General features: G+C 60.2%; 53 protein-coding genes (1 of these 53 cut by a window edge). 23 read left to right on the forward strand and 30 right to left on the reverse strand.

Annotation, left to right across the window (positions count from 1 at the left end; genetic code table 11):
• The 8 genes from HW554_RS01875 to HW554_RS20805 all read right to left on the reverse strand — a co-directional run.
• Positions 1-1,737, reverse strand: the 5' portion of a protein-coding gene (locus HW554_RS01875; protein ID WP_176906648.1) for a TonB-dependent receptor domain-containing protein. 786 nt of this gene lie to the left of the window's left edge; only the first 1,737 of its 2,523 coding nucleotides appear in the window; the start codon lies at positions 1,735-1,737; the stop codon falls past the left edge of the window.
• A gap of 116 nt (positions 1,738-1,853) precedes the next feature.
• Positions 1,854-2,588 carry a DUF4097 family beta strand repeat-containing protein gene (locus tag HW554_RS01880; protein WP_176906649.1) on the reverse strand — a complete coding sequence of 245 codons (735 nt, stop codon included), beginning with the start codon at positions 2,586-2,588 and terminating at the stop codon, positions 1,854-1,856.
• A 49-nt stretch (positions 2,589-2,637) separates the two neighbouring features.
• A complete protein-coding gene (locus HW554_RS01885; protein ID WP_176906650.1) occupies positions 2,638-3,405 on the reverse strand; it encodes a DUF4097 family beta strand repeat-containing protein in 768 nt (255 codons plus the stop codon).
• A 115-nt stretch (positions 3,406-3,520) separates the two neighbouring features.
• A complete protein-coding gene (locus HW554_RS01890) occupies positions 3,521-4,402 on the reverse strand; it encodes a HEAT repeat domain-containing protein (protein ID WP_176906651.1) in 882 nt (293 codons plus the stop codon).
• Positions 4,403-4,462: 60 nt separating this feature from the next.
• Positions 4,463-4,975, reverse strand: coding sequence for an RNA polymerase sigma factor (locus tag HW554_RS01895; RefSeq protein WP_176906652.1), 513 nt, complete (start codon positions 4,973-4,975; stop codon positions 4,463-4,465).
• A gap of 264 nt (positions 4,976-5,239) precedes the next feature.
• Positions 5,240-5,599 (reverse strand): dihydroneopterin aldolase, encoded by a 360-nt coding sequence (gene folB / locus HW554_RS01900; RefSeq protein ID WP_092768374.1) that lies wholly within the window; start codon positions 5,597-5,599, stop codon positions 5,240-5,242.
• A gap of 166 nt (positions 5,600-5,765) precedes the next feature.
• On the reverse strand, positions 5,766-6,839 hold the full coding sequence (locus tag HW554_RS01905; protein WP_176906653.1) for a DivIVA domain-containing protein: 1,074 nt from the start codon (positions 6,837-6,839) through the stop codon (positions 5,766-5,768).
• Between the two features lie 119 nt (positions 6,840-6,958).
• On the reverse strand, positions 6,959-7,891 hold the full coding sequence (locus tag HW554_RS20805; protein ID WP_176906654.1) for a WD40 repeat domain-containing protein: 933 nt from the start codon (positions 7,889-7,891) through the stop codon (positions 6,959-6,961).
• Positions 7,892-8,217: 326 nt separating this feature from the next.
• Here HW554_RS20805 and HW554_RS01915 point away from each other — a divergent pair, with 326 nt between their 5' ends.
• Together HW554_RS01915 and HW554_RS01920 are read left to right on the forward strand one after the other, a co-directional pair.
• Entirely contained in the window at positions 8,218-8,871 is a 654-nt protein-coding gene (locus tag HW554_RS01915; protein ID WP_176906655.1) for a 4'-phosphopantetheinyl transferase superfamily protein, read from the forward strand.
• A gap of 31 nt (positions 8,872-8,902) precedes the next feature.
• Positions 8,903-9,505 (forward strand): redoxin domain-containing protein, encoded by a 603-nt coding sequence (locus HW554_RS01920; protein WP_176906656.1) that lies wholly within the window; start codon positions 8,903-8,905, stop codon positions 9,503-9,505.
• Between the two features lie 77 nt (positions 9,506-9,582).
• On the opposite strand, the gene HW554_RS01925 is transcribed toward HW554_RS01920, so the two are convergent.
• The 6 genes from HW554_RS01925 to HW554_RS01950 form a co-directional block, all read right to left on the reverse strand.
• Positions 9,583-10,449 carry a transglutaminase-like domain-containing protein gene (locus HW554_RS01925; protein WP_176906657.1) on the reverse strand — a complete coding sequence of 289 codons (867 nt, stop codon included), beginning with the start codon at positions 10,447-10,449 and terminating at the stop codon, positions 9,583-9,585.
• Positions 10,450-10,599: 150 nt separating this feature from the next.
• The gene (locus HW554_RS01930) at positions 10,600-11,775 is read right to left on the reverse strand and encodes a hypothetical protein (protein ID WP_176906658.1); all 1,176 of its coding nucleotides are present in this window, start codon (positions 11,773-11,775) and stop codon (positions 10,600-10,602) included.
• A gap of 585 nt (positions 11,776-12,360) precedes the next feature.
• On the reverse strand, positions 12,361-12,897 hold the full coding sequence (locus HW554_RS01935; protein ID WP_176906659.1) for a hypothetical protein: 537 nt from the start codon (positions 12,895-12,897) through the stop codon (positions 12,361-12,363).
• Between the two features lie 35 nt (positions 12,898-12,932).
• Positions 12,933-14,561, reverse strand: coding sequence for an acyl-CoA carboxylase subunit beta (locus HW554_RS01940; RefSeq protein ID WP_176906660.1), 1,629 nt, complete (start codon positions 14,559-14,561; stop codon positions 12,933-12,935).
• A 292-nt stretch (positions 14,562-14,853) separates the two neighbouring features.
• On the reverse strand, positions 14,854-15,858 hold the full coding sequence (locus HW554_RS01945) for an MlaD family protein (protein ID WP_176906661.1): 1,005 nt from the start codon (positions 15,856-15,858) through the stop codon (positions 14,854-14,856).
• Positions 15,859-15,922: 64 nt separating this feature from the next.
• Complete coding sequence (locus HW554_RS01950; RefSeq protein ID WP_394354304.1) at positions 15,923-16,735, reverse strand: N-acetylmuramoyl-L-alanine amidase family protein; 813 nt, start codon at positions 16,733-16,735, stop codon at positions 15,923-15,925.
• 88 nt (positions 16,736-16,823) lie between these two features.
• On the opposite strand from HW554_RS01950, the gene HW554_RS01955 reads away from it, so the two are divergent.
• From HW554_RS01955 to rplS, 8 genes are all read left to right on the forward strand, one after another.
• Positions 16,824-19,778 carry a putative LPS assembly protein LptD gene (locus HW554_RS01955; RefSeq protein ID WP_176906662.1) on the forward strand — a complete coding sequence of 985 codons (2,955 nt, stop codon included), beginning with the start codon at positions 16,824-16,826 and terminating at the stop codon, positions 19,776-19,778.
• Between the two features lie 249 nt (positions 19,779-20,027).
• Entirely contained in the window at positions 20,028-20,843 is an 816-nt protein-coding gene (panB, locus tag HW554_RS01960) for a 3-methyl-2-oxobutanoate hydroxymethyltransferase (RefSeq protein ID WP_176899982.1), read from the forward strand.
• A 130-nt stretch (positions 20,844-20,973) separates the two neighbouring features.
• Positions 20,974-21,681, forward strand: coding sequence for an RluA family pseudouridine synthase (locus HW554_RS01965; RefSeq protein WP_176906663.1), 708 nt, complete (start codon positions 20,974-20,976; stop codon positions 21,679-21,681).
• A 333-nt stretch (positions 21,682-22,014) separates the two neighbouring features.
• Positions 22,015-22,770 carry an acyl-CoA desaturase gene (locus tag HW554_RS01970; protein ID WP_176906664.1) on the forward strand — a complete coding sequence of 252 codons (756 nt, stop codon included), beginning with the start codon at positions 22,015-22,017 and terminating at the stop codon, positions 22,768-22,770.
• A 206-nt stretch (positions 22,771-22,976) separates the two neighbouring features.
• On the forward strand, positions 22,977-23,546 hold the full coding sequence (locus HW554_RS01975; RefSeq protein ID WP_176906665.1) for a 30S ribosomal protein S16: 570 nt from the start codon (positions 22,977-22,979) through the stop codon (positions 23,544-23,546).
• A gap of 93 nt (positions 23,547-23,639) precedes the next feature.
• Positions 23,640-24,227: a ribosome maturation factor RimM gene (gene rimM, locus HW554_RS01980; RefSeq protein WP_246285054.1), complete on the forward strand. Its 588-nt coding sequence runs from the start codon at positions 23,640-23,642 to the stop codon at positions 24,225-24,227.
• 11 nt (positions 24,228-24,238) lie between these two features.
• Positions 24,239-24,913, forward strand: a complete 675-nt coding sequence (gene trmD, locus HW554_RS01985) for a tRNA (guanosine(37)-N1)-methyltransferase TrmD (RefSeq protein ID WP_092738801.1) — start codon at positions 24,239-24,241, stop codon at positions 24,911-24,913.
• Positions 24,914-25,051: 138 nt separating this feature from the next.
• On the forward strand, positions 25,052-25,435 hold the full coding sequence (gene rplS, locus HW554_RS01990) for a 50S ribosomal protein L19 (protein ID WP_176906666.1): 384 nt from the start codon (positions 25,052-25,054) through the stop codon (positions 25,433-25,435).
• Positions 25,436-25,604: 169 nt separating this feature from the next.
• On the opposite strand, the gene HW554_RS01995 is transcribed toward rplS, so the two are convergent.
• On the reverse strand, positions 25,605-26,027 hold the full coding sequence (locus HW554_RS01995) for a hypothetical protein (RefSeq protein ID WP_176906667.1): 423 nt from the start codon (positions 26,025-26,027) through the stop codon (positions 25,605-25,607).
• A 156-nt stretch (positions 26,028-26,183) separates the two neighbouring features.
• On the opposite strand from HW554_RS01995, the gene HW554_RS02000 reads away from it, so the two are divergent.
• Both HW554_RS02000 and HW554_RS02005 read left to right on the forward strand, forming a co-directional pair.
• Positions 26,184-29,162 (forward strand): M1 family metallopeptidase, encoded by a 2,979-nt coding sequence (locus HW554_RS02000; RefSeq protein ID WP_176906668.1) that lies wholly within the window; start codon positions 26,184-26,186, stop codon positions 29,160-29,162.
• Between the two features lie 189 nt (positions 29,163-29,351).
• Entirely contained in the window at positions 29,352-29,927 is a 576-nt protein-coding gene (locus HW554_RS02005; RefSeq protein ID WP_176906669.1) for an inorganic diphosphatase, read from the forward strand.
• Between the two features lie 118 nt (positions 29,928-30,045).
• On the opposite strand, the gene HW554_RS02010 is transcribed toward HW554_RS02005, so the two are convergent.
• The gene (locus HW554_RS02010) at positions 30,046-30,756 is read right to left on the reverse strand and encodes a coiled-coil domain-containing protein (RefSeq protein WP_176906670.1); all 711 of its coding nucleotides are present in this window, start codon (positions 30,754-30,756) and stop codon (positions 30,046-30,048) included.
• Between the two features lie 238 nt (positions 30,757-30,994).
• On the opposite strand from HW554_RS02010, the gene HW554_RS02015 reads away from it, so the two are divergent.
• The 3 genes from HW554_RS02015 (at position 30,995) to HW554_RS02025 (ending at position 33,110) form a co-directional block, all read left to right on the forward strand.
• Positions 30,995-31,402: a 6-pyruvoyl trahydropterin synthase family protein gene (locus HW554_RS02015; protein WP_176906671.1), complete on the forward strand. Its 408-nt coding sequence runs from the start codon at positions 30,995-30,997 to the stop codon at positions 31,400-31,402.
• Positions 31,395-32,084, forward strand: coding sequence for a GTP cyclohydrolase I FolE (gene folE, locus HW554_RS02020; RefSeq protein WP_176906672.1), 690 nt, complete (start codon positions 31,395-31,397; stop codon positions 32,082-32,084). Before HW554_RS02015 ends, folE begins: the two co-directional genes overlap by 8 nt.
• Before the next feature lie 111 nt (positions 32,085-32,195).
• The gene (locus tag HW554_RS02025; protein ID WP_176906673.1) at positions 32,196-33,110 is read left to right on the forward strand and encodes a TIGR01777 family oxidoreductase; all 915 of its coding nucleotides are present in this window, start codon (positions 32,196-32,198) and stop codon (positions 33,108-33,110) included.
• Positions 33,111-33,305: 195 nt separating this feature from the next.
• Here the strand turns inward: HW554_RS02025 and HW554_RS02030 are convergent, their stop codons facing one another.
• The 8 genes from HW554_RS02030 to HW554_RS02065 all read right to left on the reverse strand — a co-directional run bounded on the left by HW554_RS02030 (position 33,306) and on the right by HW554_RS02065 (position 40,568).
• A complete protein-coding gene (locus HW554_RS02030) occupies positions 33,306-35,693 on the reverse strand; it encodes a transglycosylase domain-containing protein (protein ID WP_246285055.1) in 2,388 nt (795 codons plus the stop codon).
• Between the two features lie 90 nt (positions 35,694-35,783).
• Positions 35,784-36,179: a hypothetical protein gene (locus HW554_RS02035; protein ID WP_176906674.1), complete on the reverse strand. Its 396-nt coding sequence runs from the start codon at positions 36,177-36,179 to the stop codon at positions 35,784-35,786.
• Between the two features lie 103 nt (positions 36,180-36,282).
• Positions 36,283-36,648: a hypothetical protein gene (locus HW554_RS02040; RefSeq protein WP_176906675.1), complete on the reverse strand. Its 366-nt coding sequence runs from the start codon at positions 36,646-36,648 to the stop codon at positions 36,283-36,285.
• The gene (locus tag HW554_RS02045) at positions 36,645-37,031 is read right to left on the reverse strand and encodes a hypothetical protein (protein WP_176906676.1); all 387 of its coding nucleotides are present in this window, start codon (positions 37,029-37,031) and stop codon (positions 36,645-36,647) included. Before HW554_RS02045 ends, HW554_RS02040 begins: the two co-directional genes overlap by 4 nt.
• A 403-nt stretch (positions 37,032-37,434) precedes the next feature.
• Complete coding sequence (locus HW554_RS02050) at positions 37,435-37,665, reverse strand: hypothetical protein (protein WP_176906677.1); 231 nt, start codon at positions 37,663-37,665, stop codon at positions 37,435-37,437.
• A gap of 89 nt (positions 37,666-37,754) precedes the next feature.
• Positions 37,755-39,389 carry a DUF4153 domain-containing protein gene (locus tag HW554_RS02055; protein WP_176906678.1) on the reverse strand — a complete coding sequence of 545 codons (1,635 nt, stop codon included), beginning with the start codon at positions 39,387-39,389 and terminating at the stop codon, positions 37,755-37,757.
• 58 nt (positions 39,390-39,447) lie between these two features.
• The gene (locus HW554_RS02060; RefSeq protein WP_176906679.1) at positions 39,448-39,741 is read right to left on the reverse strand and encodes a winged helix-turn-helix domain-containing protein; all 294 of its coding nucleotides are present in this window, start codon (positions 39,739-39,741) and stop codon (positions 39,448-39,450) included.
• Positions 39,742-39,929: 188 nt separating this feature from the next.
• Positions 39,930-40,568, reverse strand: a complete 639-nt coding sequence (locus HW554_RS02065) for a hypothetical protein (protein ID WP_176906680.1) — start codon at positions 40,566-40,568, stop codon at positions 39,930-39,932.
• Between the two features lie 379 nt (positions 40,569-40,947).
• Here HW554_RS02065 and HW554_RS02070 point away from each other — a divergent pair, with 379 nt between their 5' ends.
• From HW554_RS02070 to HW554_RS02085, 4 genes are all read left to right on the forward strand, one after another.
• Positions 40,948-41,382: a hypothetical protein gene (locus HW554_RS02070; protein ID WP_176906681.1), complete on the forward strand. Its 435-nt coding sequence runs from the start codon at positions 40,948-40,950 to the stop codon at positions 41,380-41,382.
• 62 nt (positions 41,383-41,444) lie between these two features.
• The gene (locus tag HW554_RS02075; protein WP_176906682.1) at positions 41,445-42,257 is read left to right on the forward strand and encodes a class I SAM-dependent methyltransferase; all 813 of its coding nucleotides are present in this window, start codon (positions 41,445-41,447) and stop codon (positions 42,255-42,257) included.
• A 64-nt stretch (positions 42,258-42,321) separates the two neighbouring features.
• On the forward strand, positions 42,322-43,194 hold the full coding sequence (locus HW554_RS02080) for a UbiA family prenyltransferase (protein WP_176906683.1): 873 nt from the start codon (positions 42,322-42,324) through the stop codon (positions 43,192-43,194).
• A 163-nt stretch (positions 43,195-43,357) separates the two neighbouring features.
• A complete protein-coding gene (locus HW554_RS02085) occupies positions 43,358-44,014 on the forward strand; it encodes a hypothetical protein (RefSeq protein ID WP_176906684.1) in 657 nt (218 codons plus the stop codon).
• Positions 44,015-44,040: 26 nt separating this feature from the next.
• On the opposite strand, the gene HW554_RS02090 is transcribed toward HW554_RS02085, so the two are convergent.
• Positions 44,041-44,703: a DsbA family protein gene (locus tag HW554_RS02090; RefSeq protein WP_176906685.1), complete on the reverse strand. Its 663-nt coding sequence runs from the start codon at positions 44,701-44,703 to the stop codon at positions 44,041-44,043.
• Positions 44,704-44,929: 226 nt separating this feature from the next.
• Between HW554_RS02090 and HW554_RS02095 the strand changes: the two genes are divergently transcribed.
• Positions 44,930-46,231, forward strand: a complete 1,302-nt coding sequence (locus HW554_RS02095) for a T9SS type A sorting domain-containing protein (protein WP_176906686.1) — start codon at positions 44,930-44,932, stop codon at positions 46,229-46,231.
• A 187-nt stretch (positions 46,232-46,418) separates the two neighbouring features.
• Here HW554_RS02095 and rho read toward each other — a convergent pair whose 3' ends face one another.
• A complete protein-coding gene (gene rho / locus HW554_RS02100) occupies positions 46,419-48,575 on the reverse strand; it encodes a transcription termination factor Rho (RefSeq protein WP_176906687.1) in 2,157 nt (718 codons plus the stop codon).
• A gap of 495 nt (positions 48,576-49,070) precedes the next feature.
• Here rho and serS point away from each other — a divergent pair, with 495 nt between their 5' ends.
• Positions 49,071-50,351 carry a serine--tRNA ligase gene (gene serS, locus HW554_RS02105; RefSeq protein ID WP_176906688.1) on the forward strand — a complete coding sequence of 427 codons (1,281 nt, stop codon included), beginning with the start codon at positions 49,071-49,073 and terminating at the stop codon, positions 50,349-50,351.
• A 94-nt stretch (positions 50,352-50,445) separates the two neighbouring features.
• Here the strand turns inward: serS and HW554_RS02110 are convergent, their stop codons facing one another.
• The 4 genes from HW554_RS02110 to HW554_RS02125 form a co-directional block, all read right to left on the reverse strand.
• Positions 50,446-50,895: an OsmC family protein gene (locus tag HW554_RS02110; RefSeq protein WP_176906689.1), complete on the reverse strand. Its 450-nt coding sequence runs from the start codon at positions 50,893-50,895 to the stop codon at positions 50,446-50,448.
• A gap of 3 nt (positions 50,896-50,898) precedes the next feature.
• Positions 50,899-51,204 carry a phosphoribosylpyrophosphate synthetase gene (locus tag HW554_RS02115; protein ID WP_176906690.1) on the reverse strand — a complete coding sequence of 102 codons (306 nt, stop codon included), beginning with the start codon at positions 51,202-51,204 and terminating at the stop codon, positions 50,899-50,901.
• 96 nt (positions 51,205-51,300) lie between these two features.
• Positions 51,301-52,365 (reverse strand): glycosyltransferase family 9 protein, encoded by a 1,065-nt coding sequence (locus tag HW554_RS02120; RefSeq protein WP_176906691.1) that lies wholly within the window; start codon positions 52,363-52,365, stop codon positions 51,301-51,303.
• 146 nt (positions 52,366-52,511) lie between these two features.
• A complete protein-coding gene (locus HW554_RS02125) occupies positions 52,512-54,266 on the reverse strand; it encodes a helix-hairpin-helix domain-containing protein (protein ID WP_176906692.1) in 1,755 nt (584 codons plus the stop codon).
• 236 nt (positions 54,267-54,502) lie between these two features.
• On the opposite strand from HW554_RS02125, the gene HW554_RS02130 reads away from it, so the two are divergent.
• Together HW554_RS02130 and HW554_RS02135 are read left to right on the forward strand one after the other, a co-directional pair.
• Positions 54,503-54,904, forward strand: a complete 402-nt coding sequence (locus HW554_RS02130; RefSeq protein ID WP_176906693.1) for a hypothetical protein — start codon at positions 54,503-54,505, stop codon at positions 54,902-54,904.
• Positions 54,905-55,141: 237 nt separating this feature from the next.
• The coding region (locus tag HW554_RS02135) for a hypothetical protein (RefSeq protein WP_176906694.1) at positions 55,142-55,517 on the forward strand (376 nt) is incomplete at its 3' end.

The raw sequence follows: 55,517 nt of genomic DNA on the forward strand, positions 1-55,517 counted from the left end.
GTAGGCCAGGCGCAGGCTGCTGGCCTCGCTGAGGGTGTATTGGGCGTTGCCGTTGGGTAGCGGCGTGTAGTAGCTGCGCCGGAAGCCCGTATCGGTAGTGCGGAAATCGGCTGCCAAGGCCGTGCGTTCCAGGCGGCCACCGAGGCTCAGGCTCAGCTTCTTGCCCAAGCCAAAAGAGTAGGTGGCGTAAGCGGCCTGCACGTCCTGCTGGTAGTCGAAATCGGTGCCGCGGGCCGGCAGCCGAATTAGCGCGCCGGTGCCGGGCTGCAACCCGTCTACGCTTACCAGCGAGCCAGTGCTGCGCCAGATGGCCTTGAGGCCGGTTTCCAGCTTCTGCTTATCCTCCTTGCCCATGGGCTGCACGAAGTCGGTCTGAATGGTGCTTTCGGAGCCAGGCTGGCGGCCCCGGCTCCGCTCGCGGTAGTTGGCCTGGGCCGGACTCAGCGGCACCAGGCGGCCGTCGTACTGCTCGAAATCGTAGCCGCTGGTGCTGGGGTTGCCCGCGTACTGGCCCAGCACGCTCCACTCGCGGCCCTTCTGCTCGAAGGTGCGGGTGTAGGTGCCGGTCAGCTCGGTGTTCAGGCCCGAGAAGCGGTTGCGGTTGTCGCGCACGAAGAGTTGCTCGTTCCGGCTGGCCACCAGCGGGGTGCTACGGCTGCCCAGCGTTTGGTCGGAAGAGCCGCCCCAACCGTTGAGCGAGCCGGCCAGCGAAAAGCTGTGGTGGTCGGCGGGGTCGAAATCGAGGCCCACCGAGCCGTAGTACCAGCCGCCGTTGTTCTGCACATCGCTGTTTTGCTGCAGCAGGCTGGTGGCCGTACCGCTGTCATCGAAGCTTGTGCGCTCGCGCAGGCTTGCGCCGGGGTTGTACCACAGCCCGCCACCCAGCGAGGAGGTAAAGCCCAGCTTGCCGGTGCGGAAGTTGAGCGAGGAATTGAGGCCGCTGTTGCGGTTGCCGGTGGTCGCGCTCAGCCGGCCATTGGGCTTCTGCTCGACGCCTTTTTTGAGCACGATGTTGATGATGCCGGCCGTGCCCTCGCCGTCGTATTTGGCCGGTGGCGTCGTAATCAGCTCCACACTCTGGATCTGCTCGGCCGGAATGCTTTTAAGCGCCTCGGCCAGGTTTTTGGCCAGCGTGGGCGAGGGCTTGTTGTTGATGAGCACCCGGAAGTTACCCGAGCCGCGCATCTGCACGTTGCCGTCGCCATCTACGGCCAGCAGCGGGGCCTTGCGCAGCACGTCGGCTGCCGTGCCGCCGGCGTTGCTCAAGTCCTGGTCGGCGTTGTACACGAGGCGGTCGGGGCGCACCTCTATCACGGGCTTGGTACCCGTTATCAGCACCTCGCCGAGGGTAGTGCCGGCCGTTGGCAGCCGGAAGCTGCCCGCATCGGTGGTGCCGGCCACTACGGTTACGGCCCGCGTGCGGGTGGCGTATCCCACAAACAGCGCCCGCAGCCGGTAGTTGCCGGGCGTCAGCTTATCGAGCACGAAGCGACCCTGCTCGTCGGTGGCCGCCCCGGTTATGGGCTTGTCGACGGCGGCATCGGCCGGCAACAGCACCACCGTGGCATAGGGCACCGGCTGGCTTTTAAGCGAGTCGAGCACCGTACCCGTGAGGCGGGCAGTTGCGGCCGCCGCCGGAGCCGCCGGGGCCTGCTGGGCCTGGGCAACGGCCACCGGCAACAGACCGCCCAGCAGCCCCAGCAAACCAATCAATGTCCGAAAGTAGGAGTGACACATAAGGTAATGAGTAGATAAAGGATACCGGAAAGAGGCCGTAAACCGGGCCGGAGTTGCCTAAGAGGCGAAAAACAGCGCAGAAGCCGCCAGGAAAGTCAAAAACAACTAACAATCAACTACTTACTTCGGCGAAAAAAAACGTCGCCGCTAATGGATTCAAGCCGGATACGGGGCCCACCGCCAGCCAGCGTACCCCGCACCTCGTAGCCCACCAACGGGTTTTCCTTGCGGTTGCTGAACGCTACGTCCTGATCGGTGAACACTTCCCCCGAAATTGACTTAAAAGCTACCTCGGCCCCACGGCCCGCCGGCCAGCTCACGTCCACAAACCCGCTGATGCTTTTCAGTTCCAGTGGCCCCGTGAGGCCCACTACGTCCACGTTGCCGTTGATAGTGTTGAGGCGCAGAGTGGCGTTGGCGGGCAACGTAATATCGTAGGCAATGGTGGCGCACACGGCGGCCCGGTTGCCCTGGCCATCGCGTCCATCGGTCCAGGAGCCGTAATAGCTGGTTCCGGGTGCATCGGTCGGACAGTCGCCGGGCTGAGCCTGGGCCAGCACCTGCTTATCGAGGGCCGCCGTGACAGTAATTGCATCAGGAGCTTCGCGTAGGTCGAGCTGGAGCGCATCATTCAACCGGTTCTGGTTGATGCTCACCGTCGCGCGCAGTCGCAGCTGGTTATCGAGGGCCGGCCGCAGCCGAATGGTTGTGGCGTATTTGAGGTCCAGCACGACCACTTGGCCGGCCGCCACGGCGGCGGCTTTGTCCATGGTTTTCTGGGCCCGAACACCGGGCACCACGGCCAGCAGAAGGCTCGTTACGGCGCACCAAGTCAGTAAAATGCGTGGCATAGGAGGCATGTTTTAGGAATGGATTCGATCTGGCTCGCACTACGCTGTTTTACTTCGTCTTCCGCACGTACACGTTGCCGCTGATGTTTTTAAGCGAGATGGACGTACCGCCGCCGTTGAGGTGGCCGCCAGTGGCTTGGCCACCCACCCGAGTCAGGCCATCGGTCGTAGCGGCTTTGGGCTGGGTGAGGTCGAAATCGGTGTACACCTCGCCCGAAACGGTACGCATGGTGAGGGTCGCTTTGGTGGCGACGGGCAGGGCCACATCGATAGCGCCACTGATGTTGCTGATGGCGCTGGGCGCGGGCGTGAGCGTGGCGTAGCGCACCGTAATGTCGCCGCTGGTGCTGCTGGCCACCACCGGGCCGGTTACGTTGAGCAATTTGGCACTAGCACTTTTCATTTCCACCTGCAAGCGGCCACGCAGGTTCTGCATTACCAAGTCTTCATCGCCCCAATTCATGGACCGATATACTACGTCGGCTGCACGAGGCACCTGGATTGTATAGCGGTTGGTCCAACGTGAGGCCTGCACGATGCTTACCGTATTCCCGGTGCGCCGGATTTCCAGGCCTATTTTAGTATTGTCTACGGCTGTATTGTACACGGAATGTAAGCCCTCGGCTCGCTTGTCGGGTTCTTTGTTACTGTTACCTCTAATCACTATTTCGTCGCCGTCATAGCCCTCAACGGTTACTTCCGAGTTGCGCATCAGAATTACGATTTGAGCGCCATTAAGCTTCATTTTATATTCCTGGGCCCGCAGGCCGGCGGCGCTCAGCAGCGCCAGCAGGGTTAGTAAAAAAGTCTTTTTCATGAGTAAAAAGCGAAAATGCGTGGAGAAAAATCGGGGTCAATAACAGGCCGCGAAACAGGTAAAATGCTAGGTTTTGTTTAGCCCGCTGGAACGAGGCTAACAGCTAACGGCTCTTTTAGAGCAGCACCCCAATACCCTGGGTGGCCTGCTGGCGCACCACGGGCAGCGCGTCGGGGCGCTCGGCCAGGCGCTGGAGCTGGGGCACGGCCTGCTTGCGGCGCAGACTCACGAGCATTTCAATCAGCGTAATCTGCACGTTGGGGTCGGTTTGCACGGCCAGCGACTGGGCCAGTGCTGGCCCCACGAGCGAGTCGGCCCGCAGGCGGTACAGGGCTTCGGCGGCAGCCAGGCGCACGTTGGGGTTGGGGTCGGCGTTGAGCGTGTTGATGAGCACGAGCACAGTAGGGTCGCCGGGGTGTACGTTTGGCCCCGACGAGGCCTCGTGTACCAGCTGAATCCGGCTGCTGGCCATCGGCGGCTGGCCGCTGGTGGTCGTCAGCTGGCGGGCCAGCAACTGGGCGGCTTCGGCCTGGTTGGCAGCCAGCGTGGCTTCGGCGGGCGCGGCCTGACGGGCCAGCAACCAGCCAAGCGCCGCGCCCACGGCCAGCAGTGCCACGCTGGCCGCAATGCGCAGCCAGCCGACCGTTGCGGCATCCAGCACCCCCACCGGCCACAAAGGCCGCACTACGGCCATTGGCGGGCTCACCAACGTTTCCGGGGCCGGCAACGTCTGCTTCTCAGCGGCTAGCATTGCCAGGAAATCGTCACGCAGAGCCAGCGGGGGCAACTCGTCCACCGAATCAGCCAGTAGCGGTAGCAGCAACTTGTACTCGGCCAGGCAAGTCTGGCAGGCAGGGCAGGCGGGTAAGTGGGCCTCTGCCGCCGCCACTTCGGCTGGCGGCAGCTGCCGGGCCGCGTAGTCGGCCAGCAGCGGCCGCACTGCCGCGCAAGCGGGCGGCAGCGGAGTCGGGGCGCGGTGGGTTTCTTCGGTGGTCATCGGGAAATTTTCTAGGGAATAACTCGGTCACACATGTCTCACATCGACTATACAACCCGTTTATGTCTGGAAAAACACTTGCCGCAGCGCCTCCAACGCCCGGTGGGCCTTCACCCGGGCGGCTCCTTCAGAACAGGATAGCAGCTCGCCAATTTCGGCGTAGCTAAAGCCCTGGAAGCGGTGCAACACCAGAATTTCACGCTGAGCTACGGGCAACAAGCTCAGCGCTTCATCGAGCGCGGCCTGCTGCTGGGCAGCGGCCAGACCGGCCAGCGCGGCCCGGCGGTGGGTAGCGGTGCGCTCGAATTCTTCCACGTCGGTGGTGGAGCGGCGGTTTTGCTGCCAGTGGTCGTGGTGTACATGGCGGGCCAGCTGGTATACCCAGGCCCGGAAGGGCTGGCCCGGCTGGTAGCTGGCCCGGTATTTTAGCACCCGCAAAAACACGTTTTGCACCAAATCCTGGCTGGTTTCGCGGCACCCGCAAAGCCGGCACAGAAAGTTAAACAGCGGCCCGTGGTAGCGTTCGAACAGCGGCGTCAGCTGGTCGAGATCGTCGCGGCGGACTTGCTCCATTAAGGTTTCGTCGCTGACGGGGGCCACGGTGTAAGGCGGTTTTAGCGGGAGAGTTGAAAGGGGTACCGGCCAAACCAGGATTCGTTACAGCGGCCCGCAACTTTTTTTGAACGACGTAGGGGCGGGGCTTGCCCCCGCCCGCCGCTGCCCTGAATCATCGAGTCAAAACACGCCTTATGGCAGTGCTTTTTGTTCAACAACCTCGTTCAACGGCGGGCAGAGACGAACCCCGCCCCTACTCCAACGGATACTATCTTCCGACCCCTATTCCCGCCGGCGTTCCAGCGTAACGCGGGCCCGGTGGCAGATGCCGCCCAACGGCGGATTGAACTTCGAAACGCTGACGCGTACGCCGTTCACGTAGGGAAACTCGGCCAGCACCCTGTCGAGCACGCGGTGGCCAAGGTGTTCGAGCAGGCGGGCGGGGGCCTGCATTTCCTCGGTTACTACCCGGTACAGCACCTCGTAGTTCACGGTTTCGCGCAGCTGATCGGAGGCTCCGGCCGCGTGCAGGTCGGTGTCGATAAACAGGTCGATGCCGTACTTATTGCCGATTTTCTGCTCCTCATCATAATATCCGTGGAAGGCGAAAAACTCCATGCCTTCAAGTGCAATCTGGCCCATGTGGTGAGGTAGTAAAATGATGAGGTGGTGCGTTTGACGTTCGGGCAGTCACCCGTAATCAGTCATTTAAAAACACCGAAGCCTGCCCCAAGAGGCAGGCTTCAGTCAGTGGGCAGAAAACTGCATCCGCAATCTGCGAAATCAATTTCAACTGCAACATCTGTGGTTAGATGTCATCGAAGAACGACCGTTCGCCCAGCGCGGCCGCCATGCCCGGCTGGCCAGGATGAATGGAGGGCGCCGGCTGGACGATTTCGGGGTGGCTGGGGCCGATGGGCTGGATATCGGGGGCTGGGGGCTCCACGCGCGGCGGCGCGGGGTCGGGTACGCGCATGGGGCCGGGTGGGTCGATGCGGGGCGCGGGCGAGATGCCGGGGTTTTCGGCCGGTGCGCCGGGGCGCTCAATCTCGGGGCCGGGCTGCTGGTCGGGACCGGTTGGGCCAGTAGGGCGCTCGGGCTCCTGGCTCGGGTCGGGCTGCTGGCCGGGCTTGGGGTTGTAGCCGGTGGTGGCGGGCTGAGTGGCGCGGCTTTCGGCCGGGCCGTTAGTAGCAATCGATTCGGAGCGGGCCGCGGCCGGCGCGGCAATAGCAGCGGCCGGCGCGGTGGCGGCAGTGGAAACGTACATGGCAGTAGAAGCGTCAGAAGTGGAAGGCTCGTCGGCCGCAGGCGGCCGGTTTACCTTTACGCTCGCCGCCCTCGAAAGGATGGCTGCCGCGCCGGATTTGGGCCGGGCGCGGGCTCTTTCCACCTTTTCCAGCGCGTCGGAAGCCAAGTGGTGCAGGTCGCGGGTGAGGCCGTCGAACAGGTTTTCGAGGCGCTGGCACTCCTGGCCGAGGGCGTTGGCCTCCTTCTTCATGTCGGCCACCGTGCGCTCGGCCTGCTGGTAGGCATCTTCCACCACGCTACGGGCCTTCTGGCGGGCCGCAGCCAGCAACTCTTCGGCCTGCAGCTGCGCCTCCCGAATGCGCAGGTCGGCGTCGCGCTGGGCCTGCTCGGTGATGCTGTTGCTGGTATCTTCGGCCGTTTTAAGGGTGCGGTACAGGCTGGTTTCCACCTCGCGCATCTTGCTCACGTCCTGGGTGGCGTGCTCCAGCTTGAGGCGCAGCTCCCGGTTTTCGTCGCCCATCCGCTCCCACTGCTGCGAAACGGTTTGTAAAAAGGCCTGCACTTCGTCCTTATCCAGCCCCCGAAGGGCTTTTCCAAAGGTTTGCTGCCGGATATCGAGGGCGGTAATTTTCATTTTTGTTGAGCTATTAGCTGAAAGCTATTAGCTGTTAGCGCCGGGCCAACAGCCTTTATTGGCGACACTGCTCGTCAGGCAGAATGGGTTCCAGCACGAAAGCTAACCGCTAATAGCTTTCAGCTAACAGCTCCATCAAAGCCTACCTGCCAGACCGCCAGACTACGGTCGTCGCTACACGAAACTAGCCTATTCTGGCTCCCCGGCCAAAATAACTTGTTTACGGAGGTGCCGTGGCCGGCGTGGCGAGCCTTGTCTACCACGCGCAGCAGCTGCCCCGTGGCAGCGTCCCAGAGCTTGATACTTTTGTCCATGCTGCAGGTGGCCAGCAGGCGGGCATCGGGCGAGAAGATGAGGTGGTTGATGGTGAACATGTGGGCCACGACGGTGCGCAGGGGCGCGTAGCTGGCGGCCACGGCGTAGGTGCGCAGGTGGGCGTCGCGGCCGGCCGCCAGCAGCTGGCTGCCATCAGGCGAGTAGGCGCAGGTGAATACCGAATTTGTGGCCTCGGAAATAGTGTGTTTGGTGGCCAGCGAGTCGGCGTCGAGGATATGAACCTGCCAGTCGGAGCCGCCCACGGCCAGCTCGCCGCGGCCCTCGTGCAGGGCCAGGCAGCGCAGGCTTTTGTCGGAGACGCGGTGCAGGGTTTCGAGCCGGAAATCGGTGGTATTCAGCACCGCCAGCGTGCCATCGGCCAGGGCCACGTACAAGCGCTGCCGGACTTCCGAGTAACAGATATCGAAGATGGCCACGGGCGGCAGCGCGGTGGCGAAAACCAGTGCTTTGTTCGCCAGGTCAATCACCTGCACGCCCTGGAAATTGTGGCCCAGCACCAGCAAATCGCGCTCGGGCAGCCGGCACAGCGCGTACACCGAATTCTCCACCTTCGCCACCAGCTCGCCATCCTGCTCGGGCGTGGTCGTGTTCCAGGCCACCACGAGCCCATCGGGCCCGGCCGAATACACTACATCCTCCCCTGCTGTACCGGTGAGGGCATACACGCAGTCGCGGTGGCCGGTGAGGGCAGCAATTTTCTCAACAGTAGGACGCACAGTGAAGGAGTGACTCAGTGAAGGATGATGGCACAAAGGTACCAACTGGCCAGCACCGGCGGGCATCACAAACGCTATACAACCTATGCGGAGGTCGATGTAGGGGCGGGGCTTGCCCCCGCCCGCCGTTAAACTGTCCGGGGTTGAATCGTTCAACGGCGGGCGGGGACAAGCCCCGCCCCTACATCGACCTCCGCGACCTTGGGTCAAGCTACTGTTTCGTATTCGCTTCTGGATAGGTCCTTCGCTGCGCTCAGGATGACAGTACCTTTGCTCCTCGCCGACTTGCGCCTTCACTAGGTCACTCATACGCTTCTACCCCGCCAATGCCGCTGCATTCCCTCTCCCCTGTTTCTGCCGAGGCCCTGCTGGGGCTGTGGCACCTGACGGAACCGGCCGATACACTCTGGGAGCTGCTGCCGAGTCCGGCGCACTACCTGGCCCGCTTTCCCGAGGGCCGCGACGAGCTGCGGGCCCGGCAGTGGCTGGCGGCCCGCGTGCTGGCCGGGCAGCTACTGCGCGAGCTGACTGACGCGCCTACCCCGATCGAAAACGACTTGAACGGGCGACCCTATTTCGCCGGTTTGCCCGCTTTCGGAGTGTCGTTGTCGCACTCGGGCGAGTGGGTGGCGGCGGTGGTTGCCCGGGGTGCCGCAGCCGTTGGCACAGATATTGAACTCATCCGCCCAAAAGCCCGACAGCTGGCCCGGCGGTTTCTATCGGAAGCCGAACAGGCCGATGCCGGCAACGATGCAGCCAAGCACTGCCTGTACTGGAGTGCCAAGGAAACGCTTTACAAGCTGCATAGTCGCCGGGGGCTGGTGTTCAAAGAGCAGCTATTGCTCAATCCGTTTGAGCGGCGGGAGGCAGGTGTATTGACGGGACACCTGCTGCTCGAAAACTCCCGCCGCCAACACCAGATTCATTACTTTCAGCCCACCCCCAATTATGTGCTCACTTATTGCGTAGATACTGCGTAAGTGAACCCGCTCACCATCTCACCACCTCCCTATGTCTTTCCGCCGCATTTCCCTGCTCGCCGCCGCCACGCTGTTGTTCGGCATCTTCGCCGTTAGCTCGGCCCGCGCCCAGGGCAGCCGCTCGGTAGCCGATTTCAGTCTCAAGCAAAACAACACCGAAGTCAGCCTGAAAAGCTATGCCGGCAGCAAGGCCGTGGTCGTGGTGTTCATCAACCCGACCTGCCCCTTCTCGACGCTCTACCAGAACCGACTGGCAGCCCTCAGCGCCGACTACGGCAGCAAGGGCGTGCAGTTCCTGTTCATCGACACGCCCATTAATGTGGAGGCGGCCATTGATGCCAACGAGAAGGTGAAAGTGAAGGCCAGCGGCGGTGCGGCCCTCCCGCTGCTCACCGACGAAGGCCAGACCGTGAGCACGCTGCTTGGTGCCACCAAAACCCCCGAGGTAATTGTGCTGCAGCCCGTCAGCGACGGTTTTGCGGTGCGTTACAAGGGGGCCGTCGACGATAATCCGCAGGTGGAGAACTACGTGAAGGAAAAGTATCTGGCACAGGTGCTCGACAACCTGCTGGCCGGCCGCGCTGCTGGCGTAACCGACAAACGCGCCGCCGGCTGCCTGATTAAACGGTTCTAAACATCTTTCCCAATAAACGGCTAGGGCCGGCCCGCACCTTGGTGCAGGCCGGCCCTAGCCGTTTATTGCTTTGCTACTCATTCGTTGGGGTCAGTGTCGGAGGGCTGCGGGTCGTCGGTGAGGATGGTCAGCAGCTGGCCGACTTCTATGGCCTTAGCAGGCTCCTGCAGCTTCTCGAAGCTGAGCTGCAGGTTGCGCAGGGCGCGGCGCACGATGTCGAGGTGGGTGCAGGGCTGGAAGAAGATATCGTTGGGCGTGAGGTTGAGCTGCTGCACGTAGTGCTCGATATCGGTGCGCGAGAGCACCAGGCCGCGGTTGTAGCAGTTGATGTAGAACGGCTCCAGGGGCGATTCGAGCTGGTAAGTAAGCACGAACAGGTTGGGCAGGTTCACGCCGAAAACCGGCAGCTTAAGGCGCTGGGCCACCAGCAGGTAAATAACGCAGAGCGTGAGCGGGTTGCCGCGCTTGGTTTCCAGCACCCGGTGCAGCATGGAGTTGGCCGGCGAGTGGAAGTTTTGGGTGTTGGCCGCAAACTTATGGGCCCGGAAGAACACGTGGTTGAGCGTCTGGACCTGGTCGGCGGGGTGCATTTCGGGCTGCAGCAGCGTCCAGACCTCGAAACGCAGTTGCTCAATGGCCCGGTTCAGGCTCTGGAAGTCGGCATCGGGATACTGGTAAGAGTTCAGCAGCCACATACCTTCCAGCAGGTTTTCGGCTCCGGTTTCGCGCCACACCCGGAAGCGCTGCTGCAGGCCCTCGAACTGCAGATGATGGATCAGGTCTTCGAGGCGCTGCTGCTGACGCGGGTCGAGGCTTTCCTCCCAGCTTTCCTCCAGAAACGGAATAATGGTTTCGCCCAACGTCTGGATTTTGCCCTCCACGTGCGGGGCGCTTTCCGGATCATCGAGCAAAGAAATGAGGGCCTTGATTTCGCGGTTGGTCATGGACGGAAGCGGGCGGCAGCTAAAGCAGGAGAAGCCAAAATAAGCGAATAAACACAACCGGCGCCGTTTTCGTGGGCAGGTTGCCGGTAGGTAACACGTTGGCCGGGTCGTTTTGTTCGGCTGAAAACTGCTATAGCGCGAAAACCCGTTTTACAGCTGAATATACATCGGCCCCATGCCGCGCCGCGGAATCTTGTAGTCTTTCAGGAATGCCTTCAAAGCTTTGGGGTCGTGGCCGAAGGCGGTTACTTCGGCTTCGAGCTGCCGGATTTTTTGTTCCAGGTTCGCCTTCATGTGCAGAAAATCAAGCTCCATAGCAGCACGACTAGTGGTGTAAAAGTACCCCCTACCGGTGAAGTTCTGCAACGCCATCTGCTCGTCGAACAGCTGCTGGTCCAGCTCGCGGACCTGCTCACGCAGCAGCTTGTTGAAGTAGCGCAGCCGGTCTTCGGCCAGGTTTTCGAGGTGGGCTTGGTCGATACGGTTGAGCTCAAGCTGCAGCCGCAACAGCGTGAGCAGCTCGCCGGCCTTATAGGCAGTCGTGACGCGGGCCAGCAGCTCGGTTTTACGAAGTTTTTCGGCCTCATCTGGCTCCCGGTCGGGGTGCAGGTGCTTCACTAAGTCCATGTATAAGGTGCGCACGGCCTGAGTGGTGTTCTGCTCCTCGGCCTTTTTCTGGTCGGCGGCAGCCTGTTGCTTGGGGCTTTTCTTGCGTTTGGCCCGGCGTTCGGCGGCTTCGGCCTCGGCCTGCTCGTATTCCGCCTGCTGATCGGCCAGTTGCTGGGTCACGTAGGCCTGAAACTTCTCGGGCGTGCTCACGTCGGCGTCCTCATCGAACTCGATGCCGAACTGCCGACGGTACATGTCCTTCATCATTTCGGCGGTCTGGGCCTCCAGATCAGCTTCCTCAGCTTCGAAGGCCGCGGCTTCTTCGACCGTGGGCGGCGGGTCGAGCTTATCGAAAATGGGTTCCAGGTCGGCGTAGCCCCTGTTGAGCAGGTCGGCGCACTTATCCACCACCAAGTCAACAATTTTATTGCGCTCGGTTTTGGTGAGCTTCTGGTGCTCGTAGGCGTGGCCCAGCGCCCGCACAAGGGCAGCCCGCTGGTCGTGGTGCTGGCTTTGCAGGGGCCGATACTCGTTCTGCACCCGCTGGCGCAGCTGGCCGGCGGCGGCCCGGAACTCGTTGACTTCCGCCTCGAGCTTGCCGATGCGCTTGGTGAGCCGGTTAAAGGTCTTCTGCTCCTTGGAAAGCGAGTCGGTACCCGGTCCGGTGACGGGAATGTGGACAAGAGCGGGCGAGGTGGCAGGTTTTTTCTTAGCCATGAGCGGAAGCTGCTGGGTTGAGTGGCCAAATTACGGCGTTTTACGGTTTTGGCTCCGGTTCCCTTGGCTCCTTACAGGCCTCACCTGCCGTTGCGTTCGGGCCAAGCATCCACCCGGTCCACCGCAACGCCAGTGGCCCGCCGCCCCTGGTGGAGCTGGCGGGCCGCGGTGTCTGTTATTTCCTCATCGCTCTAACGTCAGCAAAATGCTGGAATATCTTGCCGTCTTTGCTAAAAGCCCAGATATTGCTGACCTCCCGCAACGTCAGATATATTTTTCCTTGCTTGACTTTACGGCGTAGCACCCTATTGGCCTGCTGCTTGTCTCGTTTTTCTGATGTAGCGGTTGTTACCGCCAGATATGCTGGTAAGAGCGCGCCATAGACTATCTACTGATTTTGTAGGTTCATACGAACTCCTGGCAATCCAGCAGATTCGGCAGCAACGCATAGGCAGCCGTGGTTTTACCCGCCCCATTGCAGCCCGCCAGGATATAGAGGGTTTTCATAGATGCCAAGAATATGTAGCTACTCCGAAACGCCAGCGCCCCGCCGCTCCGGATAGAGCTAGCGGGGTGCGATGGAATCTAAAGCACTTTAAGGGAAGACATTATTTCCTTAGCTATCGGCTGCCAAGCTATTTGGTCTTTAATCGTGCAATTGAAAGTACAAAGTAAGAGTTGACCATTTACATCAGTGAAAAATATCAGATTATAGATTTCAGTATCTATTGCCGGGGTTACCAACTCGATGAATCCTACTTTCCTACCATTTACGACTTCAACACCGCTCTTCATACCCTTAGCGGAAGGATAGAGCTTAGTGAAAGTCTGACGAAAGTTTTCCTCATAGGCAGCCATGAGTTCCTGGCTAGCCTTGTTCGCAGTCAAGTTCAGCGCTACATTAATTCCTCCTGTGGAATTTGTGTAAACTAAAGTAGGACGACGCTCAGCCGGATACTTCAGCTTCAGCATTTCCTCCTGCATAATTTCAAATCCTTCAGGAATTTTCAGCGCAACTTTTTTATCCAATAGTAACCTCTCTTCTAGCTGTATTCCAGCAATTGCAGCTGAAAGGAAGATCAAAGCAAAAAAGCAAATGGTAATGGTGGATAGCTTTTTCATGTAGATGTCAGTTAAAAAAAGTTGCGAAATATTAATCACACCTGAATCACGCCCACGTTGTACGCCTTTTCAATCGGCGCGTGGTTGGCCATGCTGATGCCTTGGGAAATAACCTTGCGGGTTTCGCGGGGGTCGATGATGGCGTCGACCCAGAGGCGGGCCGCGGCGTAGTAGGGCGAGAGCTGCTCGTCATAGCGGGCCTTGATGGTATCGAGCAGCTCCTTTTCGGCTTCGGGCGTGATTTCCTGGCCCTTGGACTTGAGCGAGGCCACCTGAATCTGGAGCAGCGTGTTGGCGGCCGCCGCGCCGCTCATTACGGCCAGCTGGGCCGTGGGCCACGCCACGATGAGGCGCGGGTCATAGGCTTTGCCGCACATGGCGTAGTTGCCGGCGCCGTAGCTGTTGCCCACAATCACCGAGAACTTGGGCACCACCGAGTTGGCCATGGCATTCACCATCTTCGCGCCGTCTTTGATGATGCCGCCGTGCTCACTCTGCGAGCCTACCATGAAACCCGACACGTCGTGCAGGAACAGCAGCGGAATCTTCTTCTGGTTGCAGTTCATAATAAAGCGCGCCGCCTTATCGGCCGAGTCGGAGTAGATAACGCCGCCCATCTGCATGGCGCCCTTCTTGGTCTTCACGATTTTGCGCTGGTTGGCCACGATGCCCACTGCCCAGCCGTCGATGCGGGCGAGGCCGCAAAGCAGCGTCTGGCCATATAGGTCCTTGTAGGGCTCGAACTCCGAGTTATCGACCAGCCGGTTGATGATGTCCATCATGTCGTAGGGCTTGGCGCGGTCGGCCGGCAGCAGGCCCAGGATGTCCTCGGGGTTTTCCTTGGGCGCTACGGCCGCTTTGCGCGAGAAACCGGCCGTGGCCTGGCCCCCGAGCTTATCGAAGATGTTGCGCAGATGGTCGAGGCACTCCTCATCAGTAGCAAACTTGTAGTCGGTCACGCCCGAAATTTCGGAGTGGGTAGACGCTCCACCCAGCGTTTCGTTGTCGATGGATTCGCCGATGGCCGACTTCACGAGGTACGAGCCTGCCAGAAACACCGAGCCGGTACCGTCCACAATCATAGCCTCGTCGCTCATAATAGGCAGGTAGGCCCCACCAGCCACGCAGGGGCCCATAATGGCGGCCATCTGCACGATGCCCATGGAGCTCATCACGGCGTTGTTGCGGAAGATGCGGCCGAAGTGCTCCTTGTCAGGGAAAATCTCGTCCTGCATGGGCAGGTACACGCCCGCCGAATCGACGAGGTAGATGATGGGCAGCTTGTTTTCGATGCTGATTTCCTGGGCCCGCAGGTTTTTCTTGGCCGTAATCGGGAACCAGGCGCCGGCCTTCACGGTGGCGTCGTTGGCCACTACCACGCACTGCCGGCCTTGCACCCAGCCAATCATCACCACCACGCCGCCGCCGGGGCAGCCGCCCTCCGCCTCGTACATGCCGTCGCCGGCAAACGCCCCGATTTCCACGCTGTCCGCGCCCTCATCGAGCAGGTAAGCAATCCGCTCGCGGGCCGTGAGCTTGCCCTTGGCTTTGTGTTTAGCCATGCTTTTCTCGCCGCCGCCCAATGCTACACGCTTGTTGCGCTGGCTGAGTTGAAAAAGGAGTTGCTTGAGGCTGTCTTCGTTTTTGTTGAATTCGAGGTTCATTGCGGGTGGGATGGGAAGTGGGTGGAATCGGGTAGGATGGATCTGAACAGGGTTGGTTAACAGAACGATGTCATTCTGAGCGAAGCGGGGCGGAGTCGAAGCATCTCTACTGCAATGCGAATCTCGCTGATTGCAACGAAGCAGTAGAAATGCTTCGACTCCGCTCCACTTCGCTCAGCATGATACTGCTCCCTGCATCAGATCAGACCGTTTCAGATACCAGTTTAAACCAAAGAAATCCGCCTGGATGGGCGGATTTCAAAGGTAAGCAGATTGGCGGAAGCCGGCCGGGCTATTTCTTGGTTTTGGTTTCCAATTCGGTTTCGATAACGGTGCCATTGGGCTTGGTAACCGTAGTTTCCACCTCTTTCTTCGATTTCTTGCCGCCGCCGAATACTGAGAAATGCACGTATTTCTTGGGGTTGGCCTGCAAGTCGGAAATCAGGGCGTTGGAGCTGGCCGCGGTGGCGTTAAGGTTGCGGTAGAGCGTGCTGTCGTTGAGCAGCTTGCCGAGTGAACCCTGCTGGTCGGTGAGCGAGCGGTTGAGGGCGGTTACAGCGCTTTGCGCCTCGGTCATGGTAGCGTTGAGCTTGCGCATGGCCGGGCCCACGGGGGCATCCTTGAGCGAATCGCTGAGCACGGCGAAATTGGAGGCCACGCGGTCGAACTTCTTACTAGTCTTGTTCAGATCAGACGTCAGCTGGGCCATATTGGTGGTAATCTGATTGATGTTGCGCTGGTTGAGCAACAGCAGATTTTTGACAGCCTCGGTGGCGGCCTGGCTGTTGAGCAGCGTAGCCTGTATGCTCAGGCGGGCGTCTTTGTTGAGGAAGGCATTCACCTTGGTCAGCGTCGAATCGACGGTACCGAGCACCGGCAGGGCTTTGGCCTGGAAGGCATCGGTAAGGCTGGCCACAGTGTACGATTTCAGCTCCTCGCCGCCATTAAATACCTGCGAGTTGCGGCCCAGAAACAGGGTAATAGTTTTCGAACCCAGCAGCGAGCCGCTCAGGCTGGCCACCGTCGAGTCGCCCACCGTTACGCCCTTCTGGAGCTCCACCGACACTTTCACGCGGTTCCCTTCTTCGGGCAGCAGTTCCATCTGCTTCACCTGGCCCACCTTAATACCGTTCAATATCACGGGGTTGCCGATGGCCAGCCCGTCCACGTTGTCATACTTGGCAAAGTACGTCCGGTCCGACGACAGGATGTTACTGCCTTTCAGGAAGTTGAAGCCGAAAATAAGCAGCGCCACGGCCACTATGCCCAGCAGGGCTACTTTTATTTCTTTGGACACGGGAGGTCGCAGTTATGTATGAGAGGAGAGAGTCGGCAGCCGGGCCCGTAGTTGCACGGCACGGCTAGTCGCCCGAGCCGGTTTCCAGTTCCTGCTTGTATTCGCGGAAAGCCTGGTAGATGCCCGAAGCCATATACGCCTGATTGGTTTTATCGTTCAGATACACCTCCTCCTGCCGGTTGGTCAGAAAGCCCGACTCAATCAGCACCGCGGGCATAGCCGATTTCCAGAGGACCAGGAAACCTGCCTGCTTCACGCCCCGCGAAGGGCGCTGGAGCGTGGTGCGGAAATGCCGGTCGACCTTCTGAGCGAAGCGCAAGCTGTTCACCATATAGGCACTCTGAAACAGGCTGAACAGGATATGGCTCTGCGGCGAGGTAGGGTCGAAGCCATTATACTGCTCCTTGTAATTATCCTCCTGCAGAATAACCGAGTTTTCGCGCTTGGCCACGGCCAGGTTGGCGTCGGTTTTGTGCGGGCCCATCGTCCAGACCTCGGTGCCGTGGGCGGCGGGCGAGGCGGCGTTGCAGTGAATGGAGATGAACAGGTCGGCGTTGTGGCTATTGGCGATGTTAGCGCGGTCGGCCAGCTCCACAAACACGTCGGTTTTACGGGTATATATCACCTTCACGTCGGGCATTTTGCCTTCGATTTCCTTGCCCAGGGCCAGCACCAGCTTCAGGGCCACGTCGGCTTCGCGGGCCGAAACGCCGGTGCAGCCCCGGTCTTTACCCCCGTGGCCGGCATCGAGTACCACCGTCCGGAGCTTATAGCGCACAGGCGGCGGGGCCACCAACTGCGGAGCCGGCGTGAGGGGAGAAGTAAATTCGGCGAAAAGAAGAAGGGTCGCCACACCCAGAGCGACAATATTCCGCACGGAGTTCGTTAGTTGAGGTAGCTACCGGCTACCTTTGCAAACCGCCACAAAATAAACGATAAATAACTACGTGGCCCTATTCGCGCCTGTGTTTCATCTCTTAACACGCTTATTCGGGCTTCGGCCAGCACCAGTGGTGCTGCTTACGCTGCTGTTGAGCCTGGGGTTGCTCGCGCCCCCAGCCCGGGCGCAACAAACGCCGACGCCTACCCGGCAGAAGCCGCTGCCCGATCAGCAGGTGCCCAACCCAACGCCACCGCCGGGCACACAGGTGTCGCCAAGCACCAATGCGCCGGGTGATGTGCGCCCGCTGCCCACCATCGTGAACCCGCCCAAGCCCGACGGCCGCGTGCGCACCGATACCACTACTACCGGCCTGCAGGTGGGCGGCACGCCCGATTCGGTGCTGCTGGGCGCCAACCCTGGCCGCAAGGGTGCCGTGGAAACCACCGTGGTCTACAAGGCCCAGGACTCCATTCGGTTCGAGGTACAGAACAAGCGCGCCATTTTGTACGACAAGGCCGACGTGACCTACGGCGACGTGAACCTGAAAGCGGCCCTTATTACGATTGACTATGCGCGCGACTTGGTAACGGCCGAGGGCGCGGCCGACTCGACGGGCAAAGTACAGGACCGGCCGCTGTTCACGCAGGGGGCCGAAACCTACCAGGCGGGCCGCATCGACTACAACATCAAAAGCAAGCGCGGCCGCATAACCGATGTGGTAACCAAGCAGGGTGAAGGCTTTATTCATGCCGAAAAAATCAAGCGCCAGCCCAACGGCGACATCGACGGTCTGCGCGGCAGCTACACCACCTGCAACCTCGAACACCCGCACTTCTACATCAACGCGTCCAAGATGAAGCTCATCCCCGGGGAGCAGGTCATCACCGGCCCGTTCAACCTGGTTATCGGGGATATTCCGACGCCGCTGGGCTTTCTGTTCGGCTACTTTCCTACGCCCAAAACCAATAAGCGGGCCTCGGGCCTCATCATCCCCACGTTCGGGCAGGCCGCCGACAGAGGCTTCTTCCTGCGCAACGGCGGCTACTACTGGGCCGCCAACGAACACATTGGCGTGCGCCTGACGGGCGACATCTACGCCGGCAACAGCGACCGGTTCGGGGGCTGGCGGGGTACGGCCGAGATGCAGTACATCACGCGCTACAAGTACGACGGCCTGTTCACGTTCAGCTTCAACTCGCAGCCCATCGAGAAAATCTTCAACAGCACCGACGCCAACACCAACCCGACATACACGCCGCCGAGTTCGTCCAACTCGTTTGCCCTCAGCTGGCGACACACCCCGGTGCCGCGGCCGGGCGGCGGGCGGTTTTCGGCCAGCGTAAACCTGCAATCGGCCAACGGCGCGTACCAGCGTAGTGCGACTTTCAACACCCGCAACTACCTGAGCGCGGCCTTCCAGTCGAACATCAGCTACTCCAAGCAGCTGCGCAACGCCCCCATCAACTACTCGCTGCAGCTCAGCCAGACCCAAAACACCCAGCTGGGCACCATGACCGCCACCCTGCCCGACCTGACGGTGGGCCTGGCCCGGCAGTATGTATACGACATTCTGAAAATCAGGCCCCGCAAGGCGTATGAGCAGCTGGCGTTTTCCTACAACCTAAAGTTCCAGAATCAGCTTACCAACAATGTGCCGGCCCGGCTGCTAAACAGTGGCACCGTTCCGCTGCTGGGCGGCTCGCGCGACCCTTACATTACGCCCATTAAGCTGGGCAACCTGAGCCAGCTGCTGCGCAACTCCCAAACGGGCATGCAGCACGACTTCAACATCACGCTGGGCAGCTACACCGTCAGCAAATTCAATATCAGCCCTGGTGTTACTTACAACGAGGTTTGGTACTTCAAGAAGCTCGATTACCAGTACAACTCTTTAGCCCGGGCCGTACAAATTGATACGGTGGTCAGCTTCAACCGCCTGCCCACGGGCTCGGCCAACCTCAACCTCAACACGTCGTTCTACGGTACTTTTATTCGCAAGGGCAACCGCAAGCTTCAGGCACTGCGCCACAAGGTTACGCCCAGCATCGGTTACAGCTATGCGCCCAAGAACCTGCCGGGCGCGGATGCTTTCCAGCCCCTACGGCTGGACGGCCTGCGCGACCCTACCACCGGCCAGCTGTACACTGCCAACCCGCTTTACAGAGACGGGGTGCCGTTTCCGAAGTTCAACAACTTTATCTACGGCATCCCGCCCAACAACTCCAACAACCGACTATCATTTCAGTTGCAGCAATCGATGGAACTGAAGGTGCGCAACTCCGACGATACCACCGGCACCACCCCTTTTAATAAGGTGACCCTCATCCGCGACCTTACGTTCTCGGGTGGCTACGATTTGGGACGCGACACGTTTCAGCTGGAGCCGATATCATTCTCTTTCAACACGGAGGTGGCCCGCAAGCTCACGGTGTTCATCAACGGCCAACTCAGCCCCTACCAGCAGGACTCACTGGGCCGGATGCGCGACAAGTACCTGTGGCAGCAGTCGAAGGTGCGGCTGGCGCGCCTGACCGGCGCCAGCATGAACCTGGCCTACCAGTTCAACCCCAGCCAGGGCGCCCGTAAGTCGGCCATAAAGCGCGATGTAGCCCCCGTAAACGACCCGCAACTGGGTGCCGTTACGCCGCTCAACCCCTACGAGGACTACGTGAATTTCGAGATTCCCTGGGAGCTGAATACGGCTTTCGCCCTTACCTACCAGAACCAGGGGCCGTTGCCGGCGCGTTTCGGCCGGGTGCGCAAAGGGCCCTACACGGCGGCCTCGCTCAACCTCAACGGCTCGGTTAAGCTGACCGAATCCCTGCGCTTCGGCTTCAGCTCCAACTACGATTTCGTCAACAAAACGCCCGCCTTCACCCGCCTCGACCTGACCAAAGACCTGCACTGCTGGCAAATAAACGGTACCTGGACGCCCTTCGGCCCGGCCCGCGGCTACTTCGTGACCATTGCCGCCAAGTCGGCGCTGCTGCAAAGCCTCAAGCTGAGCCGCAACCGCACCTTCCTCAACAACCTGTAGCGTTTTTTAGCTGCTGGCTGACAGCTATTAGCTGGTAGCTTTGTTCGCATCTTCTGAAAAAAACCGCAGCTTTGCTTTTCCGCTCCAACAGGGCCCGGCAAACCTAAAGCCAGCTGATTGCTTTGCAGCTTGCCATGCGCCTGCTACTGGCTTGTAAGCACATGCAGGTTGCGCGGCACTAAAGCAGAACGGAAGCACTATTCAGAACCTACGCTAACAGCCATCAGCTACTAGCTAACAGCTAAAAACATGTCTCAACACAAGGAAGTGAAACTCGTGACCACGCACCAGCTGCTGGCCATGAAGGAGCGCGGCGAGAAAATCTCCATGCTCACGGCCTACGACTTCTCGATGGCTCAGATTCTGGACGGCGCGGGCATCGACGTGCTGCTCGTCGGCGACTCAGCCTCCAACGTGATGGCCGGCCACGAAACCACGCTGCCCATCACCCTCGACCAGATGATTTACCATGCCCAGAGCGTGGTGCGCGCCGTGAAGCGGGCCTTCGTAGTCGTCGACATGCCGTTTGGCTCCTACCAGGGCAACTCGTCGGAGGCCCTGCGCTCGGCCATCCGCATCATGAAGGAGTCGGGCGGCCACGGCATCAAGCTGGAGGGCGGCGCCGAAATCAAGGACAGTATCACCCGCATCCTCACGGCGGGCATCCCGGTAATGGGCCATTTGGGCCTTACTCCGCAAAGTATTTATAAATTTGGCACGTATTCGGTGCGGGCCAAGGAAGAGGTGGAGGCGCAGAAGCTGATTGAAGATGCGCTGCTGCTGCAGGAAATAGGTTGTTTTGCCCTCGTGCTGGAGAAAATTCCATCGGGCCTGGCCAAGCGCGTGGCCGAGCAGCTCACCATTCCCGTTATCGGCATCGGCGCCGGCCCCGATGTGGATGGGCAGGTGCTGGTAGTGCACGATATGCTGGGCATCACCAAGGAGTTCAAACCCCGCTTCCTGCGCCGCTACGCCGACCTCGGCGACGCCATGCACGACGCCGTGCAGCGCTACATCCAGGACGTAAAAGCGCGCGACTTCCCCACGGCCGACGAAGCATATTAGTTTAATTAGCACTGAATAGTTAAGAATTAATAATTGGGCTTGAATCCTGCTATTAACCGCGCTTAGCGGACCAAAAGCACGTTTTTTCAATTCCCAATCATCAATTCTTAATTATTAATTAATTCAAAAAGTGAATCGTCCGAATTTGTGGTCGGAGCGGAAGGAAATTCTGTTCGAAGACAACCATCTGCTCATCATCAACAAGCCCGCCGGCCTGCTCGTACAGGGCGACGCCACCGGCGACGAGCCCCTTTCCAACAAGGCCGAGGAGTACCTGCGCTTCAAGTACAAGAAGCCCGGTGCCGCCTTCGTGGGTGTGGTGCACCGGCTGGACAGGCCGGTGAGCGGCGTGGTAGTGCTGGCCAAAACCAGCAAGGCCCTGAGCCGCATGAACGAGCTGTTCCGCGACAATAAAATCAGCAAAACCTACTGGGCCCTCACCGGCAAGTGCCCCTCCCCCATTTCGGGCCACCTCACGCACTGGTTGGTGAAAGACCCTATCCGCAACGTGACCAAGGCCTATACCGAGCGCCACGGCCAGGGCCAGAAGTCGGACCTGGATTACCAGGTGCTGGGCGAGGCTGGCAACCGCTTTCTGGTGCAGGTAAGCCCCATCACGGGCCGCCCCCATCAGATTCGGGTACAGCTGAGCACGGGCCTGGGCACCCCCATCGTCGGCGACGTGAAATACGGTTTCCTGGCCCCGCTGCCCGACGTGAGCATTGCCCTGCACGCCCGCGAGCTGCAGTTCAAGCACCCCGTCACCCAGGCAGATATGCGCATCGTAGCCCCGCTGCCAGATATAGCGCACTGGCAGGCCGCCGAGGCGTATTATTAGGCTGGGATAGCACGGTGTGGGGGCGGGGCTTGTCCCCGCCCGCCGTTCGGACCGCTGGCGTGGTTGGAGGGACTCGTTGAAACGGCGCAAATGGCGGGCGGGGACAAGCCCCGCCCCTATACCATTCTGCGTAATTGAGAATTTATGGATGAGGTGGACTCCGCCAACCTCAACAACATTATGGCCTTTTGGGCAGGGAAATTGCACTGGCGGTAGGGGTAGCCGTAGTTTTGCACCACAGTAGCTGAACTTATATAGCATTTCAGCGCTTTGCTGGCTGTACGCTTCGGCGGCCCCTCTCCAAGACTTCCTCACTTTTTCTGCCCTTATTCAATGGCAATACTTGTTTTCTTCGTCGCGCACTATTACCTGTCGCTGTTCACGCAAACGTTCTACCTGCACCGCTATGCGGCGCACAAGATGTTTACGATGAATAAGTTCTGGGAGAAGTTCTTCTTCCTGTTCACCTACATCTGTCAGGGCTCGTCGTTCCTGTCGCCGCGGGCCTATGCGCTGCTGCACCGCATGCACCACGCCTACTCCGATACCGAGCTGGACCCGCACTCGCCGCTGTACTCGTCGAATGCTTTCACGATGATGTGGAAGACCAAGAATATCTACAACGCCGTGCTCAACCGCGACTACGCCGCCGCCGAGCGTTTCGAAGGTGATTACCCCGAGTGGAGCCTCATCGAGAATATTGGTGACAAGTGGTACTCGCGCGTTGCCTGGGGCACGCTCTACGCGCTGTTTTATGTGAACTTCGCTACGGCTTGGTGGCAGTTTCTGCTCCTGCCGCTGCACTTCCTGATGGGCCCGATTCATGGTGCCATCGTGAACTGGGGCGGCCATAAGTACGGCTACCAGAACTTCGACAACCACGACCACTCCAAGAACACGCTGCCCTTCGACTTTCTGGCGTTCGGCGAGCTGTTCCAGAACAACCACCACAAACTGCCCATGCGCGTCAATTTCGGCGTGAAGAAGTGGGAGCTTGACCCTACCTACGCCTTCATCTGGGCGTTGGATAAGGTGAAAGTGGTGAAAATCAAGCGCAAGTGGCAGGAAGACGTGCAGATGGCCGCTTAGGCTTTTGCGAAGTAGTCTCATCTGGCTTATCATGAAAAAGGGCTTCTCCACTCGGGGAAGCCCTTTTTCATGCGCACCGAGTTAGTCGAAGGGTTGCGGAGCAGATTTGAATCCGGGCAATGCTTTTAATCCGGACAATCTGTGAGTACCTTTGCACCTCATTTTCAACCAGACGCACGGGATGCGTCGCTTAACCCAACCGGTTTATGGCAGTTAAAATCCGCCTCGCCCGCCGCGGCCGCAAGAAGGCCGCAATGTTCGACATCGTTATTGCTGACTCGCGCGCTCCGCGTGATGGTCGCTTCATCGAGAAAATCGGTACCTACAACCCCCAGACCAACCCCGCTACCATCAATTTTGATGGCGATAAGGCGTTCGACTGGATTATGAAAGGTGCCCAGCCCACCGACACCGTACGGGCTATGCTCTCGTACCGTGGTGTGCTCTACCGCAAGCACCTGCAGCTGGGCGTAATCAAAGGCGCTATTTCGCAGGAAACTGCCGATGAGCGTTACACTGCCTGGAAAGACGACAAGGATGCCAAGATTGAAGGCAAGCGCACCAGCCTCGGCACCGCCAAGGATGAGGCTCGTCAGCAGCGTCTGGCCGCCGAAACCAAGGTAAAGGATGCCCGTTCGGAAGCTCAGCGCGCCAAGCTGGCTGCCATCGAGGCCGCCAACGCCCCGGCTCCCGTAGCCGAGGAAGCAGCTGCCGAAGACGAGACGACCGAAGCTACCGCTTCGACCGAAGAAACCACCGAAGCCGCCGCCGAATAGTTTGTGAGTTGAGCAGTTGAAAAGCGGAAAGGCTGTAACAGTCCTTCCAATCTTCAACTGCTCAACTTGTATAGCTACAAGCTCTACTCCTCCATGAAAATCGACGACTGCTACCAGCTGGGCTCCCTCGGGAAACCCCACGGCCTGAAAGGGTTTGTGGTGGCCTTCTTCGATGTGGACGACCTCAACGACTACCGCAAGCTCCAATCAGTTTGGCTGGAAATGCCTGCTGCTCCCGGCAAGCTGGTAGCCTACGAGGTCGAAAAGTTTCAGCCCCAAACCGATAACAAGGTCCTGTTCAAGCTGAAAGGCATCGACCGGATTGAGGACGCCGAGCCCCTGCGTAACGCCAAACTCTGGCGTTCGTTGGCCGAGCTGCCCACCCTGGCCGACGACCAGTTTTACTTCCACGATGTGGTAGGGTACACGGTTGTCGATGAGGTGCTGGGCGAACTGGGTGTAGTGGAAGCTTTCTATGAGCTACCCCGCCAGGATGTGTTGGGCATGCGCTACCAGGGCCAGGAAGTCCTGATTCCGGTGGTGGATGAGTTGGTGCTGCGCGCCGATCAGGCGGCCCGCCGCCTAGTGGTGCGGCTGCCCGACGGCCTGCTTGACGTTTACCTGACCCCCTCTTCGCCTAACGACGAGCAGGAGTCAGACGACGACGAGCCGGCTGCCTAACCGTTCAGCTCATGCGGATCGACATCGTCACGTGCCAGCCGGATTTGTTGGTCAGCCCCTTTGCGCATTCTATCGTGAAACGCGCCCAGGAAAAAGGTCTGGCCGAAATCCACTTGCATGATCTGCGCCGCTATGCCATCAACAAGCACGGCCAGATTGACGATTACGTATTCGGAGGTGGTGCGGGCATGGTGTTACGCGTGGAGCCAATTGCAGCCTGTTTCGACGAATTGCTGGCCCAACGCACCTACGATGCCATCATCTACCTCACGCCCGACGGCGAAACAATGCGCCAACCGCTGGTCAACCGTTTGTCGCTCAGTGGCAACCTGTTGTTGCTCTGCGGCCACTACAAGGGCGTCGATGAGCGGATTCGAACGGCCTATATCACCCACGAAATCAGTGTAGGCGACTACGTGCTGAGCGGGGGTGAGCTGGGTGCGGCAGTATTGGTAGATGCCGTAGTTCGGTTGCTGCCCGGCGTGCTGGGCAACGAAGAATCGGCCCTGAGCGACTCGTTTCAGGACAACCTACTCTCGCCGCCCATTTATACCCGGCCTGCCGAATGGCGGGGCCAACCGGTACCGGATATTCTGCTTTCGGGCAACACCCCGAAAATTGACGTCTGGCGCCACGAACAAGCCCTGGCTCGCACCCAACAGCGCCGGCCTGACTTACTGGAATAGTGAGAGACGGAAACTGCCGGCAACTGTCAGCACTTCACCACCTCACCATTTCACAATCTAAAAACAGAGCGCTATATTTGCGCCTCTTTACCAGAAACCCCCGGGGCGGCGCGACCGTCCTTTACAGTTTTTTCAGCCATGAGCGTACTACTCGATTTTATTGAGCAAGAGTCCCAGGAGCGCCGCGCCAGCTTCCCCCGTTTTGCCGCCGGCGACACCATTAACGTCCACGTGAAAATTCGCGAGGGCAACAAGGAGCGCGTGCAGCAGTTCCAGGGCGTTGTAATCCAGCGTAAGAACACCAGCACCAACGGCGAAACTTTCACCGTGCGTAAAATCTCGAACCAGATTGGTACCGAGCGGATTTTCCCCCTCCTCTCGCCTAACATCGAGAAGGTAGAAGTTATTCGCCGTGGTAAGGTGCGTCGCGCCCGTCTGTACTACCTGCGTGGCCTGTCGGGCAAAGCAGCGCGTATCAAGGAGCGTCGTTTGAACGCCCCCAAGCCAGTAGCCGCCGCGTAAGCAGCGTTGCTTCCAGCTAAATAAAAGAGCCGGCTCTCCTTGTGGAGGGCCGGCTCTTTTATTTAGCTGCCCGTCATTCTAACGTAAAAAAGGACCGGTAGGAAAGCTGTGCCTGAGGCGTAGCTTCCTTACCGGTCCTTCTTATGGTATTCAAGATACCAAGCAGAAATTAGTTGTTCTGCGAATCCTGCTTCAGGTCCTGGGCAGGCGTATTGTCGTTGCCACTGCGGAGCTGCTTGGCGGCGGCGCTCAATGCTTCGCCAAGTTTAGTGATGCGCTCGGCCGTGTTGGGGTTTTCGGCAAAGCTTGCGGCGGCCAGCGTGTTGGTACCCAGGCGGCCCATCAGGCGCGTAACAGTATCCTGGTTGACGGCACCGCCACCGAAGTGGGCCTTCAGGTCCTGCAGGTCGACTACCAGCTGGTGCAACTCAGGATTGTTGGTGTCCTTGAGGTCTTCAATCCAGCGCTGGAAGTGGTTATCGAGGCCGGCACGGCTGGCTTCTTCCTGCAGGTCGTTGCCGAGTAGCGTAGTGGCGCCGTCGAGGTGAACCTGATGCTGAGTGTCGTCTTTAGGAATTTTGTGGAAGGACATGCGAAAGAATGGTTAAGCTGCCTCAAAGGTGGCAACGTGGAGAATACTGTTTGTGCAAACGCGGGCAACTGCGAAAGGTTGTAGCACATCTTGCGGCCCGAGAGGCTACTTTCGTTCTCTTTTTCTCCCTGTCCCCCTCTTCCGCCCGGTTTCCGCATGAAAACACTCCTTTACCTACTCTGTCTGCTGGCCCTACCCGCCCTGGCCCAGCAGCCCGCCACCGAGTGGCAGCAACAGACCAATTATTCTATCGACGTAACCCTCGACGACCAACGCCACGAGCTCATCGGCCGCGAGCAAATTGTGTACACCAACAACTCGCCCGACGTGCTGCCCTTCATTTGGTTTCATCTCTGGCCCAATGCCTACCGCGACAATACTACGGCCTTTGCCCGCCAGCAGCTGCGCAACGGCGACCGGACGTTCCAGTTCGCTACGCCCGCCCAGCGCGGCTTCATCGACGGACTGGAGTTTCAGGTAAATGGCCAGCCCGCCCGGCTCGAGTACGACGCTGACAACCCCGACATGGCCCGGCTGCTGCTTCCCCAGCCCCTGGCGGCCGGCGCCAGCATCACCATCACCACACCCTTCCGCGTGAAAATTCCGGACTCGTTTTCCCGGTTGGCGCACGTGGGCCAGCACTACCAGATAACTCAGTGGTATCCCAAGCCCGCCGTGTACGACCGCAAGGGCTGGCACCCCATGCCCTACCTCAGTCAGGGCGAATTCTACTCCGAATTCGGTTCGTTTGATGTGCGCATTACGCTGCCGGCCAACTACGTGGTAGGCGCTACCGGCGTGCTGCAAAACCCTGAGGAGCTGGCGCGCCTTGATGTGCTGGCGGCCATCGGAGCCAGCAAAAAAACGGCCGAAGATTTCGGCTCCGACCTTAAATTCCCGGCTTCGGCTCCCGAAACCAAAACCCTGCGCTACGTGCAGGACCGTATCCACGACTTCGCCTGGTTTGCCGACAAGCGCTTTAACGTGCTCAAAAGTGGTGTTACACTGCCTTCGGGCCGCAAGGTCACCTCCTGGGTTATGTTCACCAACAAGGAGGCGGTGCAGTGGATAAAAGGCCTTCAGGACGTTAATGATGCCCTTACCTACTATTCCCGCTGGGTAGGCGAGTACCCGTACGCCTCCGCTACGGCCGTGGATGGGGTAGGCAGTGCCGGCTCGGGCATGGAATATCCAATGGTGACCATAACCCCGCCCGTAGCCATTGTGCACGAGGTGGGCCACAACTGGTTTTATGGTATTCTGGGCTCCAACGAGCGGGATTTTGCCTGGATGGATGAGGGACTGAACACGTACACGCAGAAACGCGTGGCCGCGCGCGACACGGCTGCCGGTGGAACGGTGGGCTTGCTGTCCAAGTGGCCCTTAATAGAAACTGCTACGGGCATCGCCGACTTGCCGGCCGTGGCCCTGGACCGGTTGCCCATTGCTGCCCTGGCGTCCCGCGGCTTCGACCAGCCCGTAAGCGGGGTTACCTCGGGTGATTATGGCCGTTTCAACTATAACCTCATCGCGTACTCGGAAACGGCGCTGCTATTGGAATACCTGGCCGGTTACCTGGGGCAGGAACAGTTTGATGCGGCCATGCGCGCCTACTACCAGCAGTGGCAGTTCCGCCACCCCTACCCCGAGGACATGCAGGCGGCTTTCGAGCAGGCAACGGGCAAAAAACTGGGCTGGTTTTTCCAGCAGATGCTCACGAGCCAACATCCCTACGAGGCGGCCCTGTCGGATTTGCTGGTGCAGGGCGAAACGCTGAAGGTGCTGGTCCGCAACGACTCGCCCGCCCCGTTTGCCGTGCCCGTTTCCACCCTTGATGCCCGGGGCCGGGTGCTGGAAACCAAATGGACGCCCGCTTTCGGCGGCAACGACGACGATACGGAAGACGAAACCCAGCTCGACTTTCGTGCCGCCGGCGTGGCGGCCGTGGTAATCGACGCGGGCTACCTCACGCCCCAGCTCAACCGCCGCGACGACCGGATGAAGGTCGGCGGTGCTTTGCGGCGGCTCGAACCGTTGCACCTGCGCCCCCTGGCCAGCCTGGAGCGCTGGGACCAGCAGGCTATCAACTGGATGCCGGTGCTGGGAGTGAACACCTCCGACAAGTTTATGCTCGGGGCGGCCTTCTACAACAACCTGCTGGCCCCCAAACGGCTGAACTATCTGGCCATGCCGATGTACAGCTTCAACCGCCGGGAGCTTAATGGCATTGGGATGCTGACGCTGAACGTACTGCCCCGGACCCTGGCCCGCCAGCTGCTAACCAGCGTGCAGCTAACCCGCTTCGAGCGCTACCGCAAAATTGAACCCAGCCTGACACTGCACCTACCCCACTCTGCTTTCAACTGGGCCCAGCATCTCGTGCGGTTTGCCAATACCAACATCCGCGACGAGGACTCCCGCCAGACTACCAGCATTCAGACGCTGGAATATCTGGTGCATGATGGTAATGCGCTGCGGAACTGGTCGGGCCATGTGGAGCTCAATCAGCTCAGTCCCAACGCGGAATCGGACAATACCAGCCAGAACGCGACCTTGCTGCGGGCCACCGCCACTTACGGCCGCTACTACAACCCCACTAAACAGATCCGCGCCCGCTTGTTTGGCGGCGCTTTCCTGAACTCGGGAAAGGATAGTCCGTTTGCCCTGGGCCTGAGTGGCAGCTTCGACTACCGCCGCCAGACAATGTTCCTGGACCGCCAGCAGATTTCCCATACTTATCCTGCCCAATTCAACCAAACCGACGACCGGGACGGCGGATTCAAGGCCTATTTGCCCGTGGCTTCTCAAAAGTGGCTTACTACCCTGGGCCTCGAAGCCGATCTGCCTGTTATTCCGCTGGTAGTTTTTGCCGATTTTGGCTTGGTCAACCGGGCGAGTCAGTCGAGTTCGGGCCGGGTGAATGGCTATTACGATGCCGGGCTGGTGCTGCCCATAACCAGACTGTTGCTCCCCATACCCAATAATATCCTGCGCCTCTACCTGCCTCTGGCCGGCAGCCAGTACGGCAACGGGCTACCCGGCAGCCGCAAGGAGTTCACCGACCAGATTCGATTTGTTTTCCACCTCGAAGAGCTGAGTCCCTTCCGCATCCTAAACCAGCGACTGGCCAAGTAAGCCAGCCCTGCTTTATAGCTCCTCCATACGCTCGGCCCGCATCTTGCGGCCGGGCGTTGTTGTTTTGCGGGCCAATACGGGAGCTCCTTTGCTGCATTCCCCGGTAGTGAAAGTTGATTTGAGCGCAGTAATTCACCTGCGTTGAGCCATCGGGTTGCGGTTGCGCCCTTTTGCCAGTACTTTGCCACCATGCGCCTGAGCCTCTCCATTTTCTGCCTGCTGCTAACTGGCTGTGGTCCGCAATATGCCGATATACCCACTTTCTCAGCCGATCGGAAGCTGCTGCAGGTAGTGGTGGAAACGCCGGCCGGCACCAACCACGAGCAGCGCTACAACCCCACGACCAACGCGTTTGAGCCATTGCGGCTGGCGGGGCTGGCCGCCGTGGTAGAGTTTCTGCCTGCGCCCGGCAACCTGGGCTTCATACCCGGTACCAGCTCACCCGATGCGGCTAAAGGCCAGCCGCTACCGGCGCTGCTGCTGGCCGAAAGCCAACCCATCGGCACCGTGCTTGAGGTGTTGCCCGTTGCCGTGCTCACGCTCGACATGGATGGGCTGCTACGGCCGGTGGTGGTAGCCGTGCCGGCCCGGCCCAGCCAGCGCATCCTGCCTCAGGCTACCGATTGGGCCAGCCTCCAGCGCACGCATCCCTCGGTCAGGCCCTTCCTCGACTTATGGTTCCGTAACCGCGCCCCCAACACGCGTATCGTGGGCTGGAAAGACGAAAAGGCTGCCAGCCAGCTGATTCGCCAATGGATGCGGTAGCCGATCCGACTCCTGCTACAAGCTACAGCAGAAAGCGCCCCGTCGGTACAACCAACGGGGCGCTTTCTGCTGTAGTTTGTAGCAGGGCCGCTACCGGATAGTAGCGGTCCTTGAGAACTTACTGAATCTTGTTGAGGCGCTCTTTTACGGCCTCCAGCGCAACGCGCATGTTCACGATGTCGGCGCGGGCACCTTCCTGCTCTTTCAGGTTGGTATCAATCTGGTTGTTGAGCTGCAACAGTTCGGAGGCATTCTGGGCCAGCTGCTGCTGAATCTCCATTTTCTTCTGCTTGTTGCGCTCGATTTCCTTCTTGTATGCATCAGCCTTGGCGATAACCGCAATGTGCTGGTTCTGGGCCTGCTCCAACGACTTTTCAGCCGACATAACCTGCACGGCCATGTCTTCGCGGTAAAGCTTTACAGAGAAGTCCTTGAGGTAGCCTTCAGCCGCTTTCCACTGCACGGGCGTGGCATCCTTGCTCAGGTAAGCGTTGCCCAAGTCAATCGACCACCAGATGGTGGTACCGGTTGGTACGGCGTCAACCTTGCTGATAACGCGCACCGGCGTTTTAGACAGCGCATCGATTACTACACCGTCCATGGTGTAAATGCCTTTGTCGGATTTTACCTTGTTACCGAACTGCTCATCCAGCTGTTTCTTCCAGGATTCCTCTACTCTTTTGCTATCGAGCTGCATGGAAACCCGCTGGCCTTTGCGCGGAATGCCTTTGATGGCCATCTCGGTTTCGTCAACCTGGGCACTCTGTGCGAAGCCGGTTACCGACGATACCAGCACCAGCAGCAGCGGAAAAAGTATGCTTCGTTTCATAAGGAGAACAATTGATTGAAAAAGAAAAGCTTGCGCAACGGGAATGAGATTGGAAAATGACTTTCCGACTGACCAAATTTAACCAGCCTGTCTGCATGTTTCTATACCGCCGATTGTTTTTTTTCAGGAAATTAGACTTTTAGGGGAAGATTTATATATCAACTTACTTATATTATAAACTTATGCCAGACTCCTCACACCTGAACAAAAGCCCCTTAGTTGGGGTTGCGTGCTCACTATGACCATAACTATCTGCCGCCAAGAGCACTTCAATGCTGCCCACCGCCTGCACAACCCCGCTTGGTCCGACGAGCGCAACCAAGAGGTGTTCGGCAAGTGCAACAACCCGCACTATCACGGCCACAACTACCAGCTTATTGTGCGCCTGACGGGTGAAATCGACCCGGAAACGGGTTACGTGTACGACACGAAGAAGCTGAGCGACCTCATCAAGCGGGAGATTCTCGATACCTTTGACCATCGAAATCTGAACCTGGATGTGGCCGATTTCCAGACTCTCAACCCTACGGCCGAAAATATTGCCGTCGTAAGCTGGAACCGACTACGGCCCCACCTGGCCGGGAACCTAGCTTTGTCGGTTACGCTGTACGAGACCGAACGCAACTTTGTAGAATACCATGGATAACCTGCCGCTGTCGGCAGTAGCTGTAGCCGGCGATTCTGCCGCCATTGCCGCCGCCGACACCCAACTTCCCCTCGATCTACGCACCCCTCTTCGGCCCGATGCTTTTGAGCTGGATGACGAGGCCAAGATTGAAGCCATTTCTGGCCATTTTCGCGAGATTATGCAGATCCTGGGCCTTGATCTGAGCGACGACAGCCTGGCAGGCACGCCCCGCCGGGTGGCTAAAATGTACGTGCAGGAGTGGTTCCGGGGTCTCAACCCGGCTTATCGGCCCGAAGTACGCCTGTTTGAGAACCGCTACCAGTACCGGCAGATGCTGGTGGAGCGCGACATTACACTGTTTTCGTGTTGCGAGCACCACTTTGTGCCCATCATTGGCAAAGCGCACGTGGCGTATTTGCCCGGCGAGCATGTGGTGGGCCTGAGCAAGTTGAACCGGGTAGTACAGTACTTTGCCCGCCGCCCCCAAGTGCAGGAACGCCTGACGCGCCAGATTGCCGAGGAGCTCAAACAGAGCCTGGGCACCGACGATGTAGCCGTGCTCATTGAGGCCGACCACCTGTGCGTAATGAGCCGGGGCGTGAACGATACCAGCAGCAGCACCCTCACAGCCGAGTACAGCGGAGCGTTCGGTCAGGATGCCGCCCTACGCCAGGAGTTCCTGCGCCTGATAGGCAAGTGAGCCGTTAGCCGACGATACGGGACTCCGTAGTAGCTTGCAGCTTCGATTACGATTTTTCATTTCAAAACATACGCCAACAGCTAGTAGCTGTCGGCTAGCAGCTTATAGAATATGTCGCGTAAGGTTCTGATTACGGGAGGCACCGGAATGATTGGTACGCGGCTGTCTGAAATGCTGATTGACGCCGGCTACGAAGTGGCTCTGCTGAGCCGTACGCCCGGCAACAACCGCTACTTCAGCTTCCGCTGGGACCCGCTGGCCGGTACCATCGACGACGCGGCAGTACCCTACGCCGACTACATCGTGAACCTGGCTGGCAGCAGCGTGTCGGATGGAAAATGGACGCAGGAGCGCAAACGGCAGATTCTGTCGAGCCGGGTGGCAGGTACGCAGCTGCTGGCCCAGGAGCTACGCAAAGCCACTCACCACGTACGCGGCTTTATTTCGGCTTCGGCCATCGGGATTTATGGCGACCAGGGCGACCAGCTGCTGAGTGAGGAAACTGCCGCCGCTCCCGACGACTTTCTGGCCAATGTATGCCGACAGTGGGAAGAGGCCGCCGAATACGTGGCGCAGGACGGCGTTCGGACGGCCATACTGCGCATTGGCATTGTGCTTAGCCCCGAAGGCGGCGCACTGGTGCCGCTGGCCCGCACCGTAAAAATGCTGGCCGGCGCCCCGTTGGGCTCGGGCAAGCAGTTCATGTCCTGGATTCACCTCGACGATTTGTGCCGGCTCTTCATCAAGGCCATTGAAGATGAGCAGTGGCAGGGCGTGTATAATGCTGTGGCCCCCAACCCGGTTACCAACAAGGAGTTCACCGAAACCCTGGCCGACGTGCTGCACCGCCCGCTGGTACTGCCCAAAGTACCCGAGTTCGGCTTGAAGCTGATGATGGGCGAGATGAGCGAAATAGTGTTGGCCTCGCAGCGGGTCAGCGCCGAGAAGGTACTGGGCCAGGGCTTCCGGTTCGAATTCCCGGCTCTGAAGCCAGCCCTGGAGTCGTTTTACGGCGACGAGAAGTAGCCGCCGCAACCCTTACTATTCATAAACAGCACGGGCCCCACAGCTATTATGCTGCGGGGCCCGTGCTGTTTATGAACCTGTGTGGAGGGCTAAAACCCTGTCATCCTGAGCGAAGCGAAGGACCTCCTGGTGAAACGACAACTATTGATTGGCTTCTCACCAGAAGACGACAAGATTTTAGCTTTGCAGTTACTCCTACAGCTTGATGCTGTCGGGAATGGCAATGGTGCCCTGGTTGATCTTCTCCAGCAAATCGTCTACCACGAGGCTGTCGACGGGTTCGGGGCGGCGGCGGGGTTCGGCCGTAACGCACATGTACTTCTTGTTGATTTTGACTGTCGGCTGGGGCAAGGGGCCCATTCTGAGGTCGAGCTCGGGGTCTTTGTAGAGCTTTTCCATGTAGGTGCCGAAGATGGGCAGCGCCGTGCGGCCGCCTTCCCCCTGCTGCGAGCCGACGAAGTGGATGCTCCGGTCTTCGCCACCCACCCACACGCCAGTTACCAGGTCTTTGGTGATGCCCATGTACCAGCCGTCGGAGTAGTTGCTGGTGGTGCCGGTTTTGCCGCCAATCTGGTTGTTTTTCTTCCAGAGGTCGTAGTCCCAGAGGGCCTGCGAGGTGCCGCCGGGCTCCTCCATGCCGCCGCGCAGCATGTAGGTCATCAGCCAGGCGGTTTCGGCCGGAATCACGCGCTTCTGGCGGGGGTCGAACTGCACCAGCACGTTGCCGTTCTGGTCTTCGATACGGGTGATGAGCATGGGCTCGGGCCGAAAACCCTGATTCACGAACGTGCTGTAGGCATTCACCATCTCGTACACGCTCACATCACCGCCCGAGCCCAGCCCGATGCTGGGCACGCCCAGCAGCTTGCTCTTGATGCCTACTTTGTGGGCGTACTTGGCCACGTTGTCCCAGCCGACTTTCTCGGTGAGCTGGGCCGTAACCGAGTTCACCGAGCGGGCCATGGCGTAGCGCAGCGTCATGTTCATGCCAGTATACTCACGGGTTACGTTGTCGGGCTTCCACTCCATGGGCTCGCCGTTTTCCACGTAGTTGATGGTCACGCGCTCATCCCGGATTCGGTCGCAGGGGGCGTAGCCGTTATCAATGGCCGTCAGGTACACGAAGGGCTTGAAGGTGGAGCCAGCCTGGCGCTTGCCCTGCTTCACGTGGTCGTACTGGAAAAAGCGGTAGTCGATGCCGCCCACCCAGGCCTTGATTTGGCCGGTGTAGGGGTCCATCGACATCAGGCCAGCGTGCAGAAATTGCTTGTAGTAGGCCAGCGAATCGAGCGGCGAGAGCAGCAGCGTGGTGTCCCGGTCGCCTTTCCAAGTGAACACCTTCATGGGCCGCTTGGCGTTCAGGGCCGAATCGAGGCGGGCAGGCTGGCCCTCGTAGCGGGCAGCCAGGCGTTTGTACTGCTGGGTGCGCTTCATTTGGGTTTCGATGAAGTTGGGAATCACGTTGCCGTCCTCGTCCACCCAGGGGTCGGTGCCACGGTTGCGCCAGAACCGGTCGAAGGACTGCTGCAGGCTCTTCATCTTTTTATCCACCGACTCCTCGGCGTGGGTCTGCATGCGCGAGTCGATGGTGGTGTACACCTTCAGGCCGTCGCGGTAGAGGTCGTAGCCGTTCGCCTTGCACCACTCATTGGCCCGCTGGCTGATGGCGCTGCGGTAGTAGGTTTCGGGCCCATCAACGTGCTTTTCGACCTGGTACTGCAGCACGATGGGCGTGGCCTGCTGGGCGCCTACCTCATCGGCAGACAACACACCGGCCTGGCCCATGCGCGTGAGCACTAGGTCGCGGCGACGCTTGGCGGCTTCGGGGTGGAACTGGGGGTTGAAGGCCGTGGGGTTGTTGAGCATGCCTACCAGCATGGCGGCCTGCTCGACAGTGAGCGAGTCGGGCGAGGTGCTGTAGAACGTTTTGGCGGCTACTTTCACCCCATAGGCCTGCGAACCGTACTCGACGGTATTGAAGTACAGGGCCAGAATTTCGTTTTTCGTGTAGCGGCGCTCCAGCTCCACAGCCGTGAGCCACTCCTTGGTTTTGCTGATAATGGTACCCACCAGCGGCACCCGGCCCAGCAGACCGGTGTTTTCTTTGCGGCGGGTTTTGTAGAGGTTTTTGGCCAGCTGCTGGGTGATGGTGGAGCCCCCGCCCCCATTACCACCCGTCGCCACGCCCGCCACGGCCCGGGCTATAGCAATAGGGTCGATGCCCGAATGATCCTGGTAACGCGCATCCTCCGTGGCGACGAGAGCCTTAATTAGCCAGGGCGACATTTTGCTGAGCGGTACGGGGCTGCGGTTTTCGCGGAAGTAGCGGCCCAGCAGCACACCGTCGGCGGTGAACACCTGCGAGGGCCGCTCAACGCGCGGACTCTCCAGCTCCTCCAGGCTCGGCGACTTGCCAAACAGGAACATGAAGTTCATGCTTACCAGAATCGGGTAGAGCAGAAATACGCCTAATCCTACCACAAAACCGGCCCACAAGAGCCGGGAAACGCGGTTGGGCCAGCGCCGCCGGGGCCGGGCAGCAGCGGCAGAATCAGTTGGTTGAGGGCTTTGGGAAGCAGACATGCAGGGCGCGGAGTAGCAGGCAGCACCGGGCAAGCCGGCAGCGGAACCGCAAATATACCAGTTGCGGCCGGCCCGCCGGAAATGGTTCGGTTACTGGCTGGCCAGTCGGTTGGCCTCTGCCCGTTGCGTAGCCCAAGTGGCCAGTACCAGCAGCGTACCTTTCAGCCCGTCGAGCAGCAGGTTGTCGAAGCGCCCGTACCCCAGGTATAAGCCCAGTCCAATCCCTATCCACCAAAACCCCAGCAGGTAGCACAAGGCCGGGTAGCCGGCATGGCGCCGCCACACCCACACGAGGGCCAGCACAATGGCCAGACTCACGAACAGTAGCAACCAGGCCAGTACAAAGGCCAGAAACCGGGTATCGGGCGTAACGCCGACGCCAAATTTGGCCAGCAGCATTTCGGGTGCCAGGAAGCCGCCAACCGTCAGTACCAGTTCGAAGACCAGCGCCAGAACCAGCAGACTCAGAAGTAGCGTACGGGCCATGCAGATATAGTTAGCAGCCGGCGAGGTTGCCTAAAGCTGAGCCGGAAGCTAGCGAAATTGTCGCGGCTCGCTAATCCACTCGCCATGTGCCAAGCCAATGCAGCTAGCGGGCCAGGCTCATCAACAACCCGAGCAGTAGTATGAATGACGAAACAGTTGCCAGGGCATAGGAGCCAACGATTACCAACTGCCAGAAGCCCCGCCACCACCAGTGCCTCACTTGGTGCGTCAACCGTTGAGCCGTGTAGATTCCCATCCATGGTATAAGGGCCAGACCAACCAGCAGCAACACGATAAACCACTTTTCGGCCTGCGGGTAATGCGGCCACAGCTCCCGCTGAAATAGCAGATTTAAGCCACTAAATATCAGCAGCGCCAACACACACCACGCCAGCCGCGGCACGGCCGGCAGCAGCAACTGCCACACGAACTGCCAGAGCTGGGCTGCATATGATGCGGCCGGCCTCATTGTCCCAGCGGGTTTAGCAGCAGCCAGCCGGCCCCGAGCAACACCAGGAGCAACAGGCTACCAAGGTGAAAGACCACGCAGAGCCAGAACACGAAATCGGCCTGGTAGCGGGGCCGGTCAAGGAGCGAGGCCGGGGTATTAGGCAGGGCCAGCGGCAGCGTGGCCCGGTAAAGCACCACGGCGTTGGCCCCCGACAGCACCCCTGCCACCAGCAGCGGCTGCTGCCACAGCCACACCAGCGCAGCGAGAGCGGCCGTGTCGGTCGAGCCTAGGCGGTACCAGCCGGGTATCTGCCAGCTCACCCAGAGCACGGCCCCGGTCGCCAGCAGCACTGCCAGGCAGCGGCCGGGAGAAGTGGCGGCAAAGAAAGTTGAGTCGGACATTATGGTCAAGGAACAGGTTTAAGTCAGGGCTAAGGCAACCAAAAGGAGCAGGCTACCGGGCAGCGTCAAAAGGTGGAACAGCAGGCACGGCACCAACACCAGACCCCTGCCCACATCCTGGCTGGCAGTTGGCCGGACACCGCGCCACAACGGACGAGTAGCCCCCCGGAATACCCAAATATTCAGCCCGCCAACCAGCAACAGCAGGACCGTTCCGTAACCGGATTCGGTCAGCAATTCCCGAGGAAGCACCAGCCATAGCCACAGCAGCCCAGTAGCTCCCACTATGATTGCTAAACAGTGAGTAGTTGATCGGTAATCAGGCATCGGTGAGGGGAAAGCAAGTTGTTGCTGCTTGAGAATGAAGAGTAAAAATCAGCCTTTCAGCCTTTTCAGAAGAAACTCACCGAACTGCCACGGCCGCCGCGCCTGAGTCCCAAAGCAGCATCACGTGCAGCAGTGTCCAGAGGACGGAGCCGAGCAACAGGGCCGCTGCAGGCAGCACTATAGTCAGCAGGCGGCGGCTCCGTTCGGGGGGCGTGGCGGCCCGCTCGCGCCAGGTGAGCAGCGTAGCCAAGCTAACGATGCTGGCCACACACCAGAATAGGCCGAGGAAAGTGAGGAAGAAAATCATTGGTTTGAGCTTTCAGCCATCAGCCGTTAGCGGACAGCTTTTGGGGAGAGAATAATCGGTAGTTGAGCAAGCGAAGCGGAGGCTGACAGCTAATGGCTGAAAGCTGAGTAATAAGCCGCCGATTCGGCCCCGGTCCAGCTTTGCCAGGTGCGCTGGCGCTCGTAATTCAACTGCCAGGCAGCGAGGCGGCGCTGGATGAGGGCGCGGGCCTCGGCGGGCGGGGCCGTTTCTTCGGTGTAGCTGCCGGGCGGGCTGATGATGATACGGCTCATGCCGTCGAGCACCTGCTGCCGGGCGGCCAGTTCGGGCAGCACGCGGGCGGGCATTTCGAGCAGGAAGCCGAGGTCGAGGGTGCCAAAACGGGCGTTGAGATTGTAGCGGGCAATCCAGATTTCCCAGTTGCCCAGCGCCAGCAACAGCAGTAGCCCGTAGGCAGCCAGCGAGTTGAGGCGCACCAGGGAAAAGGCCGAGCGGCGCTGCCAGATTTTGAGCAGCACCGTAACCAGCCCAAACAAAGTCAGCAGCAGAAACCCGTACACCCCGATGCGCTTGTAGGCCAGGCCGGTGTATTGGATGTAGTAATAGTTGCGCAGCCCCACCGACACCATCAGCACCGCGTTCTGCACCACCCAGATAGTAGCGCCCCAGCGCAAGGCCGCCAGCCCGGGCTGGTAGAAGTTGAGGTTGCGCCGGAAGAACCACAGCACAATGCCCATGGCCACCAGAATACTGAAAATGAGCACGTAGGTACCCTCGTGCACAAACTGCGTGAGGTCGAAGCCGGGGGCCGGCACAAAGCCGAACCAGATCCAGCGGACATCGATGACGTTAACGACCAGCAGCAGCGCGTTCACGAGGCCGAACACAGCCAGGGCCGCCAGGTACTCCTTGCGCAAATCGAGGGCCTTGCGGTTGAGGTTCCGGAAATCGGGCCGGCGCACGCCCAACGAGGCCACCCGGTCGCGCTGCCGCCGTACAAACTCGCCCATACGCGACTCCTGGTCCTGGAAAAAGTGCAGCGGCACAACCACCAGTGCCCCGGCCGTAAGCGCGAAACCAACCAGAAAAAACAGCAGGTGCGGAATGGAAATAGCGGGCAGCAGCGCCAGCAGCCAGTCGCCCAGCCAGCCCAGTACCTGCCCGGCCAGGGCCTCGTAGCGCGGATTGGCCAGCACGAACAGGAAGTGGAAAACTACCAGCACCGCCAACGGCGCCAGCAGCAAACGGCCATAGAAGCGCGTGCGGCCCCAACGGCCCGCTCCGGCGCTGGGCAGCCGCAGGTAGGGCAGCAACTCTGGCAGCACCCGCGCCGCGCCGCCCAGCGCCGTGAGCAGCGCAAAAGCCAGCAGCCGCAAATGGGGCTGGTTGATGAAGCCCAGCAGCATAACCACCGAAGCCACGCAGGCCAGCCAGGCCGCCGCCGAGCCGTACCAAAGCACGGCGCCCGCGCTTAGCAGCGTGCCGGCCAGCAGCAGCCGGAAGTAGCCCGAGCGCCACGCCGCCGCGTGCTTCGGCAGCCCCACCAGCGTTGCCGCTACTACAAACAGCGTGTACAGCGCCAGATTCAGGCCCACGCCCTGCCGGTAGAACAGTACATCGAACAGCACCGCGCCCAGCGGCAGCAACAGTTTCTGGAGGGCGGTGAGGGGCAGCGGGATGCGGCGGGCCGTAGCGGCGGCAGTAGTAAGGCCGGCAGCATTGGGGTTTGCAGTGAATGTGGTCATATTAATTTATTTAAAAGAACTTTGAATTTCAAAGTTTAGGTGCAAAAAAAGGGCACTATTACCCGCGCAACAGTTTTTCCAACGTCGCCAGATGTTCCTGAAAAGCCGTTTTGCCTTCCTTGGAAGCTGAGTAGGTGGTGTTGGGCTTCTTGCCAACGAATTGCTTGCTGACACTCACGTAGCCTGCTTTTTCGAGGGCCGCTACGTGGCTGGCGAGGTTGCCGTCGGTCAGGTCAAGGGCTTCCTTGAGCTCGGTGAAACTGACCACCTCGTTGGCCATGAGCACCGCCATCACGCCCAACCGCACCCGGTTGTCGAAAGCCTTATTGAGCGTGTGAATCAGGTGCTTCAATGCGGTGAATTGATGAGGTGATGAATAAATGAGTTTTTAAACAACGAGGTCATGCTGAGCGAAGGCGGAGCCGAAGTCGAAGCATCTCTACCGCTTTGTTGCCATAGCAATCAACCCATAAAATTAGCATTGCAGTAGAGACGCTTCGACTTCGGCTCCACCTCCCCTCAGCATGACCCGCCGCTATTTCACCGCTCGTAGCGGTTATACATCAGCAAACCGTAGCCGATGTGGCCTAGGCCGAACCCGAGCGCAAAGAACAGCAGGCCGAGACCGGGAATCAACATGGCGACCAACCCGAGGCCGATTACGGTGAGGCCCAGCCAACGGATTTCGTCGAGGGTGTACTTGCTGGCGTTGAGCAGGGCCAGGCCGTAGAACAGTAGCATGCCCGGCACCACCAGGGCCACCGCGCCATCCAAGTACAAGGCAATGCAGAACAGCCCGCCCGACACCAGCGGAATAGCCAGGCTGACGGCCAACCGCCGGCCCAACGCGCTCCAGAGCGGCTGCCCATTGCGGCGCGCCCGGCGCACCGTAAAAAACGTGGCCACCAGCAGCGCCACCACCACAATGCCCGCCGCCAGCAGCAGCAGAAACGGCAGCACTGCCCGCCGCTCGGCCGCCGAGCTTTCCAGCAGCCCAAGATAGCCGGCGTAAGGGTACAGCCGATTCAAATACCAGTGCCCGAAACCAGCGCCGGCCAGCGCCACCAACCCCGCCCCTACCCCGGCCAGTCCGCTCAGCGAAATAAAGCGCGACGACCGCTCCATGATGGCGCGAATCTCGGTGAGTTGGGCAAGCGGATCGGGAGTGGGCTGGGCCATATCTTCAAAAAGAACTTTGCGATACAAAGAAAACACAATTTTGCCGATTCCCTCCTCGCTGTGACTTGTTTTTTTTTCGACACGCTCCGCTTACCGCAGGTAATCTGGCCGGATCGAGGTCCGGATTTGTCCCAAAATGAGCGAATGGCCAAACGCAGAGGGTTGTCGGACGGCGCTAAACCACCCTACCACTACAGGTGAGGCCTACTTCGGATGCCCCGTTTTGAAACAGCCATTTCCCATTAAAAACCTGCTTTAAAGCAAACCAGCCCAGACTTTGGGACCGTAAGTTTTGGCGGCAATGCTCCTGTCATCGGCTGTCTGTCTACCCGATTTTCGATCATAAATGTATCCTCTCATTTCTCTAACCACCACTCCTATGACGCACACCTATACTTCGGCCAATTACTCTACCATTACCCGCACCCTTATTCTGTGGCTGCTGAGCAACCTCGGCGGCACCCTCTGGCTGCTGCTGGATTTCGCCTACACCCGGCTCGATGACTATTCGATTGCCCTGATGGTGGGCCTGACGGCGGCAATTGCGTCGTTGGCCATCGTGCCGCTGGTGGTGCCTTTTTTCCTGTTCATGAGCCAACTGCAGGCAAACTGGCCACGCCGCACAATGGCGCTGACAGGCATCATCCTGTTTTTTCTGCTCATTAACGTTTTGCTCTTCGACCTCGTCCCGATGAATTCGTTGACCGAACTGCTGCCGTTTTCGCTGCCATACGGCGTGGCGGCGGTGCTGGGTGTGTTGTGGCTCTACGGGCCGGCCCGCCACGTAGCCGCCCCTTCGCGGCGGCCGGCCTAGCGGCCTGTTTGCGTGGGCCTGGCCGGCCAACACAACGCCTGCTCTGCCCGTAAGCTCACGGCATGAAGCTGCGCCTACAACTGTTCGAGTTCGAGGACTTGCCCTGGTTTCCGAAGGTTATCCGGGCCGGGATGATGGACTACCTGCGGTTTATGATTTCGGCTTTGGGCACCTACCGGCCCATTGTGCCGCTGCTGCTGACGGCCCTGCGCCACACCGGCCAAACGCGGGTGCTGGAGTTGGGGGCCGGGGCGGGCGGTGGCACGGCCGGCGTGCTGCGGGGCCTGCGGGCCGGCGGCCTGCCCGAAGCCCGCGTCTGCCTCACCGACCTCTACCCCCAGCCGGCCGCCTGGCAGCCGCTGCAGGCCACCACGCCCGGCCTGGAGTTTGAGCTGGCCCCCGTAAACGCGCTGGCCGTACCCGCCAGCCTGCCGGGCTTCCGCACCATCTTCTCCGCGTTCCACCACTTCCCGCCTGCCGCCGCCGAGGCGTTGCTGGCCGATGCCGTGCGGCAGCACACCGGTATTGGCGTGTTTGAAGGTGCCGGCAAACACTGGCTGGAGTTGCTGCTGGCCGTTTCGGTGCTGCCGGTAGCCCAGTTGCTCATCACGCCTTTCATCCGTCCATTCCGTCTTAGCCGGCTGTTTTTCACCTACGTGGTGCCACTCATTCCGCTGTTCACCATCTGGGACGGCTGCGTGAGCATTCTGCGCATGTACCCGCCCGAACAGCTGCTGGCCCTGGCCCACCGCGCCGACCCGGAAGGCACTTTCGCCTGGCAGGCCGGAAAGGTGCGCCACTGGTGGGGTCCGCAGGTAACGTATTTGATTGGCGTACCCCGGACAGCGCGAGATTCTTCGCTACGCTCTGAATGACGTTCTTTTCAACTCCTGTAGCTTTACCTTTCCTTCTTCCCTCACGCGCAATATCAACTACTACTTGTCACTTACCAAGTACAAAAACGCCTTACCGTTGCTCCGGATACCGTTTTCGGTGTATCTGATGCCGGTGTTCTGGTTTGGGCTGAGCGCTTTGCGGGAGCCGTTCAGCCCCTGGCGGGCGGTGGGCGTGTTCGTGGTACTACACCTGCTGGCCTATCCCGCCTCCAACGGCTACAACAGCTACTACGACCGCGACGAAGGCAGCATCGGGGGCCTGCGCACGCCCCCCAAGGTGTCGCCCGAGCTGCTGCACCTGGTGTGGCTGTTCGATGCGCTGGCGGTGCTGGGCGGTTGGCTGCTGAGCCCGGTCTTTGCGGGATTGGTGGCCGTGTACCTGCTCGTGTCGAAGGCCTATAGCTATGAGGGCATCCGCCTGAAAAAGTATCCGCTGCTGAGTACTGCCGTGGTAGTGGTGTTCCAAGGGGCCTACACGTTCCTGATGACCCAGGTGGGCGTGGGGGCCGATTGGGGCCGGCTACTGGCTCCCGATAACCTACTACTGGCCCTAGTGAGCAGCTTGTTTCTGGCCGGCTCCTACCCGCTTACGCAGGTATACCAGCATGCCGAGGATGCCCGCCGCGGCGACCGGACGCTGAGTCTGCGGCTGGGAATCCGGGGCACGTTTGTGTTCGCCGGGCTGGCGTTGGCGGCCGGGGCCGGGCTGCTGGCCTACACCTACCTGCGCCGCCACGAGCTCAGCCACTTGCTGCTGTTTCTGGTGGCTACCGGCCCGGTGGTGTGGCTGTTTGGGCGCTGGGCCTGGGCCGTGTGGCAGGATGAAGCCGCCGCCAACTTCGACCGCACCATGCGCATGAACCAGGTTTCTTCGCTGTGCATGAGCCTGGCCTTTGCCCTTATGCTGCTTTTTTAGCAGCCGGGGCGAGGACGGAGCCAACAGCTTTTCAGCGGGCAGCGCGCCGGCTGCAGCACGTTACCCCGCGCAAATTTCTGGTGGCTACACGGGCTCACGAACAGCTTTAACCACCGGGTTTGTATTTGCGTAAAACCTCTCCGAGCACCTCACCTCCTCCGCTATGCGCGTACACCTGCTGCTGCTATCTGCCCTGTTTCCGCTGGCTGCGGCCTGCTCCGGCCCTACCAGCCAGCCCGCCGAGCAGGCCGCCACTCCCAACACAGCCGAAGCCGCCGCTATTGCCCCGCTCGAACCGCTCGACACCGTTCGCGCCGCCACGGTTACTGCCCAGTCCGATACGTTGCTGACGAACCAGAGCCGCCATGTATTCTCCAATCAGGCCGCGCCCGACGTATTTTCGCTGGTTCTCCGCGGCCCGGCCGTGCTAAGCGGCGAGGCTACTTTCACTATTACCACAGCTACGGGCGAAGTCATCTTCCGCGAAATCCTGACCTCACCGGAGCTGGAAGCGGCGCTGGTGTACGAAATGAAAACGCCCACCGCCACCCAGGCCGAGCGCGAGGCCTACGTGCGCCGCCGCCTGCGGGAGTTCTTCGCCGACGCCAACTTCCGACGCCCGGCCCTGGCTGCCAACGCCGCCTACCCCAGCCCCGCCCCCGCCTACCCCAGCCCCGCCCCCGCCAGCCCCGACCGCGCCACCTGGAACGACCTGCGCCAGCGCCCCGATGCCGTGCGCTTCGATTATCTGGTGGGTAAAGAAGACCGCCGCCACTTGGTTTGGTCGCCACTCGGCCAGCAGGTTGTGCACCTGCCGTGATTCATTAGTACCTAACCTCCCGTCTGCTACTCGGCCGCCTGAGCCAAGGCGTCGGTGAGGTTGCGGGCGAATACATCATAGGGCTGAAAGCCGCGGCTGAGCACGTAGCCCTGCGAACCAGACCGCAGAATGATGGTCGGGAAGCCCTGCACGCCGATGCGGGCCACAGCCTCGAATTCGCGGCGTACAGCCGCCCCGGTTTCGGGCAGCGCAAACCGGCGTGCAAACTCCCGGAAGTCCAGATTGAGCGCCTGCACCAGTGGTTCGTAAGTGTGCACATCGTTTAAATCCTCGCCCCGCATGAACAGGGCCTGCTGCACGGCATGGGCAAAGTCCAGCACCCGGCCATGGGCGTCGAGCTGGCGCACGATGTACAGCGCCCGGGCCGGAGCCTCCGAGTCCTGGAAATAGGTGCCGGCCGCGCCCAACTGCTTGTAGGCCTCCCCAAACTGCACGCCGGTGGCCCGCTCTACCTGCGGCATGGCCCCTTCGATGTAGCCCCAACCAGCCCCGATAGACTCGGCCTGCTCGCCGGCCAGCATACCGCCGCTAAGCACCGAGATGGTCAGGCGGCCCGCAAAATCGGTTTGTACGCGCTGCATCACCGGGCTCGTACCATAGCACCAGCCACAGTAAGCGTCGTAGAGGTAGAGTAGCTCAGGCAGGTCGGAGGCGGGGGTAGGTTGCATAAGGGGCAAAGTACCGGTGCAAAATCAGGTTAGCCAAATCGGTGGTGGCACAGCGGAGGAAATGAGGAGCATCAATTTGTATAATTCTCGATTTATATAATTTTTTTTATTAATGATTTCATCTTTTATTGATTACGATCAATTTATTGTTATATTAGATATATAAATTCTTCTCAAACGGTACAGCTTTTTTCACCATTTGAACTCGGCTAACGGATGACTTATCATGAAAACTCTCTTCTCCCCTTTTATCCTGCTGTTGGTATTGCTGCTGGCAGGCTCCGAAACCGCGCTGGGCCAGTGCACTTACACTTCAAAGCCTGCAGGCGGTAATTTTAGCAACCCTGACACTTGGCAAGTGGAAGGTGCGGGTTGCCCTACGAATTCCATTCCTGCCTCTATCGATGTCATCAATATCGTTAGTGCGGTTATACTTGACATAAACTTCACTGTATCAGGCACACCCAATGGGAAGGAATCCGGAGTAATGATTATTTCTAAAACCGATCAGAGTGTCGGGTCGCTGAAAGAAGTACCCGAAATACCCCGTACCCTCACCATCGACCGCGGCACTTTGGATATAAAGGGTGTTGGTGCTCTTAATACGAGCCAACCACAGCTGGACGTATCGCAGCTCAATGTTAATCACACCCAAGTGGGGCAATTCATTGCTAAGATGCGTATCGGAAGTAACTCGACCGTGAAGATTAGCTGTTTGATGCTAGGCAATCAGGGTGGTATTGACCTTGCCCAAAATGCTCATCTCATAGTAGGCGGCAACATTGATGTTCAAACCGGCAATGGCTCTATTAATGGTACCGCTTTGTCCTCTTTAGATCCTGCAGATGTCCATATCGTCGGAGAATTTACGGGGGTCAACGGAGGCACCCGAAACGTCTTCAGTGGCAACCTGACCTGGTGCATGGAAGGAGTATCGAAGCCCTGTGTTGGAACTGGACCTGTACAGGATCCACCGACGGGCGGCAACCCCTTCTGCAGGCCCCTTCCCGTCACGCTCATCCGCTTTGCGGCCCAGGCCCGCCCCTCGGGCGTTAAGCTCGACTGGGCGACGGCCACCGAGCTCAACAACGATTACTTTGAGGTGCAGCGCAGCCCCGACGGTCGCGGATTTGTCCCGATTGGCCGCGTAGCCGGTATGGGTACCACCAGTACGGGCGCTACTTACAGCTTCACCGACACCGCTCCGCTGGCCGGCCCGGGGTACTATCGCCTGCGCCAGACTGACCACGACGGGAGCACGGCATTTTCGGCAGTGGTTACGGTTGCTGGCCGGCAACAATTGGAGGCCATCGTCTACCCCAACCCCGGCACAACCACGATTACTATGCCCGCGAGTGCCGGTAAGACCATCGATTACCGCATTTACACCGCTACCGGCCGCACTGTGCTTGCAGGCCACATGGCAGGCGGCACTTCGTTTGATGTGCAGCAGATTCCGGCCGGCCTCTACCTAATAGAACTCATTACCGACGGGCAGCGCCACGTTCAGCGCTTCGTGCGGAATTGAGCATACAATGGGAGTTCGCAAAAAACGCTGTTTCCTTTAGGCTGCAACTGTCCTGTCGGAGCAACTCTGCCTGATCTACTCCCAACATCTCTGATTCAGCCCATCAGCTAGCCGCATTAATACCAGAAAGCCCGCTTCGCACAGTGCGAAACGGGCTTTCTGGTATTAATGCGGCTTGTCTGGCAACTTAGCCATTCATGGCCAGCAGGAACTCTTCGTTGTCCTTGGTGCCTTTCATGCGGTCTTTGAGGAACTCCATGGCCTCGGAGGCCGTCATGTCGGACATGAACTTGCGCAGCACCCAGATGCGGTTGAGTTCGTCCTTGCTCATGAGCAGGTCTTCGCGGCGGGTGCCGGAAGCAGGCACATCAATGGCCGGGAAGATGCGCTTATTGGCCAGTTTACGATCCAGCTGCAATTCCATGTTGCCGGTGCCTTTGAATTCCTCGAAAATCACCTCGTCCATTTTGGAGCCGGTTTCGATGAGGGCTGTGGCGATGATGGTGAGCGAGCCGCCGTCTTCCACGTTGCGGGCCGCGCCAAAGAAGCGCTTAGGCTTGTGCAAGGCGTTGGCATCAACACCGCCCGACAGAATTTTGCCCGAAGCCGGCTGCACCGTGTTGTAGGCGCGGGCCAGGCGGGTAATCGAGTCGAGCAGAATAACCACATCGTGGCCGCACTCGACGAGGCGCTTGGCCTTTTCCAGCGCGATGGTGGCAATTTTTACGTGGCGGTCGGCCGTTTCGTCGAAAGTCGAGCTGAGCACTTCGGCCTTCACGGTGCGGGCCATGTCGGTCACTTCTTCCGGCCGCTCGTCAATCAGCAGAATCATCAGATACACCTCGGGATGGTTTTCGGAAATCGAGTTGGCAATTTCCTGGAGCAACACCGTTTTACCGGTTTTGGGCTGGGCCACAATCAGGCCCCGCTGGCCCTTGCCGATGGGGGCAAACAGGTCGAGAATCCGGGTGCTGTACTGAGCCGATTTGGTAGACAGCTTGAGGCGCTCATCGGCGAAGAGCGGGGTGAGGTTGGTGAACGGAATTCGGTCGCGGGCTTCCTCTACCGAGCGGCCGTTCACGCTTTCTACACCCACAAGGGCAAAGTACTTCTCGCCTTCGCGGGGCGGACGGATGGTGGCTTTCACCGAGTCGCCGGCCTTGAGGGCAAACTGCTTCACCTGCTGCGGCGACACATAAATGTCATCGGGCGAGGTCAGGTAGTTATAGAAAGGGCTGCGCAGGAAGCCGTAGCCGCCGTCGGGCATCATTTCCAGAGTGCCGTCACCGGGGATGATGAGGTCCATTTCCGGCAGCTTGTTGCCGCGCTGTTCATTACCGCGCTGCTGCTGGTCCTGCCGGGGCTGGTCCTGCCGGCCCTGGTCGGAACGGCCGGCTTCGGCACCGCCGCCGCTCTGGCGCTCGGCCAGGCGCTGCTGGCGGGCAAGCTCGCGGGCGGCAAATCGTTCTTCGCGGCGCTGCTCGCGCTGCTCCCGGCCATCGGGGCGGTTGCCGTCGCGCTGGTTGCGGCCTTCGCGGGGCTGGTCGTTGCGGTTTTCGCGGCCTTCCCGGTTTTCGCGTCCTTCCCGGTTCTCCCGGCCCTCACGGCCACTGTAATTATCAGCGCGGTCGTCGCGGAAGTTGCGGGGCTGGTCGGAACGCGGGGCAACGGCCGTTTCGCGGGCTACTGCGGCGGCTACGGTAACATCGGCCAGATCATCAGAAAGCGCAACGTCGGCCAGAGCGACATCGGCCAGGGCAGCATCGGAGGCCGTGATGGGGCGACCGGCGCGGTCGGTGCGAACACGGCGCTCGGGGCGCTGGTAGAGCTTCACCGGGCGGTCGGCGCTGCCGGGCTCCTCGGTTCCGTCGGTGGCTACTGCGGCAGCAGCCGGCTCGGCGGGCGTGGCCGTCAGGGTTACATCGGAATAGGTAGGCGAAGGAGCCGGAGCTTCCGGAGCCGTAGGGCTGGCAACTGCTTCGGGGGCGGCAGCCACTTCGGCGGGTGCCGATGGTGCGGGGGCCTGCTGAGCCGCCTGCTCGGCCGCTGCTTTAGTGCGGCTGGTGGCTGGGCGCACGGCCGTTTTTTTCGGGGCGGCGGCCTGCGAAGCACGCGCAGCAGGCTTTTTAGGCGCTGCTTCGGCGACTACCGCGTCGGGAGCGGCAACGGGCTCCGCGGCGGGCCGGGCGGCAGGCCGCGGCGCGGGGCCCTTGGCTTGGTGGTCTAAAATCTTGTAAATCAGGTCTTGCTTGCTCAGCTTCTTGAAGTTACCGACCTCAATGTTTTCGGCAATTTCCTTCAACTCGGACAGTAAACGGTCCTTTAGCTCGTCGATGGTGTACATATACGGATGTGGGGGGGCAAAAAAGGGAATTCGGGGCCGCGCGCGCACCGCGTAAGCGAGGCAAGGGGCATTCCGGACATCAGCAGCAACCGCTGGGCGGTGCCTGATGCAGGGAAAAGCAGGAAATAGGGTAAGTGAAACCGGCTGGCGCGGGGCGAAGACGGGCGGGGCGTAAAGAATAAATCAGCTAACGGGCCCGCCGGCTAAAGCCGACTTGTATGTGCAATGTTAACGGAATATGCGGGAACTGCCAAATCGGGCTTTCAATCCGGCCACTCAGGCTGGTACGAGTGGGCGGGCGGCCGCGAAACTGGCGGCAGCGGCCCCGAAAAACCCACTGGCTCTCTTTGGGCAACTGCTCGCAGCCTATACGGCGGGCAGCACCGAAAGGATACGGGCAGCCACTTTGCCGGCCTGGAAATAGCCCACGCTTGGCGGCCGAAATCAAAGGGCTATTTTTGGGCTCCCGAATTCGCTTTTTTCCGCTCTACTGCTATGCTGCAAGTTGCCGTTCTGAAAGAAAACACCGCGGCCGTACTGGCTGCCCTGGCCAAGCGCCACTACCCCACCGCCGAAGCCGACGTGCAGGCCGTGCTCGACCTCGACCAGCGTCGGCGCGAGCTGCAAACCGGCCACGATCAGGCCCAGGCCGAAGCCAACGAGCTGGCCCGGCAGATTGGCGGTCTGATGAAAACCGGCCAGAAAGCTGAGGCGGAGGTTCTCAAGGTTCGTACTGCCGAACTCAAGCAGCAAACCAAAACCCATTCCGACGAGCTGGCCGACACCGAGAAGCAACTCCAGCAGCTGCTGTACAAGCTGCCCAACATGCCCCACACCAGCGTACCGGAAGGCCGCGGGGCCGACGACAACGAGGTGGTGCGCGAGTGGGGCACCAAGCCCGAGCTGGCCACCGACGCTAAGCCCCACTGGGACCTGATTGAGCAGTACGACATCATCGATTTCGCGCTGGGCAATAAAATTACCGGCGCCGGCTTCCCGGTGTATAAGGATAAGGGTGCCCGTTTGCAGCGGGCGCTCATCAACTTTTTCCTGGATGAAGCCCGCGCCGCCGGCTACACCGAGGTGCAGGTCCCGATTCTGGTGAACGAAGCCAGCGGCTATGGCACCGGCAACCTGCCCGACAAGGAGGGCCAGATGTACCACGCCACCGCCGATGACCTTTACCTGATTCCGACGGCCGAGGTGCCCATTACCAACCTCTACCGCGACGATATTATTGCCACTGAGCGGCTACCCATCCGCAATGCCGGCTACACACCTTGCTTCCGCCGCGAAGCCGGCTCGTGGGGCGCGCACGTGCGGGGCCTTAACCGCCTGCACCAGTTCGATAAGGTGGAAATCGTGCACATCACGCAGCCCGAAAACAGCTACGCGGCGCTTGAGGTGATGGTGGCCCACATTGAAATGCTGCTGCAGAAGCTGGAGCTCCCCTACCGCGTGCTGCGCCTGTGCGGCGGCGACATGGGCTTCACCTCGGCCCTTACCTTCGACCTGGAGGTGTGGAGCGGCGCCCAGCAGCGCTGGCTAGAGGTCAGCTCGGCCTCCAATTTTGAAACCTACCAGGCCAACCGCCTCAAGCTACGCTACCGCCCCGAGGGCAGCACCAAAACCCAGCTGTTGCATACGCTCAATGGCTCGGCGCTGGCCCTGCCCCGCATTGTGGCGGCCCTGCTCGAAAACAACCAGACGTCCGAAGGCATCCGCCTTCCCAAAGTGCTGCACTCGTATTGCGGGTTTGAAACGATTGGCGGGTAATTCATAGAATAAACGAGGGCAGCCTTCACAAGAATAAAGCCCCTGACATCCGCACGGATGTCAGGGGCTTTATTCTTGTGAAGGCTGCCCTCGTTTATTCCTCTTTTAACGTGGTAACAATGCGCATGCTGGCTTGCAGCGTTTTCTGCACGGGGCACTTGGAGGAAATGGTTTCCAGGCGCTGGCGCTGCTCGGGTGTGAGGGAACCGAGCAGTCGAAGCTCCTTATCTACCTGTTCGAGCAGCTGGCCGGCTTCCTCGCACTTCTCGCAGTCCTGCTCGTGTACACGGCCGTGGCGGAGGCGTACTTCCACGCCTTCGAGCGGCCACTGCTTGCGGCTGGCGTAGAGGCGTAGCGTAATGGCCGTGCAGGCTCCCAGGGCCGAAAGCAGCAGATCGTAGGGCGTGGGGCCTTTGTCGAGGCCGCCCACGCTTATGGGCTCATCGGCGAACCAGGTATGGCGGCCGGCCTGCACATCGGCCGTGAGGGCTTCGGGGCCGACTTTTACCAGTACCGAATAGTTGTTGGGGGCTGTATCCGTCATAGCTCAGACAGCGGGCATAGTTAGTTTTTGCATCAGCGCGTCGTTGGCCGGCGTCGAGTAGGCGCCGTAGGCACTCACCAGCAGCCCGCGCACGCCCTCATCCGACTCGATGGCGTAGAGAATACTTTCGTCGCCGGGGTCAGTGTCGCCCTCGAAGCGGTAGAACTCGCGCACCTGGAAATTGGCAGGGTGCAGCTTTAGCTCCAGGCCGGGGCAGTGCAGGTGGTCATCGGCCAGGTTAAAATCCTGGTCGTAGCCGTGTTGCTGCAGGTCGCGGATGGCCCCGCTGAGCGTGTCGTAGGTTTTCATGGCTGGTTAGGGAAAGGCCCTATCAGCGGTACGCAGCCGCCAGCCAACCGTTGTGCCTTATTCGGGCCGGGCGGGCTCCGGCGGCCTCTCTCCCTCCTAGCGCCCGTCGCGGGCGGGGGGTAGGTCGAGGTTGAAAACAATGTCGCGCATGCACTTGAAATGGCCCTGCGGGCACTTATTGAAACCTATTTTTGAACAGGGCCGGCACGCGAGGCCTTCTACCTGCAGCAGCCGAAACTCGGTGCGATAGGGATACATGCCGAACTCGGGCACCGTGTTGCCCCACACGCTGAAAATCTCCTTCTGAAATGCCGCCGCTATGTGCATCAGCCCGGTGTCGTGGCTGACGACCAGCCGCGCCTGCCGCACCAACGAGGCCGATTGGTTGAGGTTGAACTTCCCACAAGCGTTGTAGATGATTGTCTGGGGTGCTTGCGGGCTTGCGTTTTTGGGGAAATAGTAGGGGCTGTCCGGAATACTGGGCGGCAGAGGCGGCGAGGCGGCCGCGCCCTCATCAAAGGCCAGCTCGATGATGTGGCCGGTGCTTTCGTCGGTGGTGCCACCGAGCAGCACCACCGGCTGCCGCAGCAGGCCGCACAGCTCAATAATTCGCTCGGTGGGCAGGCGCTTGGTGGCGTGTTGCGCCCCGATGGCAAAGGCCACGTAGCCGTTGCGGAAAGCGGGCGGCAGCACCTCGGCCACTTCCACTTCGTCCTGTTCCGGAATGAAGTAATCGAGCCCCCGGTTATCGTTCTGCACGCCCAGCGGCGCAGCGGCGGCCAGGTAACGGTCAACGATATGTAGCCGGGGCATGGTGTCAATCTTCCAGTTCACCAGCAGCCATTTGCGCGCATTCAGCTTGTCGAAGCTGCTCGACTTCACCCCCAGCCGGGCCTTGAGGATGGTGGTACGCAGGTTGTGGTGCAGGTCGATAACGAAGTCGAACTGCTCGGTCCGCAGCTCGGCCACCAGCTCGCCCAGGCTGCCCGTGAGGCAATGCACGCGGTCGACGTAGGGGTTGTTTTCCAGGATGCTGCGGAAGGCCGGTTTGGTGGCAAAGTGCACCACGGCCCCCGCCACCTGCTGCTTCACGGCCCGGATAACGGGCGTCGTCAGCACGATGTCGCCGATAGAGGAAAACCGCAGAATCAGAATCTTCATTTGTTCAGTTGAGGATAAAAGAACGTCATGCTGAGCGGAGTCGAAGCATCTCTACCGCTTCGTTGCGGTCGATAGAGTTAGCATTGCAGTAGAGATGCTTCGGCTTCGCTCAGCATGACGTTCTTTCTGTTCAGCCAATGCCATTCTTACCCAAACAACGAATCCTGGAATTCGAGTGGGGGTTTGATGTTGGCTTTGCGCCGGGCGAAGTACTCGGCGGCTTCTTCCACTGACTTTGTGTTGAAGGTTGTGGATTTGGTGAGGCCGCCCTTGCGGCCCATCAGCACACCGTAGCGCATATCGGCGTAGCCGCTGGTGTGGTGGGCATCGGGGTTGATGCTGAGCTGCACACCCTGCTCCAGCGCGTAGTGCACCCAGCGCCAGTCGAGGTCGAGGCGCCAGGGGTTGGCGTTGATTTCGATGATGACGTTGTGTTTGGCGCAGGCGTCGATGATGGCCTTGTGGTCGAGCGGGTAGCCTTCGCGGCGCAGCAGTAGCCGGCCGGTAGGGTGGCCCAGCATGGTAGTGTAGGGGTTCTCGATGGCCCGCAACACCCGCGTGGTGGCTTTGCGTTCGTCCATTTTGAGGTTGGAATGCACCGAGGCCACAATGAAATCGAAGGTTTCGAGCACGGCCGGCGCGTAATCCAGCCCGCCATCCGATAGAATATCCGACTCGATGCCCTTGAAAATGCGGAACGGGGCCAGCTCCTGGTTGAGCTGGTCGATTTCCTGGTGCTGCTGGCGCACGCGCTCCACCGGCAGGCCATTGGCGTAGTGGGCGGCCTGCGAGTGGTCGCATATTCCGAGGTACTCGTAGCCGCCGTCGCGCAGGAAAGTGGCCATTTCGCGCAGGCTGTGGGTGCCGTCGGAGTAGGTGCTGTGGTTGTGCAGCGAGCCGCGCAGGTCGCCGGGTTCCAGCAGCTGGGGCAGCTTGTTTTCGCGGGCCAGCGGCAGCTCCCAAAGGCCCTCGCGCAGCTCGGGCTCCACGTACTGCAGGCCGGCGCGCTGGTAAAGGTCGGTTTCGGTGGCGAACTGCTCGCGCTTGAGCCACTGGCGCAGGCTGGCCGGCTGGCCGAGCAGCAACTCGTCGGTCAGGGCGCCGCTCAGGTGGGCATCGGTGGCCGACGTAAGCAGCAGCTGGTTGGTGAACTCGGCGGGTGCTACCAGCCGCACTTCTACTTGTACGCCCGAGGCCGTGGCCGTACCGCGCCAAGCAAACGGACCGCTACGGCGCGGGTCGGGCGTGAGGCCGTCGAGGTCGTTGAGGACTTGGCGGGCGGCGGCGGGGTTGGTGGTGGCCGCCACCAGCAGCACCGTTTCGATGGTTTCGAGGCGGCGGCGCACCTCTCCGCTCACGATGGCGCGCTCGGTGCCAGGCGCGGCCTCCAGGCGAGCCAGCAGCTCGTGGGCCAGCTCCTCACCTTGCGGGTACAGCAGCTTGCCGCGGCTCTGGTCGGTAAAGTCGAGGGCGTCGAGGATGGACTGCTGGGTTTTCTGGCCGAAGCCCTTGAGCTTGCTCACCTCATCGTTTTCGGCCGCCGTGCGCAGCTGGGCACCGTCTTCAATGCCCAGATCCTTCCACAGGCTGCGGATTTTTTTTGGGCCGATGCCTTTTATTTTCAGCAGCTCCACCACGCCGGGCGGGGTGGTGGCCAGCAGCCGGTCGAGCTCCTCGAACGAGCCGGTATCGAGCATTTCGGCTACTTTGGCGGCGGCGGTTTTGCTCAGGCCGGTGCGGTCGGGCAGGCCGGTGCGCTCCACGTCGGCCACCGGGAAGCCGAGGGCTTCCAGGGCGCTGGCGGTGCCTTCGTAGGCCCTTATTTTAAACGGATTTTCGCCGTGCAGCTCCAGCAGCTGGGCCGCCAGGCGAAAGGCTCGGGTGAGGGCGCGGTTGTCCATGGCAGTAAAGGTAATGCGTGCGCAGGGGAACAGGTGTTGAGGGAACAACCACAATACGCCGGTTACGGTCTGCCCGATGCGCCCGGCCGCCAGCCCTACCGATGCCCTGGCTGTGGCTGACGGCCCCGCGCAACTCTGGTGCGGCCGGCCACTCGGCTGCCCTCGGCAGCCTTGTTTCGGTTGCCTGGTTCTTACTTTCCGTATCTTACTTTTACTATCCACCTATTTCTTCCGCCATGCGCCTTTTCACCGTTTTTGCTGCCCTGAGCGTGCTCCTGCTGGCTGCCACCTGCAACCCCGAGTCGCAGGGTTCGCGCCTGCCGCCCAACCTGAAGCAGCTGGAAGGCACCTGGCTGCACGCCCACGAGGAGGATCAGGGCGATGTGCTGGTATACCGTCCCAACACGTACGCTTTTCCGCCTTCGCGGGGCCGCACGGGCTTTGCCTTTGAGCGCAACGGCCTGTTTACCCAGTACGACATTGCCCCCACCGACGGCCTCGAAGGCCATAAGGGCAGCTGGAAAGCCCAGAACGATCATACGCTGCTTATCAGCCTCGACGACAAGCAGGAGCCCGACTACCAGCTGGAGGTAATTTCGCTGGAAAACAACGTCCTGAAGGTGAAGCGCAAACAATAGAAAACCGGGCACTTGCAACCTGCTGCCGGAGTTTCGGCTCCCGATGACAGGTGCTATTGCCCGATTTACTGAACCTGTTTAGGAAGTGTCTGCTATTTAAATGAACGTCATGCTGAGCTTGTCGAAGCATCTCTACTGCCTCGTTGAACGCCCCACTACAAAGCAGTAGAGATGCTTCGACAAGCTCAGCATGACGTTCTAGTTGACTTCCTAAACAGCTTCACTATTTGCTTGCCTATGCGTTTACCCCTTCATTTATCCGCCGCACTGCTCCTGCTTTCGGCAGGCTGCCAGAAAGACGACGAACCCACGCCGGACTACGTTTTTGGCCGGGCATGGTACAACACCTACCAGGCCGGCGAAGACGGGGCCACGGTTTTCTCGCCTACCAACCCCAACCTGGCCTGGCGCTACGACGGCTTCCGCCTCAACGCCGATGGCAGCTTTCTGGAGTACGGCCTCGATGCCCTCGACAAGCCCGAGGAGCGGCCGGGTACCTGGCAGAGCGAGGGCAGCCAAACGTACCGCATCACGTTTCGTACCACAACCCGCAAGGGCTATCTGCTCCGCATTACCAAGCCGGCCAACGACCAGCTGCAGGCCCGGCGCGACT

The organism is Hymenobacter lapidiphilus (assembly GCF_013377885.1).
Taxonomy (GTDB): Bacteria; Bacteroidota; Bacteroidia; order Cytophagales; family Hymenobacteraceae; genus Hymenobacter; species Hymenobacter lapidiphilus.

Coding starts and splice junctions, on each gene's coding strand:
- HW554_RS01880 (WP_176906649.1), bottom strand. CDS start 2,588: ATGCCACGCATTTTACTGACTTGGTGCGCCGTAACGAGCCTTCTGCTG.
- HW554_RS01885 (WP_176906650.1), bottom strand. CDS start 3,405: ATGAAAAAGACTTTTTTACTAACCCTGCTGGCGCTGCTGAGCGCCGCC.
- HW554_RS01890 (WP_176906651.1), bottom strand. CDS start 4,402: ATGACCACCGAAGAAACCCACCGCGCCCCGACTCCGCTGCCGCCCGCT.
- HW554_RS01895 (WP_176906652.1), bottom strand. CDS start 4,975: ATGGAGCAAGTCCGCCGCGACGATCTCGACCAGCTGACGCCGCTGTTC.
- folB (WP_092768374.1), bottom strand. CDS start 5,599: ATGGGCCAGATTGCACTTGAAGGCATGGAGTTTTTCGCCTTCCACGGA.
- HW554_RS01905 (WP_176906653.1), bottom strand. CDS start 6,839: ATGAAAATTACCGCCCTCGATATCCGGCAGCAAACCTTTGGAAAAGCC.
- HW554_RS01915 (WP_176906655.1), top strand. CDS start 8,218: ATGCCGCTGCATTCCCTCTCCCCTGTTTCTGCCGAGGCCCTGCTGGGG.
- HW554_RS01920 (WP_176906656.1), top strand. CDS start 8,903: ATGTCTTTCCGCCGCATTTCCCTGCTCGCCGCCGCCACGCTGTTGTTC.
- HW554_RS01925 (WP_176906657.1), bottom strand. CDS start 10,449: ATGACCAACCGCGAAATCAAGGCCCTCATTTCTTTGCTCGATGATCCG.
- HW554_RS01930 (WP_176906658.1), bottom strand. CDS start 11,775: ATGGCTAAGAAAAAACCTGCCACCTCGCCCGCTCTTGTCCACATTCCC.
- HW554_RS01935 (WP_176906659.1), bottom strand. CDS start 12,897: ATGAAAAAGCTATCCACCATTACCATTTGCTTTTTTGCTTTGATCTTC.
- HW554_RS01940 (WP_176906660.1), bottom strand. CDS start 14,561: ATGAACCTCGAATTCAACAAAAACGAAGACAGCCTCAAGCAACTCCTT.
- panB (WP_176899982.1), top strand. CDS start 20,028: ATGTCTCAACACAAGGAAGTGAAACTCGTGACCACGCACCAGCTGCTG.
- HW554_RS01970 (WP_176906664.1), top strand. CDS start 22,015: ATGGCAATACTTGTTTTCTTCGTCGCGCACTATTACCTGTCGCTGTTC.
- HW554_RS01975 (WP_176906665.1), top strand. CDS start 22,977: ATGGCAGTTAAAATCCGCCTCGCCCGCCGCGGCCGCAAGAAGGCCGCA.
- rimM (WP_246285054.1), top strand. CDS start 23,640: ATGAAAATCGACGACTGCTACCAGCTGGGCTCCCTCGGGAAACCCCAC.
- trmD (WP_092738801.1), top strand. CDS start 24,239: ATGCGGATCGACATCGTCACGTGCCAGCCGGATTTGTTGGTCAGCCCC.
- rplS (WP_176906666.1), top strand. CDS start 25,052: ATGAGCGTACTACTCGATTTTATTGAGCAAGAGTCCCAGGAGCGCCGC.
- HW554_RS01995 (WP_176906667.1), bottom strand. CDS start 26,027: ATGTCCTTCCACAAAATTCCTAAAGACGACACTCAGCATCAGGTTCAC.
- HW554_RS02000 (WP_176906668.1), top strand. CDS start 26,184: ATGAAAACACTCCTTTACCTACTCTGTCTGCTGGCCCTACCCGCCCTG.
- HW554_RS02005 (WP_176906669.1), top strand. CDS start 29,352: ATGCGCCTGAGCCTCTCCATTTTCTGCCTGCTGCTAACTGGCTGTGGT.
- HW554_RS02010 (WP_176906670.1), bottom strand. CDS start 30,756: ATGAAACGAAGCATACTTTTTCCGCTGCTGCTGGTGCTGGTATCGTCG.
- HW554_RS02015 (WP_176906671.1), top strand. CDS start 30,995: ATGACCATAACTATCTGCCGCCAAGAGCACTTCAATGCTGCCCACCGC.
- folE (WP_176906672.1), top strand. CDS start 31,395: ATGGATAACCTGCCGCTGTCGGCAGTAGCTGTAGCCGGCGATTCTGCC.
- HW554_RS02025 (WP_176906673.1), top strand. CDS start 32,196: ATGTCGCGTAAGGTTCTGATTACGGGAGGCACCGGAATGATTGGTACG.
- HW554_RS02030 (WP_246285055.1), bottom strand. CDS start 35,693: ATGTCTGCTTCCCAAAGCCCTCAACCAACTGATTCTGCCGCTGCTGCC.
- HW554_RS02035 (WP_176906674.1), bottom strand. CDS start 36,179: ATGGCCCGTACGCTACTTCTGAGTCTGCTGGTTCTGGCGCTGGTCTTC.
- HW554_RS02040 (WP_176906675.1), bottom strand. CDS start 36,648: ATGAGGCCGGCCGCATCATATGCAGCCCAGCTCTGGCAGTTCGTGTGG.
- HW554_RS02045 (WP_176906676.1), bottom strand. CDS start 37,031: ATGTCCGACTCAACTTTCTTTGCCGCCACTTCTCCCGGCCGCTGCCTG.
- HW554_RS02050 (WP_176906677.1), bottom strand. CDS start 37,665: ATGATTTTCTTCCTCACTTTCCTCGGCCTATTCTGGTGTGTGGCCAGC.
- HW554_RS02055 (WP_176906678.1), bottom strand. CDS start 39,389: ATGACCACATTCACTGCAAACCCCAATGCTGCCGGCCTTACTACTGCC.
- HW554_RS02065 (WP_176906680.1), bottom strand. CDS start 40,568: ATGGCCCAGCCCACTCCCGATCCGCTTGCCCAACTCACCGAGATTCGC.
- HW554_RS02070 (WP_176906681.1), top strand. CDS start 40,948: ATGACGCACACCTATACTTCGGCCAATTACTCTACCATTACCCGCACC.
- HW554_RS02075 (WP_176906682.1), top strand. CDS start 41,445: ATGAAGCTGCGCCTACAACTGTTCGAGTTCGAGGACTTGCCCTGGTTT.
- HW554_RS02085 (WP_176906684.1), top strand. CDS start 43,358: ATGCGCGTACACCTGCTGCTGCTATCTGCCCTGTTTCCGCTGGCTGCG.
- HW554_RS02090 (WP_176906685.1), bottom strand. CDS start 44,703: ATGCAACCTACCCCCGCCTCCGACCTGCCTGAGCTACTCTACCTCTAC.
- HW554_RS02095 (WP_176906686.1), top strand. CDS start 44,930: ATGAAAACTCTCTTCTCCCCTTTTATCCTGCTGTTGGTATTGCTGCTG.
- rho (WP_176906687.1), bottom strand. CDS start 48,575: ATGTACACCATCGACGAGCTAAAGGACCGTTTACTGTCCGAGTTGAAG.
- serS (WP_176906688.1), top strand. CDS start 49,071: ATGCTGCAAGTTGCCGTTCTGAAAGAAAACACCGCGGCCGTACTGGCT.
- HW554_RS02110 (WP_176906689.1), bottom strand. CDS start 50,895: ATGACGGATACAGCCCCCAACAACTATTCGGTACTGGTAAAAGTCGGC.
- HW554_RS02115 (WP_176906690.1), bottom strand. CDS start 51,204: ATGAAAACCTACGACACGCTCAGCGGGGCCATCCGCGACCTGCAGCAA.
- HW554_RS02120 (WP_176906691.1), bottom strand. CDS start 52,365: ATGAAGATTCTGATTCTGCGGTTTTCCTCTATCGGCGACATCGTGCTG.
- HW554_RS02125 (WP_176906692.1), bottom strand. CDS start 54,266: ATGGACAACCGCGCCCTCACCCGAGCCTTTCGCCTGGCGGCCCAGCTG.
- HW554_RS02130 (WP_176906693.1), top strand. CDS start 54,503: ATGCGCCTTTTCACCGTTTTTGCTGCCCTGAGCGTGCTCCTGCTGGCT.